We start from the raw sequence: 55138 nt of genomic DNA, 5'->3' as shown, positions 1-55138 counted from the left end.
AGGTGCGGCGCCACGAGCACCGCGCCGCCCACCCACAACAGCCCGAACAGCAGGGCGTCCGACACGCTCGTCGCCAGCTCCCCCGTGCCCTGGCCGCCCGTGTCCCCGAAGCCGCCCGTCAGTTCCGCGGACACCCCGCCGATGCCACTCAGCACCAGGAACAGCGCCAGGAACAGCCCGCCCGCGGTGGCCTGTTCACGCCGGTCCGCCGAACGTCGCGCGGCCCAGATGCCCACGGTCAGCGCACAGACGGCACCGAGGGCCAGCGCACCGGTCACCGCCCAGCCGTTCACTGCCTCGCCCAGTTCGGACAGCCCGACGCTGCCGTGCTCCATGCCCGAGCCGAAGAAGCTCACCTGCCCGCGGATGTCGTACTCGACCGGGGCTCCCCAGCTCAGCCCGAGCACCGCCAGACCGATGTTCGGCAGCAGCGGCAGGGCGATCAGCATGGCCTCGCCGTCCACGTCGTCGGCATTGGCGTACGCGGTGAACCCGACCAGGCTGCAGAGCACCAGCACGGTGCCGAGCGCCTGTACCGCCGTGCCCGTCGCCCGGACCGTGGTGAGCGCCACCGGACGCGCGGCCAGCCACTGTGCCGCGGCGTCGCGCTGGAGTACACCGCCCGTGACGAGCAGCGAGATGACCAGCGCCCCCAGCGTGGCGAGCAGTGGCGCGGACGAGACCGACACATCCGCGACATCGGGCTGGGCGAACAGCCCGAGGACCAGGACCGCGGCGGACGCCACCAGGCTGATCCGTACCGCCGCCTCCAGCCCGCCGCCCTGCGCCCGGACGTTGCGGGCGCCCAGGACCAGCGCGCCCACCCACAGCACGGTGACGGTCAGCGGGACCACGGAGAGCGAGGCGCTGCCCTGCGACATGCCTGCTGCGGAGTCGTACCAGCCGCCCTCGAAGTCACTGCCGTTCCGGCCGCCGCCCAGGCCGGTGGACGCCAGCTCGAAACCGCCTCCGAACGCCTGGAGCAGCGCCGCCAGCGCGATCCGCAGCCGGTCGCCCCAGCCGACGACCACGTCGTCGCCCTGCCCGTACGAGGGAATCGCGAGCGCCACCGCGAGAGCCAGGATCAGTGCGGTGGGCCATGCGGCCGCCTTCACCGAACCCGCCCAGTCGCCGCGGAAGGTCCGGCCGAAGAACGCGCCGAGGGGCGACGGGGCGACCGGACCGGGCAGCGGCGGCACGGTGTGCGGCAGCGGCGGCGGGGCCATGGGCGGAACGGGGGGCGGCGGGGCGAGCCGCGGCGTCCCGGCCTCCGGCGCGGTCTCCACGGTCGGGCGTTCGCGCCCGCACTTCATACAGAAGCGCGCCCCTTCCGGGGCCTGTGTTCCACAGAAGGGGCAGTACAACGGCATACGGACTCCGGCGGCAGCAACGGGGAGGGGGACGACGATGTCGGGGAAGACATGTGCGCTTCAACGGACACATCTTCCCCGCCGCCCGGTTCCCGTCGGCCGAAGTCGCCGAACCGTTGTCTCAGGGACGCACGCCCCGGTGCAGCGCCACCACACCGCCGGTGAGATTGCGCCAGGCGACCTTCGACCAGCCGGCCCGCTGGAGCGCGGCCGCGAGTCCGGGCTGGTCGGGCCAGTCGCGGATGGACTCGGCGAGGTAGACGTACGCGTCGGGGTTGGACGACACCGCGCGCGCGACCGGCGGCAGCGCCCGCATCAGGTACTCGGTGTAGACCGTGCGGAACGGCGCCCACGTCGGCTGCGAGAACTCGCAGATCACCACCCGGCCGCCCGGCCTGGTCACCCGGTACAGCTCGCGCAGCGCCGCGTCCGTGTCCTGGACGTTGCGCAGCCCGAAGGAGATCGTCACCGCGTCGAAGGTCTCGTCGCGGAACGGCAGCCGGGTGGCGTCGCCCGCGGTGAAGGGCAGCCAGGAGTTGCGCTTCTTGCCCTCCTGGAGCATGCCGAGGGAGAAGTCGCACGGCACGACGTACGCGCCGGTCGCGGCGAAGGGCAGCGAGGACGTCGCCGTGCCCGCGGCCAGGTCGAGGATCTTCTCCGCAGGCCGGGCGTGCACCGCCTTCGCGACCTCTTTGCGCCACAGCCGGGCCTGGCCGAGTGACAGCACGTCGTTGGTGAGGTCGTAGTTCGCCGCTACGTCGTCGAACATCGTGGCGACTTCGTGCGGCTGCTTGTCCAGAGAGGCTCGGGTCACCCGTCCATTCAAGCAGCCCGGTCCGCGGCGCCCCGCGCCGGTCGTGCGTCGGCACCGGAACGGTTCGGAACTCGACTTCAACCTTTTGGCCGCGACACGACTCGTACAGGGGTGAGAGACCACCGAGACCCCGGAGAGGGGGACAGATGACCGCGGACGGCAGTCGGGACTCCACCGGATTCGAGGAGTTCGCCCGGGTGAACCAACGGCGTCTGTACCGGACCGCATATCTGCTGTGCGGCGACGCGGAGAGCGCCCGGGATCTGACCCAGACGACGCTGGCCAAGCTCTTCCAGTACTGGCACCGGGCGAGCAGAGCCGACGATCCCGCCGCCTATGCGCGCACCGTCCTCACCCGGACGTATCTCGCCGAGCGCCGACGTCGGCTCCGCGACTTCCTGGCCCACAGCCATGTCGACGCCCCGCCCTCCGTGGTGGGCCCCGAGCTGACGGTGACGCTGCTGACCGCACTCTCCGAACTGCCGCCCCGTGCCCGGGCGATGGTCGTTCTGCGCTACTGGGAGGACCTGGGTGTGCAGACGGTCGCCGAGTTGCTGCGCTGCAGCGAGTCCACCGTCAAGAGCCAGTGCTCACGCTCGCTCGCCGCGCTTCGGGCACGGCTGGGCGACCGGCACCTCTACACCACCCACAGCTGAGGAGAACGTCATGGACATCTTTCCGGAGGGTGCGCCGCAGGAGAGCGGGGCCCGGCTGGTCAGGGAGGCCATGGCGGAGGCGGCCGAGGGGGCGCCTCCGCTGCCGGACCTGGTGCCGGTCGCCCTGGCCGAGGGCCGCAGGCGCCGCACCAGGGCGCGTGCGGCGATCGGCGGCACGGCGGCGGGAGTGGTGGTGCTCGGGGTGCTCGGCGCGACGCTGCCGTCCTGGGGCACGGGCACCGGTACCGGCGGGGGCGCCGCGCAGGTCGGGGCGTCCGCCGTACCGAGCATGGGGCACGGGACCCCGTCCCCCACGCTCACCACGCCCGCGACCGGCTTCCCGCCACCCCCCTCGTTCACCGAGCCGCCCCGTAAGCCCGTCCACGTCGAACCCACTACGGGCGAGTCGTCCATGGCCGACCTGCCCGCGGCCGAGCGCGCGCGGCAGGAGGAGTTCCAGCAGAAGGCGGCGGTCGTGCTGGACGAGTTGCTTCCTGCGGCGTTCGGCACGGTACGCCCGGTCGACCTGGCCGTCAGCCGGTACCAGGGCGGGTCCGGGGGGCGGGTCTTCCCCGTCGTCTTCTCCGTACGGCCCACCGGCGACGAGCCCGGCAGCCCGACACAGGAACCGTGCTGGTACGGCCCGGAGAAGACGTACCGGTGCGAGAAGGCGGCGCTCCCGGGCGGCATCACGGCCCGCACCGTCACCGCGGTCGGAAGTTCGAAGGGCGGGAAGAGCATCGTCGGCGTCAGTGTCCGCTTCACCTTCAAGGACAGCACGGTCGTCCTCTCGGCCGACGGCGACGACTCCGCCGTGGTCTCGGCGCCGGTCACCGTCGACCAGCTGCTCCACGTCGCCCGGGACCAGCGCTTCCTGCGCCTCGTGCGGTACGCGGAAGCGTTCCCGATGGAGCCGGGCCGGGAGTCCGTCCATGGTGGGTGAGGAGCGGGGCCGCCGGGCGCGGGGTCGTGGTCGTGGGGCGGTCCGGCGGGCCCGCCGCCGGAAAACCCGGATACGGGTGATGAGCGCCGTGCTGGTGCCGGGCGCGCTGCTCTGCGGGGCGCTGGCGTGGAGCCCGTGGGGCGGCGGCGAAGGGGCGGCGACAGACAGCTCGTCGGACCGGGTGACGGTGTCGCCGTCCCCGGACTCGACCCCCGGGTCCGACTCCCGCTCCGGGCCCGGCCGTCCGCCCCGCTCCGCCTCCGACGCCGGGAAGGAACGCAAGGCGGGCAAGAGCTCCGAGCCGGGGAAGCGGACGGACACGTCCCGGGCCGCGCGCGGGTCCGTACCCGTACATGGCTCCGGTACGTTCGTCACCGCCGCCCCCGCGCGCACCGGCAGCCAGGGCACCGGCACCGTCCACCGCTATCGCGTCGAGGTGGAGCGGGGCACCAATCTGGCCACGGGCCCCGCCGCGGCCGCGATCTCCGAGGTGTTCGGCGACCGGCGCGGCTGGACCCGCACCGGACACGACGCGTTCCAACAGGTCGACTCGGGCCAGGCGGGCCTGGTGATCCGGATCGCGACACCGGACACCGTCGACCGGCTCTGCGGGGCGTACGGGCTGAACACACACGGCGAGGTCAACTGCCGCGTCGGCACCACGGTCGTGGTGAACCTGAAGCGGTGGATGCGGGGGTCGCCGCAGTTCGACGGCCCCCTGGCCGAGTACCGGGCGCTGATCATCAATCACGAGGTCGGCCACTGGCTGGGGCACGGCCATGAGACCTGCCCGGGACCCGGGCGCCGCGCACCCGCGATGATGCAGCAGATCGACGGGCTGAAGGGGTGCGTCGCCAACGCGTGGCCGTACACGGACGCGGGCGCATACATACGCGGCCCGTCCGTGCCCTGACCCGCACGGGCGCCCGGTTCCGGGACCGTCCGGCTCCGGGACGGCGCCCAGGACCACTCGTGCGGGACGGTTCCTATCGGCGCCGGTACACCAGCCGCCCGCCCAGCACCGTGGCGACGCACGGTTCGGCCCCCGACGCGTTCAGCGCCTCCTCGTCCGGGACGTCGAAGACGGCGAGGTCGGCGCGGGAGCCGACGGTGAGCGGGCCGTGCACGGAACCGGGCAGGTCGTACCCCTCCATGAACGGGTCCAGGCCGGGTTCGCCGAGCAGGATGCCGGGGGCGCCGACGACCGGGACCTCCGTCAGACCCGAGCGGGCCACGGCGGTACGGACGGCCGGGTCGTTGAAGCGGCCCGCGAGGTGCGTCGTGCCGTAGCGCAGCATCTGCTGGAGCCCGCGCCGTACGCTGCCCGCCCACCGTGTCGCGTCCATCTCACCGGACAGCCGCTCGAACGCCTCGCCCCACAGCGGCTGGTCGCCGAGCGCGTCCGCCTCGCGCGGGTCGGGGTGGTAGCAGCGGGTGAGCAGCCACAGTCCGTGCCACTGCCGCAGTCCCGGCGTGATGACGCCCGGCCAGGTGCGGACCCGGGCCGCCGGGTGGGCGGCGACGACCTCGTCGTACGGCCCGAGGGCGACGATCCGGTCGCCCTCCACGGCGACCGCACCCTGCGCGACGGGCGCCGCACCGACCGGGAGAACGAGCGGCGCCGCGTGAACCGTCAGCACGGCTGCCTCAGTTGGCGTCGAGGAGCTTCAGCTCCGGGTGTGCGGTGCCGCCCTCGATCGCGGTGGACGAGATGTGCGAGACCACGCGCTCGTCGACCGGGTCGTTCGCCGGGTCGTCGTGCACGACGAGGTGCTCGTACGTGGTGGCGCGCTGGGCCGGCACCCGGTCCGCCTTGCGGATCAGGTCGATGATCTCCAGGCGGTTGGAGCGGTGCTTGGCACCGGCCGAGGAGACGACGTTCTCCTCCAGCATGATCGAGCCGAGGTCGTCGGCGCCGTAGTGCAGCGACAGCTGCCCGACCTCCTTGCCGGTGGTCAGCCAGGAGCCCTGGATGTGGGCGACGTTGTCGAGGAAGATCCGGGCGATGGCGATCATCCGCAGGTACTCGAAGAGCGTGGCCTGCGTGCGGCCCTTCAGCTTGTTGTTCTCGGGCTGGTACGTGTACGGGATGAAGGCGCGGAAGCCGCCGGTGCGGTCCTGCACGTCGCGGATCATCCGCAGGTGCTCGATGCGCTCGGCGTTGGTCTCGCCGGTGCCCATCAGCATGGTGGAGGTGGACTCGACGCCGAGCCGGTGGGCGATCTCCATGATCTCCAGCCAGCGCTCGCCGGACTCCTTGAGCGGGGCGATCGCGGTGCGCGGCCGGGCCGGCAGCAGCTCGGCGCCGGCTCCCGCGAAGGAGTCGAGACCGGCGGCGTGGATGCGCTGGACGGCCTCCTCGACGGAGACCTTGGAGATCCGGGCCATGTGCTCGACCTCGGAGGCGCCCAGCGAGTGGATGACCAGCTGCGGGAACGCCTTCTTGATCGCGGAGAAGTGCTGCTCGTAGTACTCGACGCCGTAGTCCGGGTGGTGCCCGCCCTGGAACATGATCTGCGTACCGCCGAGTTCGACGGTCTCCGCACAGCGCCGCAGGATGTCGTCGAGGTCGCGGGACCAGCCCTTGGCGGTGTCCTTCGGCGCGGCGTAGAAGGCGCAGAACTTGCAGGCCGTGACACAGACGTTCGTGTAGTTGATGTTGCGCTCGATGATGTACGTCGCGATGTGCTCCGTACCGGCGTAACGGCGGCGGCGTACGGCGTCGGCGGCCGCCCCCAGTGCGTGCAGCGGCGCCGAGCGGTAGAGGTCGAGCGCTTCCTCGGGAGAGATCCGACCGCCTTCGGCGGCTCGGTCGAGGATGGGCTGGAGGTCGGCCTTCTCGGTCACCGGGCTGTCACCTTTCGGCGGTTTTTCAACGGATCTACGGACCGGCTCAGCGTACGCCAGCCCCTTTCGGGGTCAGCCGCCGGACCGGCTCAGCGTGCCGTACGGCAGGCCCGCGCCGCGCTCCTCGGACCGGAAGCTCAGGGTGCCGTCGGCGGCCCGGGTGAAGTGGACGTCGGTGGTGGTGGAGCTGCACAGGGCCGGGGTGCTGGGCCGGTCGGGGTCGACGCGTTCGTGGAGCGTCAGTTCCTCGGCGGTGCCGGAGGTGAGGCTGGCGACGCTGTTGCAGCTGACGGTGACCCCGAGGCCGGTGATCTCGGTGTTCATCCGGACCACGTCCGCGCCCTTCTTGCCCGCGGTGAAGACGGCGGTGAGCGTGCCGTGCGGCTGCCCGGTGGTCTTCTCGGTGACCGGGCCCTTCCAGGTGCCGATGAACTCCTTCGGGAGCTCGGTGATCTGCTCCGGGCTCCCCGCGCCCGGGTCCGTGGGCTGCGACGGCCGGCCGGACACCGTGGCGTCGGGCGGGGTGCTGCCGACGTTGCCGTGTTCGGCGTCGTTCCGGCCTCCGCCGCCCGGCATCAGGTCGAAGAGGAACGCACTGCCCACGGTGACCGCGGCGAGCGCACCCGCCACCGCGAGGGCGACGGTGCAGCTCAGTCTCCGGCCCCGGTTCGCATCCGGCCCGGCCGGGCCGGAGTCCGCGCTGACGGTGACGGAGAAGTGGGGATCGGACGCGCGTTGTCCGGGCAGCCCGGACGCGTCGTTCCGCGACGACGGCCCGGAGGCCCCCTGTCCCCCGGCCGGCCGGCCCGCGCCCGCGGTCGCGGGCCACGAGGGCAGTACGCCCGGATGCGACAGCCGCGTCGGGTCGTGCGTGGGGAAGGGCTCGGCCGGTGTCCCGAACCCGCCGCCCACACCCCCGGTTCCGTCGGCGCCGCCCGCGCCCCACGCCGCACCGCTGAACGGCACCGGCCCCGACTGCACCGGCGCGTCCTGCGGCTCCAGGTCCAGCAGCGCGACCGCCGCCCGGCTGACCTCCCGCACCAGCGGTCCGGGCAGCCAGCCGGCCGCCACCAGCCCGGCGGCCCCGCCCGGCGCCAGCCGCCGGGCCAGTTCCAGGGGCGTGGGCCGGTCCTCGGGCTCCTTCTCCAGACACCCGGCGACGACCTCCAGCAGCTCCCCCTCCAGCTCGCCCAGCTCGGGTTCCTCGTGCACCACCTTGTAGAGGAGTACGGCCGAGGAGTCGCCGAGGAAGGGAGCGGTGCCGGTCGCCGCGTACGCGAGCACCGCGCCGAGCGAGAACACATCGGCCGCGCCCGAGATGTCGGTGCCCCGGATCTGCTCCGGCGCCATGTAGCCGGGCGAGCCGACCGAGACCCCGGTGGAGGTGAGCGAGGCGGTGGCGCCCATGGCGTGCGCGATGCCGAAGTCGATCAGCCGGGGGCCGTCCAGGGCCAGCAGTACGTTGGACGGCTTCACATCGCGGTGGATGACGCCCTGCTCGTGCACCGCCGCCAGCGCCTCGCCGAGGCCGGCGCCCAGCGTGCGTACCGCGTTCTCGGGCAGCGGCCCGTGCTCGTCGACCGCGGCGGAGAGCGGGGGGCCTGCCACATAGCCGGTGGCGACCCACGGAATGGGCGCATCCGGGTCTGCGTCCAGAACGGGGGCGGTCCACTGCGCGCCGATCCGCCGTGCCGCGTCCACTTCGCGCCGGAAGCGCGCACGGAACTGCTCGTCGAGAGCGAAATGCGGATGCACGACCTTGACCGCGACGGTGCGTCCGCCTGCGCTGCGCCCCAGATAGACCCGCCCCATGCCGCCCGCACCGAGCCTGCCGAGCAATCGGTAGGGACCGATGGTCTGCGGTTCGCCGGCTTCCAGCGGCTGCATATGGACTCCCCCTGTGGACCGGCCCGACCTCCGACCGAAGCCTAGGGGGCGAAGGTCATCAGGTCACAGAGGAAACCATCCGCCTATTTCGCCCCTATGGGAACGAACAACAACTTTCGACACAACGAAAGGCGTGAATGCGTCGTTCACCCGAGCGATTCCGGGGACCGGCCGGGGCCCGCCGCGGACACCATCCGGGAATCGGCTATTCGATGCGTAATAACCCGAATCGAGACCGGACCGGCGGAAACCGGGAGAAGGAACGGGAGAAGCCGGGAGAAGTGCGGGGAGGGATATGAGCCCGAAGAAGCCCGACCGGAGAAGCCGGACCGGAGAAGACCGGAGAAGCCGGACCGGAGAAGACCGGAGAAGCCGGACCGGAGAAGTGCAGGAATCACCCATATCCCGTATATCCCGGGACACCCCCGCCCCGCCTCACGGTCAGCCGCCGAGCAGCTCGACCTTCACGTCCGCCGGGAAGCCGGTCGTCGGACCGACCCGGCGCGCGAACTCCTGCACACCCGCCAGCTGGTCCGGCCCGAAGCGGAAGTCCAGGGTCGTGAAGTACCGCTCCAGCACCTCGGAGTCGAAGGCCTCCCAGCGCGCCGCCTGCTCCGCGACCTTGGCGACCTCCTCCAGGGAGAGGTCCCGCGAGGCCAGGAACGCCTCGTGGACCTTCCCCACCTGGTCGGGCATGTGCGCCAGGTAGTCCTTGCGAGCCGCCCAGACCGCGAAGACGAACGGCAGCCCGGTCCACTCCTTCCACATCAGGCCCAGGTCGTGGACCTGGAGGCCGAGGCGCGGCGCGTCGTGCAGGTTGGCGCGCAGCGCGGCGTCGCCGATCAGCACGGCGGCGTCCGCCTCCTGCATCATCAGGCCGAGGTCCGGCGGGCAGGTGTAGTAGTCCGGGCTGACTCCGTACCGCTCGGCGAGCAGCAGCTGGGCCAGGCGTACGGAGGTGCGCGAGGTCGAGCCGAGCGCCACCCGGGCCCGGTCCAGCTGGTCGAGCGGCACCTGCGACACGATCACGCACGACATGACGGGCCCGTCGCAGCCCACCGCGATGTCGGGGAAGGCGACCAGGTCGTCGGCGTTGCGCAGGAACTCCACCAGCGTGACGGGGCCGATGTCCAGATCGCCCCTGATCAGCTGCTCGCTGAGCTTCTCCGGGGTGTCCTTCGAGAGCTCCAGGTCGAGCAGGGTCCCGGTGCGCGCCAGGCCCCAGTACAGGGGAAGGCAGTTCAGGAACTGGATGTGGCCGACGCGCGGCCGGCTGCGACGGTCGTCGCCTGCGACGGTTGAGACGGTTGAATTGTCCACATCGCGAGGCTAGACCCGTGGCGCGATCCGTACGGCACCGGGGCGCGGGGCGCACCCGGCCCCCCCCTCCCGGGAGTCCGGGTCCCACCGTACGGATACGCGGATGCCGCCCCGGCCCGCCCGGAGCCGATTCCGGAGCACCCGAAGGCATCCTCTTGTACGCCTCGAAGTCGCCTCCGCGACACCCTCCGGTACGCCTACTTCGTCAGCTGATGAGCACAGCAATCAAACATCCGAGTGAAGTGATCTTTCCCTCTACCGTTCGATACACGCTGCGTGCTAGGCTCGACGCAAGTTGCAGTTTGGTTTCCCTTGCAGTACAGAGCCTGCGGAGCATGTAACCCGCAGGCTTTTGTAGTTTTCAGACTTCTATGCAGGTTCTGGAGCAGGGCAACCCTTTGGCCCAAGGAGGGCTTATGGCTACCGGAACCGTCAAGTGGTTCAACGCTGAAAAGGGCTTCGGCTTCATCGCCCAGGACGGCGGCGGCCCGGATGTCTTCGTCCACTACTCCGCGATCAACGCGTCCGGGTTCCGCTCTCTCGAGGAGAACCAGGTCGTGAACTTCGACGTCACTCAGGGCCCCAAGGGTCCGCAGGCTGAGAACGTCACCCCGGCCTAGTTGCCCGGGTCGGCCGATCGCGGCCGGCTAGTAGTACCCAAGGAGCCCCGCTCCTCCGCCTCGGCGGGGAACGGGGCTCCTGCCTTTTCCGTTCCCCATTTCCGTCCGGCGCCCCTCTCTCGCGGCGCCGCCCCTTTTTGACGCCCCTCTTCCGACACCCCTCTTCATCTCCGATGCCCGGCCGCAGTGCGGCGGCGCTTGACCTTGACACCGTGTGAAGCGGTGCGCTGGGAGACATCATGTTCACCATCGGAGACTTCGCCAGGTACGGGCGGGTGTCGGCCCGGATGCTGCGCCATTACGACGCCATCGGGCTGCTGCACCCCGACCGCACCGACCCCGCCACCGGCTACCGCTTCTACGGCGCCGCCCAGCTCGCCCGTCTCAACCGCATCATCGCGCTCAAGGATCTCGGCTTCACGCTCCAGCAGGTGCAGGCCATCCTCGACGAGCAGGTGGGGACGGAGGAGCTGCGCGGGATGCTGCGGCTGCGCCGGGCGGAGCTGGAGGAGGCCATGCGGGCGGCGGCCGCACGGCTGGCGCAGGTCGAGGCGAGGCTCCGGTCGATCGAGAGCGAGGGACGCATGTCCACGAACGATGTCGTCGTCAAGAATGTTGCCGCGGTACGGGTCGCCGAGCTGGCCGGCACCGCGGCGGGCTACGAACCGGAGGACATCACTCCGGTGATCGGCCCGCTGTACGACCGGCTGTTCCCGTTGCTGGACGGGGCGGGCGTCGCCCCGAGCGGTCCCGGGATCGCGTACTACGAGGATGCCCCGGGAGGCGGCGGCGCGGTCGTCGTCCACGCGGGGGTCACGGTGTCCGCCCCGGTGGGCCCGCTGGGCGACACCGGGATCACGGTGGTCGAGCTGCCTCCGTTCGAGGCGGCGACCATCGTCCACCGGGGTTCGATGGACGGCGTGCTGCCGACGTCCCAGGCCCTGGCCCGCTGGATCGACGCCAACGGCTACCGGTCCGCGGGATACGCCCGTGAGATCAGCCTGGAGTGCCCCGAGGACCGGGACAAGTGGGTGACGGAGCTCCAGGAGCCGGTCATCAAGGTCTGACCCGCTCCTGACACCCGTGGACGGAAGGAGAACGTGACACCCGACGCCCGGAGTGTCACGTTCTTTCCACCCTCTAACGCCCTCCGCCGGGCCCCGCCCACAGCCCGTCGTCCGTCAGGCCCAGGAGATCGATCGCGTTGCGGCGCACGATCCGGTCCACCACATCGGCGTCGAGATGCCCCATCTGCGCCTCGCCGACCTCGCGCGACTCGGGCCAGGTGGAGTCGGAGTGCGGGTAGTCCGTCTCGTACAGGACGTTCCCGACGCCGATCGAGTCCAGGTTCTTCAGCCCGAAGGCATCGTCGAAGAAGCAGCCGTAGACGTGCTCGGCGAACAGCTCCGACGGCGGGCGGTGGACCTTGTCGGCGACTCCGCCCCAGGCCCGGTTCTCCTCCCAGACCACGTCGGCGCGTTCGAGGATGTACGGGATCCAGCCGATCTGGCCCTCCGCGTACATGATCCGGAGGTTGGGGAACCGTTCGAACTTGCCGCTCATCAGCCAGTCGACCATCGAGAAGCAGCAGTTGGCGAAGGTGATGGTGGATCCGACGGCGGGCGGGGCATCGGCCGAGGTGGACGGCATCTTCGAGGAGGAGCCGATGTGCATCGCGACCACCGTCCCCGTCTCGTCACAGGCCCGCAGGAAGGGATCCCACTCGTCCGTGTGAATCGACGGCAGTCCGAGGTGCGGGGGTATCTCTGAGAACGCCACCGCGCGCACCCCGCGCGCCGCGTTGCGCCGGACCTCCTCGGCTGCCAGCTCCGCGTCCCAGAGCGGGATCAGGGTGAGCGGTATGAGCCGGCCGTGCGCCTCGGGCCCGCACCACTCCTCGACCATCCAGTCGTTGTACGCGCGCACCCCGAGCAGCCCCAGCTCACGGTCCTTCGCTTCGGTGAAGGTCTGGCCGCAGAAGCGCGGAAAGGTGGGGAAGCAGAGGGCGGACTGGACGTGGTTGACGTCCATGTCCGCGAGCCGTTCGGGCACCGAGAACGAACCCGGACGCATCTGCTCGTACGTGATGATCTCCAGCTTGATCTCGTCCCGGTCGTAGCCGACCGCGGTGTCGAGCCGGGTGAGCGGGCGGTGCAGATCCTCGTACACCCACCAGTCGCCGATCGGCCCGTCGTCACCTTTCGCACCCATCACGGGCGCGAACTTCCCGCCCATGAAGGTCATTTCCTTGAGCGGGGCGCGGACGATCCGCGGGCCGCGGTCGAGGTACTTGGACGGGAGCCGGTCCCGCCAGACATGAGCGGGCTCCACCGTGTGGTCGTCCACCGAGATGATCTTCGGGAAGGTCTCCATGTTCTCCACGGTAGCGCCGATCTGACGAACCGTCAGTAATCTGGACCGGGCCCCGTTCCGTAATCGTTGTCGAGGGCTTGTGCAGAGCGTCACCCACTGCTGACGAGCCCGCCCAAGACAAGGCAGACTGTTGAGCGCGATACCAGCGGTACGGAGCAATCCGGATCCACCCGCCCCGGACCGGCGCATGGGCGGGCAAATCCAGACGGGCAGCGACAGCACGATGGGCGACACCGGCGGGGCGAGCAGGGCAGGGGGCGGCAATGGACCGTGACAACGGGCCACACGTGCGTGTTCCGGAGCAGCGCGCTCCGCAACAGCGGTCGGCGAGCGGCGTCGATCTGCGTTTTTCCGTGCTCGGTCCGGTACGGGCATGGCGGGACGGCGAACCGCTGCCGTCCGGTTCACCGCAGCAGCGGGCCCTGCTGGCGGCGCTGCTGCTGCGCGGCGGCCGCACGGCCACCGCCGCCGAACTCATCGACGCCATCTGGGGCGACGAACCGCCCTCGCAGGCACTCGCCACCATACGCACGTACGCCTCCCGGCTCCGCAAGGTCCTCGACCCGCAGACGCTGGTCAGCGACGCCGGCGGATACGCGATCCGGGCCGGCCACGACGCACTCGACGTGACGGTGGCCCAGGAGCTGGCGGCCGACGCGGAGAAGGCCCGCGCGTCCGGCGACCGCGGCCAGGCCCGGACCCTGCTCGGCAAGGCGCTCGGGCTGTGGGACGGCGAGGCCCTGGCCTCCGTGCCCGGACCGTACGCCGAGAACCAGCGCACCCGGCTGGAGGAATGGCGGCTCCAGCTCACCGAGTCCCGCCTGGACCTGGATCTGGAGGTCGGCTGCCACGCGGAGGCGGTCTCCGAGCTGACCGCGCTCACCGCCGCGCACCCCCTGCGGGAACGGCTGCGCGAACTCCTGATGATCGCCCTGTACCGCAGCGGCCGTCAGGCCGAGGCGCTGGCCGTCTACGCCGACACCCGCCGGCTGCTCGCCGACGAGCTGGGCGTCGACCCTCGCCCCGAGCTGGCCCAGCTCCAGCAGCGCATCCTGCGGGCCGACGAGGAACTCGCCCGCCCCGCGGACGAACCGGCCCCGGCCCCCGCGCCGGTGCGCCCCGCCCAGCTCCCGGCCACCGTCCCGGACTTCACCGGCCGCGCGTCCTTCGTACGCGAGCTGAGCGACCGGCTGGTGACAGCCGAGGGTTCGGTGATGGCCGTCTCGGCACTGGCGGGCATCGGCGGCGTCGGCAAGACCACTCTCGCCGTGCACGTCGCCCACCAGGCACGCCAGCACTTCCCGGACGGCCAGCTGTACGTGGACCTCCAGGGCGCGGGAGCACGGACGGCAGAGCCGGAGACGGTCCTCGGCGCGTTCCTGCGCGCCCTGGGCACCGCGGAATCGGCGATCCCCGACTCCCTGGACGAACGCGCCGCCCTGTACCGCTCCACACTCGACGGCCGCCGCATCCTGGTCCTCCTCGACAACGCCCACGACGCGGCGCAGGTCCGCCCCCTGCTCCCCGGCACCGCGGGCTGCGCGGCACTGATCACCAGCCGCGTCCGGATGGTCGACCTGGCCGGTTCCCATCTGGTCGACCTGGACGTGATGTCTCCCGAGGAGGCGCTCCAGCTCTTCACCCGCATCGTGGGCGAGGAACGGATCAGCTCCGAGCGCGAGGCCGCCCTGGACGTGGTCGCCGCCTGCGGCTTCCTCCCCCTGGCCATCCGCATCGCCGCCTCCCGCCTGGCCGCCCGCCGCACCTGGACGGTCTCCGTCCTGGCCGCCAAGCTCGCCGACGAACGCCGCCGCCTGGACGAGCTCCAGGCGGGCGACCTCGCGGTGAAGGCCACCTTCGAACTCGGCTACGGCCAGCTGGAACCGGCCCAGGCCCGCGCCTTCCGTCTCCTCGGCCTGGCCGACGGCCCCGACATCTCCCTCGCCGCGGCAGCGGCCCTGCTCAACCTGGAGGCCCATGCGGCGGAGGACCTCCTGGAAGCCCTGGTGGACACCAGCCTCCTGGAGTCGGCCGCCCCCGGCCGCTACCGCTATCACGACCTCGTACGCCTCTACGCACGTTCGTGCGCGGAGCGCGGCGAAGAGCCGCTGGAGGAGCGGGAGTCGGCGCTGTCGCGGCTGCTGGACTTCTATCTGGCGACGGCGGCGGGGGTGTACGCGCTGGAGCGGCCGGGGGATCGGCTGGTGGACCACCTGGAGCCGACGGAGTGCGCGGGGTTGTCGTTCAAGAACCGGCACGCCGCTCTGGACTGGCTCTATGCAGAGGCGACCAACCTCCTTTCCTGTGTATGCCAGTCATCGCATCCTCGTACTCTGCGCCGCGCGGTCGATCTCTTGTACGCCGCCCTCGATCTGGGCGAGTCGGGAGCGAACTCCAAGCAGTACGAGGCAGCAGCGGTCACGGTTCGAGAAGCCACGAGGGACTGCGGCGACGCCAGGGCAGAGGGCCGGGCCGTCATGTCCCTGGCCAATGTGCACCAACTGGCAGGGCGGTTCGATCACGCCGACCGCGAGGCCCAGGAAGCCATGCGGCTGGCCGACACGGTTCAGGATCTCCTGCCCGCCTGCTGGGCCTCGAACGCCCGAGGCATCATCGCCCTCTACCAGAACCGTCACGCCGACGGCGAGGCGTTCCTGACACAGGCCATCGAAGCGTTCAGAAGTGACGAAAACCGTCCGGGTGAGGCCAGCGCCCTGTGCAACCTGTCCCGTATCCATCTCGCCACAGGCCGAACAGAGAGTGCGATCACTCTGGCTCAGTCGGGCATTGAGATCTATGACTCCCTGAGGCACGCGCTACGCGGCGCGAACGGCCGGTATGCCCTGGGCCTCGCGTTCACTCAGAGCATGAAACTCTCGGACGCCACGAGCCAGTTGAACCACGCCTTGGAGGCCTTCCGCGACAGTCGGCAGCGGCTGTGGGAAGGAATGGCGCTGTTCCGACTGGCTGAGGTGGAGATCGCCTCCGGCCGCCACGCCCAGGCGGCCCAGTACTCCGAGTCAGCACTCACCGTCCTCCGCGGAATCGGAGGCGACTGGCGGCGTGGAAACGTACTGACCGTCCTCGGACGGGCGCTTGACGGCATAGGGCAGACCGGGCGCGCCCAAGTCTGCTGGCGGGAAGCTCTCGGTATCTATGAGGAACTCGGCTCCCCCGAGGCCCAGGACGTCCGCTCGCTGCTGGCTCCGGCTGCAACCTGACGAACGGCACGTTCATCGTTCGTTTATCGCAGTCCGCCATTCTCGTACCAGTCGATCCGTCGCGTCGGGGGGCAGACGGGGGCGACAGGGGGCCTCGCCACTAAGGTGAGCGGCCCGAGAGGCCCGTCCGACAGTCCACGGGGGAACAGCCGGGCGGGCCTCCCCAACCGCTGCACACAGCACCCAGAGATGGAGAGTTGACCACCATGGCCAGCGCGAAGAAGCAGGACCCGATCACCAAGCCGGCTGACCAGCACGCGACCGGTGAGCCGCAGACTCCGGTCACCACGCAGGACCAGCACGCGACGGGCGAAGAGGTAACCACTCTGGACCAGCACGCCACGTCGGAACCGTTCAAGCCGGTTCGATAGACCTAACCCGCACGGGGAGCGGCCGCGGCGGCGCGGAGGGGGAGCCGTCGCGGCCGCTGCATGTCTGCGTGGACACAGTCAACATAATCGCGCCAACGTTCGAATACTTTTCGTCAGAGGGGTACCGCCCTCACTCCACTGTCACTAGCGTCACTTCACGTCCAGATGCTTACTCCCATCACAGGAGTTGGAATGACCCGCACGAAGAAGACGTTCGTCGCCGCCGCATTCGCTGTGGCCCTCGGCCTCGGCGCGGCTACCCCGGCCCTTGCTGAGAACCACGCCGGCGACACCCCGGTTACCACCCAGGACACCCACGCCACCGTGGTAACCCCGCAGGACGAGAACCACGCCGGCTGAGCCGCACCGCATGCGAGAGGGGCACGAGCCATCGGCTCGTGCCCCTCTCCGCGTCCACCCCGCTGGGCGCCTCGGCAGCCTCGGCATTGACGCACGTGATGGCGCGATGTCGCACACCCTCGTACCATGTACGACATGGACAGCGAGGAGCACCACGACACCAGAATCACCGTCCGCGATCTTCAGCGGAACGCCGCTGCCGTCCTCGTGCGGCTGGAGCACGGGGAAACCTTCACCGTGACCCGGCACGGCCGGACCGTCGCCCGGATAGTGCCCCCGGACCCCGTCGAGGAGGCGGTCAATCAGGCTGTGGCCGACGGACTGATCGACCTTCCGGAGCTTGCGCGCGCGCGGACGGCCGCGCAGACGGCACGCATCCGGACGGCGCCCACCGCTCCCGGCGACACCCCCCTCAGCCAGGCTCTGGACAGGCTCCGGGAGGACGAGGAGGAAGGCCGCTGATGCGATTCATCTATCTCGACACCTCTGCGGCGCTCAAGCTCTTCAAGGCGGAGGCCGAAACCGAGGCACTCAAGGCATGGCTGTCCACCCAGGGATCCCCCATCACCCTGACCTGCGACCTCACGCGGACCGAGGTGCGGCGTGCGTTGCACGCTGTCGGCGCGGACCCCGACGTAGCCGCCGAGGCCGAAGGCTGGCTCGACGAGAGCGCCCTCATCCGCATGCCGCCGCTGCTCTTCGACCGCGCCGGCAGCCTGTCCCCCGGCAACCGGCTCCGTTCCCTGGATGCCCTGCACCTGGCCGCAGCACAGGGGCTGGGGCAGGCGCTCACCGCGTTCGTGGCGTACGACAAGCGCCTCGTCGAATCCGCGCAGGGCCTGGGGTTGCCGGTCCGGAGCCCCGGCTCACCGTGAGCCGTCAAGCCCCGCCCGCCCCCGCAGCTCCCCCTTGACCACCTTGCCGCTCGCGTTGCGCGGCAGTTCGGTCACGAACTCCACCGCCCTGGGGACCTTGTAGTTGGCCATCTCGCGGCGGGACCAGGCGATCAGGTCGTCGGCCGTCACCGTCGCGCCCGGCCGGCGCACCGCGTACGCCTTGCCCACCTCGCCGAGGCGGGTGTCGGGGATGCCGATCACCGCGACGTCGGCCACGTCCGGGTGCAGGCCCAGGAGCTGCTCTATCTCGGCGGGGTACGCGTTGAAGCCGCCGACGATGAACATGTCCTTGATCCGGTCGGTGATCCGCAGGTTGCCCGCCTCGTCGAGGACGCCCACGTCGCCGGTGCGGAGCCAGCCTTCGGGATCGATCGCGGCGGCCGTGGTCTCCGGGTCCTCGAAGTAGCCCTGCATCACGTGGAAGCCGCGGACCAGGATCTCGCCGGGCATGCCGGGGTCGGCCAGGACGCGGATCTCGGTGTCCGGGATCGCCCGGCCGGACGTCGAGGCGACCGTCTCGGCGGGGTCGCCGCGGCGGCACATCGTGACGATGCCGCTCGCCTCGGAGAGGCCGTACGCGGTGAGGACGGTGACGATGTGGAGCTCGGTGCGCAGGCGTTCCACCAGTTTCAGCGGGACCACCGCCGCACCCGTCACCACCAGGCGGAGGGCGGACAGGTCGTGGGCGGAGCGCGCCGGGTGGTCCAGGAGGGACTGGTGGAGGGTGGGCGGGCCGGGCAGCACCGAGATGCGTTCGGCCGCGATGTTGGCCAGGACCGTGTCCACGTTGAAGACCGGTTGCGGGACCATCGTCGCGCCCCGCATCAGGCAGGCGATGATGCCCGCCTTGTAGCCGAAGGTGTGGAAGAACGGGTTCACGATCAGATAGCGGTCGCCCTCGCGCAGATCCGCCAGCTCGCTCCAGATCGCGTAGCAGCGCAGGGTCTGGGCGTGGGTGATGACCGCGCCCTTGGGCCGACCCGTGGTGCCCGAGGTGTAGATGATGTCGGAGGGGGCCGAGGGGGCGATCGCGTCGGCCCGGGACCGTACCGCCTCGCCGGGCACCCCCTCCCCCGCCGCCAGGAAGTCCTTCCAGGTGACGTAGTCGTCGGGGGCGGTGTCCGCCAGCACCACCACCTGCTCCAGGCAGGGGAGTTCGGCCTGCGCCCGGCGCAGCGACGCCACGTACGAGGCGCCGAGGAAGGTGCCTGTGACGAAGAGGAGTTTCGCCCGGCTGCGTTGCAGGATGTACGCCGCTTCGGTGCCCTTGAAGCGGGTGTTGAGGGGGACGAGGACCGCGCCGGCCGTGACCGCCCCCAGCGCGGAGACGATCCAGTCCAGGGTGTTCGGGGCCCAGACCGCGACCCGGTCCCCCGGCTCGACGCCCGAGGCCATGCACGCGGCGGCGGCCCGCTCCACACGGTCGCCGAGTTCGGCGTACGAGATCCGGGTGCGGCCCTCGACGACCGCCTCCCGGTCCCCGTACCGCCGCGCCGCCGCCCGGACCAGCTTCGGGATGCTGCCCCACTCCTCGTCGCCGCGCATCGTTCGCCTCCCTGACGCAGTAGCTGACTATCCGTCAGATTAGCTGTAGCCTCAGCCGCTGTCAGCAGTCATGACGGCCTGGGAGGTGGCGGTGACGGCGCTCAAGGACGCGACGGCGATAGCCGGCATAGGGCAGACGGCCTTCGCGAAACAACTGCCGGAGTCCGAGAAGACCTTGGCCTGCCGGGCCATCGTCGCGGCGCTCGACGACGCGGGCATCGCCGCGTCGGAGGTGGACGCGTTCGCCTCGTACACGATGGAGGAGACCGACGAGGTCGAGGTCGCCAAGGCCGTCGGGGCGGGCGATGTCACCTTCTTCAGCAAGGTGGGGTACGGCGGCGGCGGCTCCTGTGCGACGATCGCGCATCTGGCCGCCGCCGTGGCGACCGGGCAGGCGAGCGTCGGGGTCGCCTGGCGGTCGCGGAAGCGGGGGTCGGGGCCCCGGCCCTGGAAGAACACCGCCGTGCAGCTGCCCACCCCCGCCCAGTGGACCCGCCCCTACGGGCTGCTGCGGCCGGCCGACGAGATCGGGATGCTGGCCCGGCGGTACATGCACGAGTACGGCGCGACCCGCGACCACCTCTTCAACGTCGCCCTCGCCTGCCGCAACCGCGCCAACCAGAACCCGGACGCGGTGATGTACGAACGGCCGCTGACCCGCGACATGTATATGACCTCGCGCTGGATCAGCGAGCCGCTCTGCCTCTTCGACAACTGCCTGGAGACGGACGGGGCGCTGGCCTGCGTCGTCGTCTCCGCCGAGCGGGCCCGGGACTGCCGGCAGAAGCCCGTCTACATCCACTCCGTCGCCCAGGGGCTGCCCGCCCAGCACCACGGGATGGTCAACTACTGGAACGACGACCCGCTCAGCGGCCCCGCCTGGACGGCCGCCCGGCAGCTGTGGAAGCAGGCCGACTTCGGCCCGGACGATGTCGATGTGGCCCAGATCTACGACGCGTTCACCCCCCTCATCCCGCTCTCCCTGGAGGGCTACGGCTTCTGCGGGCGCGGCGAGGGCGCCGCGTTCACCGAGGGCGGGGCGCTGGAGAGCGGCGGGCGGCTGCCCATCAACACCGGGGGCGGCGGGCTCAGCGAGGCGTACGTGCACGGCTTCAACCTGATCAACGAGGGCGTCAAGCAGCTGCGCGGTGTCTCCACCGCCCAGGTCCCGGACGCCGGGACGTGCCTGGTCACCGCCGGCGAGGGCGTTCCCACATCCGCCGTACTGCTGAGGGGTTGAGGGAGTTGACCGGGATGGATGCCCTGCTGCTGCCCGTCGTGGACGAGGACGGCGCCCCCTTCTGGCAGTACGCGGCCCGCGGCGAACTCCGCGTCCAGGCGTGCGCCGCCCGGGAGTGCGGGCGGCTCCGCTTCCCGCCCCGGCCGTGCTGCCCGCACTGCCAGTCCTTCGAGAGCGAGTGGCGGCCGATGAGCGGACGCGGCCGCATCTGGTCCTACGTACGGCCGCATCCGCCGCTGCTGCCCGCGTACGCCGCGCAGGCCCCGTACAACGCCGTCGTGGTCGAGCTCGCGGACGCGCCGCAGATCCGGCTGGTGGGGAATGTGGTGAGCGGTCCAAACGCCCCGCTGGACTCGGTCGATCCCGGGCGGCTGCGGATCGGTGCGCCGGTGCGGGCGGTGTTCTGTCCGGCCGGTCCGGGCGTGACCCTGGTGCGCTGGCTGCTGGAGCGGTGAGGGCGATGGCGCTGCGCACGGAGACGGACAAGGAGACCGGGGTCGCGCTCGTCACCCTGGACCGGCCCGGGAAGCTCAACGCGATCGATCTGGCCACGGCCGCGGAACTGGCCGCCGCCTGGCGGGCGTTCCGCTTCGACGACGGGGTGCGGGCCGTGGTCCTCACCGGTGCGGGCGGCCGGGCCTTCTGCACCGGGATCGACCGGGGCGCGGATGTGCCGCAGCCCTCGTCCCCGTACACGATCGACGATCCGCTGCTCGCGATCGGGCCGAAGGCGAACGACCTGTGGAAGCCGGTGATCGCGGCCGTGGAGGGGATGGCCTGCGGCGGGGCGTTCTATCTGCTGGGCGAGGCGGAGTTCGTGATCGCGTCCGAGGAGGCGACGTTCTTCGATCCGCACACGACGTACGGCATGGTCAGCGCGTACGAGGCGATCGCCATGGCGCAGCGGATGCCGTTCGGCGAGGTGGCCCGGATGTCGCTGATGGGGACGGCCGAGCGGGTCTCGGCCCGCCGCGCGTACGAGACCGGGCTGGTCAGCGAGGTGACGGCGCCGGGCGGCGCGGTGGACGCCGCGCTGCGGGCGGCGGGCGTGATCGCCTCGTACCCGACGGAGGCGGTGCAGGGGACGGTGCGGGCGGTGTGGTCCGCGCGGGAGGCGGCCAGGGCGCAGGCCATGGCCCACGCCCCGCACCTGATCGCACTCGGCAATCTGCCGCCGGAGCGGCAGGCCGGGCTGTTCCGGGGGCGGGGCGCGGGCGGGTTCCGGACGCGCTGACGGGCCGGCCGGTGGCTCAGTCGCTCAGCTCGGCGTCCACACGGCAGTTCTTCACCTTGGAGACCTTGCGCGGGTTGTCCATCCGCACGGAGACGGTCTTGGTCTCGCCGCCCTCGGCGTCCACGGTCGCGTCACCGGTGTCGACGGTGTGGCCGAACGCGTCGAGGAAGGCCACGTCGACCTTGTAGGTGTGGGAGCCGGTGGCACCGGGGGCGGCGGTGAGCCTGACGGTGGAGGTGGTGACGGCCTTGCGCTTGCCCTTGCGGGGCTGGACGCAGCGGGAGACATACGCCTCGGGCTCGTCGGACGCGGTGTCGGTCAGGGTCGGGGTCGGCGTGCCGTAGACGGTGCCGTCGGAGGAGCTGCCCGACGAGTCGTAGTCGTAGTCATCGTCGTCGTAGTCGCTGCCGTGGTAACTGCCGTTGCTCTTCTTGGAGTTGGAGCAGCCGCCGCCGCTGCTGCCCGACCCCTTGCTCTTGCCACTGCGGCCGCCGTGGCTGGAGGTGGAGAAGCCGGTGAGGGCGAGTACCACCACGACCAGTACCGCGGAAAGCTTTATGTGCTGCCGCATCATCGATGCAGCCCCCCTTGTGTTGTTGTCCGTTTCTGCAGTTGTCGAACGACCGTGCGTCACGCTAGCGCAAGGTGCGGGCGCCAGGGGCCGGGCGTAGCGTCGAGCCGAGAGCGGTGCAGAGCTGTGACGCCGGTCCGCGCACGCGCAGGAGGCCGATGATGATCCGCAACGTCCTGGGCTCGGTGCTCGCTCTCGCCGGAGCGGCGGCCGCCGTGCTGAGCCCCTTCCGTGACTGGTACGACGGTCGTCTCGGGCGCCACTACCGGATCGAGGAGCTGTTCACCGGCATCACCGTCGGCCGGCCCGGTCTGCTGGATTCGATCCTGCTCGCGTTCCTCTTCGCCGCCCTGCTGACGGTGGTCGGTGTGGTGCTGCGGTCGCGGCTGCTGGTGGCGGCCGCGGGTGTGGTGGTGCTCGGGTTCACCGTGCTGTGGATGGTGCGCCAGGGGCAGGCGACGGGGAGTCTGACGGTCGCGGGCGATGGTTCCGGGCTGCGGTGGGGAGTGGCCGAGGCGGCCGCGGGCGGCGTGCTGCTGCTGATGGGTGCGGCGGTGATGTCCGGGCGGCGGGCCGCTCGCGGGGCGCGCGATCGGCCGTACGCGGCTCCCGGCTCGGAGCACCCGGACACCTGGCCGCCCACGCAGGAGCCGGGGCCGTCCGTGCAGACGAGCACGCTGCCGGAGCCCGAGCCGGAGCTGTACACGGGGCCGGATCCGGCGGCCCGCCCCCCGGACGCGGCGTCGGGGCCGGGGCGGGAGTCGGGGTCAGGGGCCGCACCGCACCCCGCGCCGCACCCCGCGGCGGGCTCGAACCCGGACGACCAGGAGACGGCCCAGCTCCCCGTCGTGCCGGACGAGGGCCCGGACGCGGACGGGCGCCCGCACCGCTGAGGCCCTCCGCGCCGGGGGTTCTGCCCCGGGGCGCGGGACGGGCTCGGCGTCGCCCCGGACGGCCCGACCGGCCTACGCCCTGGCCCGGCCGCCCGTGCCCGTGCCCTTCAGCGCGTCCAGCGCGTACACGCAGCGGTCCTTGCTGCACGCGTACACGACACCGCCCTGCGCCACCGGCGACCCCGTGATCTCGCCGCCCGTCGCCAGCTTCCAGCGGAGCTGGCCGCCCGCCGCGTCCAGGGTGTACAGAACATGGTCGGCGGAGCCGAAGTGGACCCGGCCGTCGGCGACCACCGGTGCGCCCACCACCTCGCCGCCCGCCGCGAACCGCCACTTCGGGGTGCCGGTGACCGCGTCCAGCGTGTACAGCGCGCTGCCGCTGCCGACATGGACGTTCCCGCCCGTCACCAGGACCGGTTCGATCGACTGGCGGGCCTCCGTGGCGATGCGCCAGCGGTCCTTGCCGGTCGAGGCGTCGATCGCGTACACCGTGCCGAGGTAGTCGGCGAGGTACACACCGCCGCCCGTGACGGCGGGGCCGGGCACGAACGCGGGCGGGGAGAGGAAGACGGCGGGCGACTCGAAGTGCCAGCGCACATGGCCGGACACGTTGTCCACCGCCAGGACCCGGGCCCCGGCGCCGACGTAGACGAAGCCGTCCGGGGCCGGGGTCACCCGGACCGGCACACCGCCGCAGGAGGCCGCGTCGCCGATGGGGTACGACCAGCGCTCGATGCCGGTACGGGCGTCGAGGGCGCGCAGCCGGGCGTCCTGCCAGAGGTAGACCGTGCCGTCGTGGATCGCGGGTCCGGCCTCCGCCGTCTCGAAGTCGGTCTGTACGCCGCCGCTCTCCCACAGCTTCTCGCCCGTGGACGCCTCCCAGGCCTGGACGCCGCCGCCCCGGGTGCCGGTGACGACGGTGCCGCGGTCGGTCTTGAGGGAGTAGACCCAGGCGTCCGTCTGGAGCCGCCACCGCTCTGCGCCGGTCGCCGCGTCCAGGGCGTACAGGGACGGCCCGTCGGAGGCGTGGATACGGCCGCCCTCGACGGCCATCACCCAGGCCACGTCCCGGGTCTTGAACTGGCGGCGCCCGTTGCCGACGTCCAGGGCGTGCACCTCGAACGACGTGACGTAGAGGAGGTCCCCGGCGACCACGGGCGTCCCCCAGACGTCGTTGGACATCCGGAACCGCCAGGGCCGCCAGCGGTCCGGGCCGGGCGGCGGGGGCTCCGGCGGATGCGCGGGGGCGGGTACGGGCGCGGGGGCGGCCGTGGCGGAGCCGTTCACCCCGGCGGGCGGGCGCACCCAGCCGGTCGCGGGTCCGGCGTCCGCCATGGCCGTGGCGGTGGCCCGTACGTCCTGGGCGCGCGGGCCGGGGCCGATCGGCACCTTCGCGCCGGGCAGCCGCACCGGACCGCCCGCGTCGGGCGCATGAGCCGAGCCGGACTGCGGGCCGGCGGCCGAGGAGCGCAGATCGCCGCCGCTGCGCCAGGCGGTGTCCCGGTCGGCGCCCGGCGGCTGCGGGGGCGGCGGCGGCACCGGGGCGGGCGCGGAGGTCTTCCGGCCGCCGCGGCGCTGCTCGATCATCGCGGTGGCGGAGGTCGGCAGCCACGCGGAGGCCGTACCGCTGTCGTCGCCGCCGGAGGCGAAGAGGTGCGGGGCGAGCTGGGCCTGGAGGTCGGCGGGGGTGGGCCGCAGACCGGCGTCCATCTGCATGCAGGACTCGATCAGCGGCCGCAGTTCGCCGGGCAGACCCTCCAGGTCGGGGCCCTCGCGCAGCAGCATGAAGACCGTCTCGACAGGGTTGGCGCCGTGGAAGGGCGCATGGCCGGTGGCGGCGAAGACGAGGGTGGAGCCGAGCGAGAAGATGTCGCTGGCACCGGTGACGCTGCGCGAGTCCCTGGCCTGTTCGGGCGACATGTAGGCGGGTGTGCCCACGGCGACGTTCGTCATGGTCAGCCGGGTGTTGGAGACCCCGGACGCGATCCCGAAGTCGATCACCCGGGGGCCGTCCTCGACGACGAGCACGTTCGACGGCTTCATGTCGCGGTGGACGAGCCCCGCTCCGTGGATCGACTGGAGCGCCTCGGCGATACCGGCGGCCAGCCAGCGCACCGCCTGCACCGGCATGGGCCCGCACTCACTCACTATCTCTTCCAGCGAGGGGGCCGGCACATAGGCGGTGGCCAGCCACGGCACGGCGGCGCGCGGGTCGGCGTCCACCACCGCGGCCGTGTAGAAGCCGCTGACGGCGCGGGCGGCCTCCACCTCGCGCGTGAAGCGGACCCGGAACAGCTGGTCCTCGGCGAGCTCCGTACGGACCGTCTTGATCGCCACGCGCCGGCCCGAAGCCGAGCGGGCGAGATAGACCAGCCCCATGCCGCCGGCACCGAGCCGTCCCAGCACCTCGAACGGGCCGATCCGCCTCGGGTCGTGCTGCGTCAGCTGCTCCACCACTTGCCCTGCCACCTCCCCGTACGGGCCTCAGGAACAGAAGCCCGCGAAAACCCGCCCTGTGCGGCGTCTCACCACTGGGCACCACCCGGCGGTGCGCACCCCGATTCTTCCTGGCTGAGGCCCTGGTTGCGAACCCGGGGGCGGATCGGGGTGTCACAGCTCACTCTGCCCCCTTCTCGGACACAGGGGGCTGAAGTACGGCGAAGACGGCGCCCTGATCGTCCTGGAGGACCGCGATCCGCCCGTACGGCATGTCGAAGGGCGGCGCGGAGATCCGGCCGCCGAGGCGTACCGCGTTCCCTGCCGCGCTGTTGCAGTCCTCGACGGCGAAGTAGCTGAGGAAATGGCTGGGCATCTCCGCCGGGAAGGCGTCGGTGATGACGCTGCGGCCGCAGACCGCGGTGTCCGGTCCGGGCTCGGTGCCCGCCGGGGACCACATCCGGTAGGCGGGAGCGGACCCGGCCGCAGCGGAGTCGTCGGCATCGGTGTCCTGTTCGGTGTCCGGGGAGAGATCGGTGGCCTGGAAGCCGAAGACCTGCTCGTAGAAGGCGTCCACCCGGTCCTTCTCGCGGGTGTGGACCTCGGTCCAGCAGAAGGAGCCGGGTTCGTTCTGCTTCTGGAAGCCCTCGCGGTCACCGGCCTGCCAGAGCCCGAAGACCGCTCCTCCGGGGTCGGCCACCTGGGCGAGGGCTCCGGCCCGGCCGGCCCGCACCGGTTCGGTGATCACCTGGCCGCCCGCCTCCCTGATCCGGGCGACGGTCGCGACGATGTCGTCGGTGGCGAAGTAGATCCCCCATGCGGTGGGCATCCGGCCGTCCTGCTTGGCGGCGAGCGCGGCGACGAGCTTCCCGCCGCTGCAGGCGTCCGCGTACGGCCCCTCACCGGCCCGGAAGGTCCAGCCGAACAGCTCACCGTAGAAGCGCTTGCCCGCTTCCAGGTCGGGAAGCTGCGCATCCACCCAGCACGGCGCGGATCGCGCGAATGCGGCCATGGGCCCGGGTCCTTCCGTGATCACGCGTCGCTCGCGATGCGTGGCAGTGACGCTCGTCACAGCAAACGTAACCGCGGGTCGCGTACATTGCGCCCCGACCCCTCCACATCGAACGAATTTTCGACAGACTCCGACGGAAGACTTCCATGCTCACGGCATCACGGAAAGTTATCCACGGAAGTTATCCACAGGCTGTTGATAAGACTTATCGCTCCGTGGTTCGATCCCGGTGTGCATACGGCGAAATCCGGCCACTCCCCCCACCGCGTCTGCGCTGATCCCCATTTGCAGTCGGCCGAATCGCGCTCCGATCACCCCTCGGTAAGCTGACGGCATGACAGGACAAGTGCGCACCGTCGACGGCCGCGTGGCCGGTCGACGCGGACAGGCGACGCGGCAGAAGCTGCTCGACTGCCTCAGCGAGATGCTCAGCTCCTCACCGTACCGGGACGTCAAAGTCATCGACGTCGCCCGGAAGGCGGGGACTTCACCCGCGACCTTCTACCAGTACTTCCCCGACGTCGAGGGCGCCGTCCTCGAAATCGCCGAGGAAATGGCCAAGGAGGGCGCCGGGTTGACCGAACTGGTCGCCGGCCGCTCCTGGGTCGGCAAGGCCGGCTGGCAGACGGCCGAAGAACTCGTCGAGGGATTCCTCGACTTCTGGCGGCACCACGACGCGATCCTGCGCGTGGTCGACCTCGGCGCGGCCGAGGGCGACAAGCGGTTCTACAAGATCCGCATGAAGATCCTGAACTCGGTCACCAACTCCCTCACCGATTCGGTGAAGGAGCTCCAGGCCAAGGGCAAGGTCGACAAGGAGGTGAGCGCCGCGGCCATGGCGGGCTCGCTGGTCGCGATGCTGGCCGCCGTCGCCTCGCACCAGAAGGGCTTTACGACCTGGGGCGTGAAACAGGCCGAACTCAAGCCGAACCTCGCCCTGTTGGTGCATCTGGGCATCACCGGCAGGAAGCCGACGAGATAGCACCGGCGCCGACGGCCCCTCCCCCACGGGTATCGCGTGGCCGTCCCGGGCGCCCCAGGTCCTGTCTCACCGACGGCGGGCCACGCATGTGGTCCGCCGTCGGTGCACCCGGACCGTGTCAGGGCCCGCCACCCACAGGCGCCACCGCGTACAGGAACCGGCAGGCGCAGACGCCGCCGCATACAGGCGCCGCCCGTTCAGGAACCGCCACGCACAGGAATCCCCGCGTTCAGGAGCCACCGCGTCCACGCAGTCTGAAGAGCCGGATCTCCCGGTCGACCCGCTCCTGGTAAGTCGCGTACGGCGGCCAGAACTTCAGCGCCGCCCGCCACACCTCGTCCCGCTCGGCACCCTCCAGCAGCGTGGCGTGCACCGGAATGTCCCGGCCCCGCCAGTTGACGACCGCCTTGTCGGGACCGGCGAGCAGATTCGCGGTCCAGGCCGGGTGCCCCGTACGGCCGAAGTTGCTGCCGACCAGTACCCAGCTCCGCTCCGCCCCCTCCTCCGGCATGCAGGCCAGCGGAGTGGTTCTGAGCTGCCCGCTCCTCGCCCCCGGCACCGTCAGGATCAGCCCCGGCAGCATCCGGGCGCTGAGCAGCACCTTGCCGCGCGTGAGCCGGTGCACCGTACGGTCCATGGCGGGGACCAGATGCGGGGCGATCCTCGCGAACGCGCGGGTGGAGGAGACCTTCTGCATCAGCCGGACACCGGGCGCCATCAGACCGCCACCCGTTCGGCCGATCCCGGCGCGGCCGGCCCCGTCGCCGGCCTGGCGAACAGCCCGGCCCGCTGTGCCGCGTGGTCGCGGAGCCGGTGGACGGGGCCGAAGAGCAGTTCGTCCGCCGCGGCCCGCTTGAAGTACAGATGCGCCTCGTGCTCCCAGGTGAAGCCGAGCCCGCCGTGCAGCTGGACGGCCTCGGCGGTGGTGGTCCGGAGCGCCTCCAGGGCCTGGGCGAGGGCGAGTCCCCCGGCGGTGGCCGGGTCCCAGGCCGCGTAGTACGCCGCGGAGCGGGCCGCCTGCACCTGTACGTACAGATCCGCCAGGCGGTGCTTCACGGCCTGGAAGGAGCCGATCGGCCGGCCGAACTGCTCGCGCGTGCCGACGTATTCGACCGTCCGCTCCAGCACGCTCGCCGCCGCCCCCACCGCCTGGGCAGCGAGCAGCGCGGCAGCCGGGGGCCCGGCTGCCGCGAGTGCGCCGGTGACGTCCGCGGCGTCGTCCGCGCCGAGGAGTTCGGCCTCGGTGTCGCGGAGTTCGATCCGTGCCAGCGGGCGGGTCTCGTCCAGCGAGGTGCGCCGGGCGCGGACGACTCCGGCCGCCGTGTCCGGACGGACCAGGAAGAGGAGCGTACGGCTGCGCGGGAAGCCCCCGGCGTGGGCCGCGACCAGGAGGAGTCCGGCGCTGTGCCCGTCGAGGACCTGCGCGGCCTCCCCGTACAGCCGCCACCCCGCCGCCCCGGTGACCGGCCTGGCCTGCATGCCGCCCGCCCGGCCGCCGCCCGCCCAGGCGCCGTCGGCGGGGTCGGCGGTGAGGCCCAGGGCGGTGGCGAGCGCGCCGCCGGGGACGGCCAGGGTCGCGGTCAGCCCCCCGGCCGCGATGCGCGGCAGCAGGGCGGTGCGCTGGGCGTCGGTGCCGAGCGCGGCGATCAGGGGCGAGGCGAGCGCGGCGGTGGCGATCAGGGGCGAGGGCAGCAGGGCGCGGCCGGTCTCCTCGCAGGCGACGGCGAGCTCGGTGAGGCCGCAGCCGACGCCTCCGTACTCCTGCGGGAGGGCGAGTCCGGGCAGCCCGAGGTCCTGGGCGAGGCGCCGCCACAGCTCAGGGTCGTACCCGCCGGCGGTGCGCACGGCGCTCCGGACGTCGTCGGGTGCGCAGCACGCGGCCAGCAGTTCGCGCAAGGTGCGGCGGATCTCGTCCTGTTCCGCGGTGAAGGCGGCATCCATCGTCGGACTCCTTCCCCTCAGGGGCCGGAAGCCCCTGATCTGACGGTGCGTCATGTTAGGGCCGAATCCCCGGGATGCCCAGAGCCGCGCACGGAAGGGGTCCGGAAGATCCCTGCCTCACCGACGGTCCCCCCGCCCACCTATCTGATGTACCGTCAGATTCATGCCTTCTTCCCACCGCAAGGTCGCTGTCGTCGGCATATCCCTCGCCGACTGCGGACGCGTCGAGACGGCCACGCCGTACGCCCTGCACGCCCAGGCCGCCCGTCGGGCGCTGGCCGACTCGGGGCTGGACCGGTCCGTCGTCGACGGTTTCGCCTCCGCCGGACTCGGCACGCTCGCCCCGGTCGAGGTCGCCGAGTACCTGGGCCTGAAGCCGGCCTGGGTGGACTCCACCGCGGTCGGCGGTTCCACCTGGGAGGTGATGGCGGCCCACGCGGCGGACGCCATCGCGGCGGGGCACGCCAATGCCGTGCTGCTGGTGTACGGGTCGACGGCGCGCGCGGACATCAAGGCGGGCCGCCGGACCTCCAACCTCTCCTTCGGGGCGCGCGGCCCGCTCCAGTTCGAGGTGCCGTACGGGCACTCGCTGATCGCCAAGTACGCGATGGCCGCCCGCCGCCACATGCACGAGTACGGGACGACCCTGGAGCAGCTCGCCGAGGTCGCGGTCCAGGCGCGGGCGAACGCGGCGGCCAACCCGGACGCGATGTTCCGGAACCCGGTCACGGTGGACGAGGTGCTGTCGGGGCCGATGATCGCGGACCCGTTCACCAAACTGCACTGCTGCATCCGCAGCGACGGCGGCTGCGCGGTGCTGCTGGCCGCCGAGGAGTGCGTGGCGGACACGGCGAAGGCACCGGTGTGGATCCTCGGCACGGGCGAGCACGTCTCGCACTCCACCATGTCCGAGTGGGACGACTTCACGGTCTCCCCCGCGGCGGTCTCGGGCCGGCTGGCGTTCGAGCGGGCCGGGGTGCGGCCCGCCGACATCGATCTCGCCGAGCTCTACGACGCGTTCACCTACATGACGCTGGTGACGCTGGAGGACCTGGGATTCTGCGCGAAGGGCGAGGGCGGCGCGTTCGTGGAGAAGGGCCGGACCGGGCTCACCGGGGAGCTGCCGGTGAACACCGACGGCGGCGGTCTGTCCGCCTGCCACCCCGGGATGCGCGGGCTGTTCCTGCTGGTGGAGGCGGTACGCCAACTGCGCGGCGAGGCAGGCGAACGCCAGGTGCGCAAGGCCGGCGGCCGGCTCCCGGAACTGGCGGTGGCATCGGGGACGGGCGGCTGGTTCTGCTCGTCGGGCACAGTGGTGCTGGGGCGGGGGTGAGGGGCGGGCTCCGTGAACCGGCCGGGACGACGGTGAGAGCCCCCGCCAGCCCCTTGAAGCCGGCCGCGTTGCGCGTGGGGCCCTGTGTGTCCCGCTGCGCTGCAGCGATCGCCTCGCCCGCCCCGTGCCGGGCATGCGCTGCAATGGGGGCATGACCGACGCACACCAGAGCTTCCTGGACCTGCTCCACGCCCAGCGTGTCTGGGACGTGGAGCTTCCCGGCTTCGATCCGGCCGCCGCGCCGCCGGCCCCGCTCGCCCTCTTCCACCGCTGGTTCGCCGAGGCGGTGGCCGCCGGGCAGGCGGAACCGCACACCATGTCGCTGGCCACCGCGGACGCCGAGGGGCACCCCGATGTACGGACGCTGATGCTGCACGACGCGGACGAGCGCGGCTGGCACTTCGCCACCCACCGCACCAGCACGAAGGGCCGCCAGCTCGCCGCCCGGCCGTACGCGGCGCTCGGCTTCTACTGGCCTGCGCAGGGCAGGCAGGTGCGGGTGCGGGGTCCGGTGACCGCGTGCGCACCCGAGGAGAGCCTGGCCGATCTGCACGCCCGCTCGACCGGCGCGCTCGCCTCGGCGCTGACCGGCTCGCAGAGCGAGGTGCTGGGCTCCCGGGAGGAACTGGTCCGCACCGCCGACGCCGCCTGGGAACGGGCGCGGAACGAACCGGACGCGGAGGTCGCGAGCTGGACCCGGTACGTGGTCGAGGCGCGGGAGGTCGAGTTCTTCCAGGGCGACGCGGCGCGCAGACACGTACGGCTGCGCTACCGCAGGCAGGACGCGGCCTGGTCGCGGGAACTCCTCTGGCCGTGACTCCTCTGGCCGTGGAGCCGGCCGCAGGCCTCCGGCCCCGACGCAGCCGCCCGGCCCGCGGCCACGCCCGCCCGTGCCCGCACGGCACCCGCCGTACGGGCACGGCCCGGGACGGCCCGTCAGCCGACGGTGATCGCCTGCACCGGGCAGACCCGGACGGCCTCCTTCACCGTGGCGCCGTCGAGCGCCTCCTCGTAGCCGGGCAGCAGTTCGCTGAACCCGTCGTCGTCCTGCATGAACACCTTCGGCGCGGTGAGCGCGCACTGGCCCGCGCCGATGCACCGCTCCTTGTCGATACCGATCCGCATTCCGGCAGAGCCTTCCGGTCGCATTCCGATCACCATGTTCCGATCACCAGGTCACGGGGAGTTCGAGCAGCCCCTGGATGGTGTCACCGGGTTTGAACGGGACTTCTTCGGCGGGTATCGCGAGCCGCAGACCGGGAAAGCGGTCGAAAAGCGCCGGCAGCGCGATCTCCAGTTCGGCCCGGGCCAGGTTCTGGCCCAGGCACTGATGAATTCCGAACCCGAAAGCGACGTGATTGCGCGCATTCCGGCCGAGGTCCAGCTCGTCCGGTGACGGATATACGGTCTCGTCCCGGTTGATCACCGACGTGGTCAGGATGACGCCGTCCCCCGCACGGATGGTCACCCCGCCCACTTCGATGTCCTCGACGGCCACCCGGGAGATTCCGTCGGCGATGGACAGGAAGCGGAGCAGTTCCTCGACCGCCGAGCCCATCAGGCCCTCGGACTCACGCATCCGGGCCAGCTGACCGGGATGCTGGAGCAGTGTGAACGTACCGAGCGAGATCATGTTCGCGGTCGTCTCGTGCCCGGCGACGAGCAGGATCTGGGCCAGCCGCACCAGCTCGTCGTGGTCCACTCCCCCGGTCTCCAGCTGCTTAACGATGAGCTCGTCCAGCAGCCCTTCGCCCGGGGCGGCCCGCTTCTGCTCGATCAGCACGCGGAAGTAGTCGTCCAGCTCGTCCCGCGCCGCCTCGACATCCGCGGCCGCCGGACCGCGGAGCAGCTTGCGCGACTGCGCCTCGAAGAACTCGTGGTCCTCGTAGGGCACCCCGAGCAGGACGCAGATGACCATGGACGGTACGGGCAGGGCGAAGGCGCCGACCAGATCGGCCGGCGGGCCCTGCTCGGCCATCGCGTCGAGCAGCCGGTCCACGGTTTTGTGGATCTGCGGCCGGAGCGCGGTCGTCCGCTTGACCGTGAAGCTGGGGATCAGCATCCGGCGCTGGGCGTTGTGCTCCGGGTCGTCGACACCGAGCAGTTCGACGCGGCGCAGGCTGCTCGCGGCCAGCCGCTCGGCGATGAACGGGAACGCGGGGTTCTCCCGGTCGGACGAGAGCCGCTGGTCCACCAGGAGCGAACGCGCCTCGGCGTGCCCGGTCACCAGCCACACCGTGCGGCCGTCGAAGAGCTCGGCGGGAGACACGGGCCGCTGCCCCCGGTGCTCGCGATATCCCGTCGGGGGGTGGTAGGGACAGGTGCGGTTCTGCGGAAAGGAGACGGTCTCGGCGTCTGCCATGGCGGACCTCGCAAAGAGATGGGGGAGTCCTACCGATCTCCGCCCACTAGATGCCTCGGGCACCTAATGGGTCCAGGTGTTGTTCGGCCAAATCTCCTCGGGAAGATCCATTTTCCGCCCGCCGGGCCGGGCGGGCATTTCGAGCCACCCGGTTGCCTCCGCGTTCCTTGTGAAAGGGGCAAGATGGAAAGCATCAGGGTGACTGGAGGCGAAAATGAGCCGAACCCGTTCCCGCACCCGCGCCGGCGCGCGTTCCCGTTCCCGTTACGCCACGGACAGCGGACTGACCACACGCATGGTCGGCACCATGTTCCTGATCGGCCTGCTCTACGTGGTCCTGGTCGGCGTACTGCTCGCCGTGCTGCGCGGCGCCTGGCCGATCATTCTGATCTTCGTGGGCGGCATGTTCATCGCACAGTTCTGGTTCAGCGACCGCATCGCGGCGTTCAGCATGGGAGCCCGTGAGGTCACTCCGGAGGAGGCACCGGAACTGCACGGCGCCATCGACCGGATCTGCGCTCTTGCCGATATGCCGAAACCGCGCGTGGCCATCGCCCGGAGCGATGTGCCGAACGCCTTCGCGACCGGCCGCAGCGAGAAGACCTCTCTCGTCTGCGCCACCACCGGACTCCTGCGCAGGCTGGAGCCCTCGGAGCTGGAGGGGGTGCTCGCGCACGAGATGTCGCATGTCGCGCACCGCGACGTCGCCGTCATGACGATCGCCTCGTTCCTCGGCGTGCTCGCCGGCATCATCACCCGGGTCGCCCTGTGGGGCGGGCTCTCCCGCAACAGCCGCGCCAACGACCCGGTGGGCATCGCGATCATGCTGATCCCGCTGGTCAGCGCGGTCGTGTACGCGCTGAGCTTCCTGCTGACCCGGCTGCTCTCCCGCTACCGTGAGCTCTCCGCCGACCGCGCCGCCGCCCTGCTCACCGGCCGCCCCTCCGCGCTCGCCTCCGCCCTGACCAAGGTGACCGGCCAGATGGCCCGCATCCCGACCGAGGACCTGCGCAAGGCGGAGCCGTACAACGCCTTCTACTTCGTCCCCGCGTTCTCCTCCAAGGAGAGCCTGAGCCGGCTGCTCTCCTCCCACCCGACCCTCGAAAAGCGCCTGGACCAGCTGGCCCGCATCTCCGCCGAACTCGCCCGTCCGTGAGGAACGCCGCAGGGACGCCCACAGGAACGTCCGCCCGTCCGCAAGGAAAGCCCGAAGGAACGCCCATGGGTCTTCTCGACACCATCCTCGGCCGCAGCAAGCCGGTCCGTCCCGACCTCGACGAGCTCTTCGCCATACCCTCCGCCGCCCTCACCCTCCAGGCGGGCGCGGGCTTCACGCCGACCGGTCTCGGCTCGGTCTGTTTCGCGGGCGTCGAGGGCGGCGCCTTCGCGCGACTCCAGCAGGACGTGCGCGAACTGCTCGACGCCGACACCGGCCGCGGCGGCCTCCCGGTGGAGTTCAGCCAGGACGCGTACGGCTACACCTGGCTGCTCTCCCGCCGCCCGGCCGACGACACCGCCACCCTGGTCAACGACCTGCACGCGGTCAACACCCTGCTCCAGGACGGCGGGTTCGGCCCGCACCTGCTCTGCTCACTGGTCGGCTTCCGGGACGAGCGGAACCGTCCGCTGGCCATCGTCTACCTCTACAAGCGCGGCACGTTCTACCCCTTCGCCCCGCTGTCCGGCGGCGGCGAGAGGCGGGACAACCAACTGGAGCTGCAGATCAGGGCCGTACTCGGGGACGACCTGCGAATGGAGAAGGACCTGGCCCGATGGTTCCCGGTGTGGGGGGCGCCGGGGCTGTGACGGCGGCGGCATCCCTCGTGCGCACCGTCGGGGCTCCACCCCTGGGACCCTGAACTCCCCCGCCCGTATCATCGCTTCCATGACTGCTGAGCCCGCCCGTTCCGCCGCCCGTATGCGCGCTTCGGATGCCGATCGCGAGGCGGTGGTCGAGCAGTTGCGCGAGGCGGCCGCCGAGGGCCGTATCGACATGGACGAGCTGGACACCCGGCTCGGGCAGGCGCTCTCCGCCAAGACCTATGCCGAACTGGCCCCCCTCACCGAGGACCTGGTCCCCATCGAGGTGGCCACCGGTGAGCCGCTGGTCCTCAAGGGCGGCATACACGGCGCGACGCGTTCGGGCGTCTGGAAGGTCCCCCCGGTGATGCGTGCCCAGGGCGGCATCGGCGGCGTCCGGATCGACTTCACCCGCGCCGAGTGCCGGCTGCGCGAGATCGCGCTGGAAGTGCGCGGCGAGATGGGCGGGGTGAAGATCGTGATCCCGGAGGGCTGGACCGCGCACACCGACAGCCTGGACCAGGGACTCGGCGGCCTGAAGGACAAGACCACCGAGGAGCGGACCCCCGGTGCCCCGCTCCTCCGGCTGACCGGCTCCTGCGGCATGGGCGGTGTGGTCGTACGCCACCCGAACTTCCGCGAACGGCGCAAGCTGCGCGCCATCGAGTCCTGAGCCGCACCGATCCGCGACCGGCTCGCCCGGTACGGACCGGCGCTCTGCCCACGACCGGTTCCGGCGCGGCCGGCTGTCGACGGCGAGGTCCGATGCCCGGCTAGGATCGGGTGCCGATATCGGTTTCGTCACTGCCGGAGGTGGGCCAGAGTGCGGGAGTTCCAGCGAGCCGCAGTGCGGCTGCACATCCTGCACCACGCGGCCGAGGAGGAGATCCACGGCGCGTGGATGACCGGGGAACTGGCCCGCCACGGCTACCGGATCAGCCCCGGCACCCTGTACCCGACGCTGCACCGCCTGGAGACGGACGGGCTGCTGGTCTCCGAGCAGCGTGTGGTCGACGGCCGGGTCCGGCGCGTCTACCGGGCGACCGAGGCCGGGAAACAGGCCCTCGCCGAGGACCGCAAGGCGCTGAGGGAGCTGGCCCGCGAAGTCCTCGGCGACGAGGCCCTGTAGCTCGCCGACGGTCCGGTGCCCCGGCAGCAGCCGGGCACCGTCGAGCGTTACGGGGTGCGGGCGGTCACCGCGCGGCGGACCCCGTGGACGGCGGCGCCGAAGGCCAGCACCGCGGCCCCCGAGACGACCGAGGAGAGGGGCAGGGCGAAGGCCAGCACCAGGCAGCCGGCCAGCCCGACGGCGGGGATCAGCCGGTTGGGCCGTCCCTCGTCCTCGGCCAGCGTCCAGGCGGAGGCATTGGCGACGGCGTAGTAGGCGAGCACCCCGAAGGACGAGAAACCGATCGCCCCGCGCACGTCCGCCGTCGCTGCCAGCACCGCCACCGTGGCGCCCACCATCAGCTCGGCCCGGTGCGGCACCTTGAACCTCGGGTGGACGGCGGCCAGGGCGTGCGGCAGGTGGCGGTCCCGCGCCATGGCCAGGGTGGTGCGGGAGACACCGAGGACCAGCGCGAGCAGCGAGCCGAGCGCGGCCACGGCGGCGCCGACGCGCACGACCGGGGTTAGCCGGCCGGCACCCGCCGCCCGGACCGCCTCCGACAGCGGCGCCGCGGCCTCCGCCAGCCCCTTCGGGCCGAGGACGGTCAGGGCGGCAACCGCGACGACGGCGTAGACGACCAGAGTGATACCGAGGGCGAGCGGGATGGCCCGGGGAATGGTGCGGGCCGGATCGCGGACCTCCTCGCCGAGCGTGGCGATACGGGCGTACCCGGCGAACGCGAAGAACAGCAGGCCCGCCGCCTGGAGCACCCCGCCGACGGTGGCGTCCGACCCGATGTCCAGCCGGGCCGCCTCCGAAGCACCGGAGGTGAGGGTGGCGACCACCACGGCGGCGAGCACCGCCAGGACCACGGCCACGATGACGCGGGTGAGCAGCGCGGACTTGTGCACCCCGGCGTAGTTCACCGCGGTCACCGCCACCACCGCGGCCACCGCCACGGCATGGGCCTGATCCGGCCACACGTAGGAGCCGACGGTGAGCGCCATGGCCGCGCAGGAGGCGGTCTTGCCGACCACGAAGGCCCACCCGGCCAGGTAGCCCCAGAAGTCTCCGAGCCGTTCACGGCCGTAGACGTAGGTGCCGCCCGACGCCGGGTAGCAGGCCGCGAGCCGGGCGGAAGAGGTGGCGTTGCAGTACGCGACCGCGGCGGCGATCGCCAGGCCGATCAACAGCCCGGATCCGGCCGACCGCGCGGCGGGAGCGAGGGCGGCGAAGATCCCCGCGCCGATCATCGACCCCAGTCCGATCAGCACGGCGTCGGACACCCCGAGCCGACGGTGCAGTTCGTCCGGCCTCCCGGCGGCGGTCGACGGCTTGCTCATGGCCCACTCCTTCGGCGGCGCAGCCGCAGACGTTACGCACTCCGATATCGGGAGACGATACGTGAACCGGCTCGACCGCCGGCCACGCCCCGGGCCACGGATGCGCCCGATGTTCCCGGAAATGCTTGAACATGCGCCGGCCATCGCCTGCACCGACCATGAAGGGCAGGGGGCGACGCGGTCGACGGTGCGGGCCGACTGCCAGGAGGACACGGGGGCCGTTCGGCCCTCAAAGGTGCACCGGGATCCCCCTGCGCATCGAAGCCACCCCCGACGCATGCTGGAAACGGGGAGGGACATACTCCCGGAAGGTGATCGTCATGATCTGGTATCACGGCGGCTGGGGCTGGGGCGGCTGGTTCTTCATGGCCACGTTCATGGTGCTGTTCTGGGCGCTGGTGATCGCCGGGATCGTCGCGCTCGTCCGCTACCTCACCGGTGCCCGCCAAGACCGCCAGTCCGGACGGCCCCCCTCCTCCGGTGAGCCGGGATGGGGAAGCAAGCGGGCCGAGGACCTGCTCGCCGAGCGGTACGCCCGCGGGGAGATCGACGACGACGAGTACAAACGACGGCTTGCGCTGCTGCGGGAGCACCGGTGAACGCGGACCGCCGGCGCGGCACATGTCCCGGGCCGGACCCCGGCTCGTGTCCGGCGGGACGCGCTCAGCAGTCGCCGGGACGGAAGACCGGAATGGTCTCCTCCCCCTCCTCCCGCCGGAAGGCCACCCGCAGCGCCATGCCGATGGCGAGACGCGACTCCTCGCACCCCACGATCTCCGTCATCATCCGCGGCCCCTCGGCGAGATCGACCACGGCGGCGACGTACGGGACACGGGCACCGAACGGCGGCAGGTCGTTGCGGTGGACGACGGACCAGGTGTAGAGCGTGGCGTCCCCGCTCGCCGGCTCCCAGCCGACGTCCTCGCTCCAGCAGTGCGGGCAGAACTCGCGCGGGTAGTGGTGTGCCCGTGCGCAGGCGCGGCAGCGGCGCAGCAGCAACTGCCCCCGGGCGGCTGCCTCCCAGTACGGGCGACTGAAGGCGTCGGGCTCGGGAAGATCGAAACGTACGGCGGCCGCGGTCACAGGAAGAGTCCGATCGCTTCGTCGAGGGACCAGGTCTGCCAGGCCATCGCGAACAGCGCGACGAGCGAGATGAGCGCCATCATCGCGTTCTGCCCCTGCTCGGCCCAGTCGTGGATCATCAGCACCAGATAGAGAAGGTTGAGGAGGAGCCCCGCGACCAGCGCGACGGGGGTGAGGAAGCCGGTGACCAGGCCGAGCCCCAGGGCGAGTTCGGCGTACACGACCAGGTAGGCCATGACCTTGGGGCGCGGGGCGACGATCCGCCGGAAGCCGGTGCGTACGGCCGCCCAGCGGTGCTTGCCCGCGACGTCCGCGGCCCAGGCGATGCCCGTACCGCGCTCGAACCAGCCCTTCTTGTCCTTGTGCCGCCAGCTCTCCAGCCACCACAGGCCGAGGCCTATCCGGAGAACGGCGAGCCACTCGGCTCCGCCCAGCCAGATCGTCTGCATGGGGCCTCCCATGGCCTTCCGTTCACTGAATCTGACGGTACGTCAGTTCACCCGATGGCGAGCGGCTCGCGCAAGAGGTGTGCAGGGAGCGTCCAGGAACTGCGCAAGAAGTGGGCACGGTTCAACAAAGGGTTTACACGCGTGATCAATTCGCAATCGATTCCGGTCTTGACCGAGACCCATCAACCGGGCGCGCGATTACGCTCCGAACCATGCCCGACAGCGCACGTACCGCCGGTGGCTCCCTATCGGCCCAGCCCGGTCTCACCGAGGACCGGCCCGTATACGTCATCGGTGGCGGTCCGGGCGGTCTCGCCGCCGCGGCGGCCCTGCGCGAACTGGGCGTACGGGCCGTCGTGCTGGAGAAGTCCGGGAACGTGGGCGCCTCCTGGCGCCGCCACTACGACCGGCTGCACCTCCACACGACCCGGCGCCGGTCGGCGCTGCCGGGGCTCGCGATGCCGCGCCGGTTCGGACGCTGGGTGTCCCGGGACGACGTGGTGCGCTACCTGGACAAGTACGCCGAGCACCATGAGCTGGAGGTGGTGACGGGCGTCGAGGTGAACCGGGTCGACCGCGCCCCGGACGGCAGGAGCTGGCAGCTGACCGCGACCGGTGGCCGGGTGCTGACCGGCCGGGCCGTCGTCGTCGCCACCGGCTTCAACCACACCCCGCGCATCCCCGACTGGTCCGGCCTCGACTCCTTCACCGGCGATCTGGTCCACGCCTCCGAGTACCGCAACCCCGCCCCGTACGCGGGCAAGGACGTCCTGGTCGTCGGCATCGGCAACACGGGTGCGGAGATCGCCGTCGACCTGGTCGAGGGCGGGGCGTCCCGGGTACGGATCGCCGTGCGCACCGTGCCGCACATCGTGCGCCGCTCGACCGCGGGCTGGCCCGCCCAGTCGACCGCCGTCCTGGTGCGCAGGCTGCCGGTGAGGCTGGTGGACCGGGCCGCGGCTCTGATGGCCAGGGTCGCCGTGCCCGACCTCGCCGCGCAGGGGTTGCCGCGCCCGGACACGGGCCTGTACTCACGAGTCAAGGACGGCGCCATTCCGGTGCAGGACGTGGGCCTGATCAACGCGGTGAAGTGCGGCCGGGTGGTGCCGGTGGCAGCGGTCGAGTCGTTCGACGGGGACGCGGTGGTGCTGGCCGACGGCGAGCGGATCACCCCGGACGCGGTGATCGCGGCGACCGGCTACCGGCGGGGCCTGGAGGGGCTGGTCGGCCATCTGGACGTGCTGGACGCCCGGGGCCGGCCGGTGGTCCACGGCTCCCGCACCCCCAAGCAGGCGCCCGGCCTGTACTTCACCGGCTTCACCAACCCGATCAGCGGGATGCTGCGCGAACTCGCCCTGGACGCAAGGAAGATCGCGAAGCGGGTGGCGCGCCGGGGCTGAGGCCGGGCGTGGGGCTGAGGCCGGGCGCGGGGCTGAGGCCGGGCGCGGGGCTGAGGCCGGGCGCGGGGCTGAGGCCGGGCGCGGGGCTGAGGTCGGGCCGGGCGGTTCTGCCTGTGGGCGTCAGGCGTAGCGCGGCAGCCCGTCGGTCGAGATCGTCCACTCGCCGATGGTGACGTCCTCGCCGTACACGAAGTCCTTGCGGATCGCGTACCGAGGGCCTTCCGGCGTCGTGTGGATCTCGGAGAGAACGGCACCCGTGCCCGTGCGGGGATCGAAGACCGCGTAGACAGGGACACCGAGCAGTGGGTAGTCCCGCATCTTGCTGACCCAGTCGTTGTCCGGGTTGGACCGGGAGACGACCTCGATGGCGGCGATGAGCGTGCGGGCGTCGAAGGAACAGTCGATCTCCATGTCGGCCTCGGCGATCACCATGATGTCGGGGTGACGCATGATGCCCTGAGCCTCGTTCTCCACGTCGGGAGTCCCGGTGTGGGCCACCAGCTCTTCCGGCATCACCTTCTCCAGGCGCTTCCGCACGCGGAGTGCTGTCAGTTCGTGTAGTCCGGCGGGCGCCGTCATGTCGTGGACGATTCCTTCTTCGGTGATCTCGAACTTTCCGGGAACGTCGTCCTGCATCTGCTGGACGATGTCGCGCATGGCCCGGTAGTGGAGCGAATCCCGCTGTGCGTGGTCCGGGGCGTCGGCCATGGCGTGCGCTCCTCGTCTGCGCCTGGGGGCAAGGGTCGTCACGTTCATGCTAGGCGGCCTCCTTCTGGTCGGTTCGGCACTCACGGCAGTGGCCCGGCTCGGGCGCGCGGAAGGCCCGGTCGCAGCCGTCGCAGTTCTGCAGGGGGTCTCGGCGTGGCGCGGCCTCTTCGGCCGGCGCGGTGGGCAGGCGTGGTGGCAGGAGCGCGGTGAGGCGGTGGGCGAGGAGGCCCGCCGGGCGGGTCAGCGGTTCGGGCAGGTCCGCGACGAGGGTGCGGCGTACGGCGTCGGGGTGGGCGTCGCGTTCGAGCCAGGCGGCGACGGCGGGGGCCAGTCGGCGAATGTCGTCCTCGCCCAGCAGCAGCCGGGGTTCGTGGCGGCGCAGGTCCGCGAGGAGTCCGGTGGCCGCACGGTGGCGGTCGAGGTCGTGGGCCTGCGGGCGGGGAAGCGGAGGGCGCGGCGGTACGGGGGCGGGCTCACCGGTCTCCGGCCGGGACGCGGGGGCCGAAGTGGCAGGCGCGGGGGCGGGGGCGGGGGCGGAAACCGGTGCCGGAGCCGGTGCCGGAGCCGGTGCCGGAGCCGGTGCCGGAGGCTGTGACGGAGCCGGAGGCTCGGGGGTCAGGCGTACCGGCCGGGGGCGCGGCTTCGGCGCTGCGGCGGGGCACGCGTCGCCGACGGGCTGGTTGTAGGAGACCGTACGGGTGACGACCCGCCCGCTGGGCAGGCGTTCCCGAGTGCGCTTCAGGTAGCCGTGGTCCTCCAGCTCGCGCAGCGCGGCGGCGATCCGGGCCTCGCTCTCCGGGAAGCGGTCGGCGAGGAACTTGATGCCGATCCTCGCCCCGACGGGCAGCGACTGGATGTGGGCGGCGAGCCCGATCGCGGTGAGGGACAGCTCGCCGTGCTGGGTGAGGTGATTGCCCACGACCGTGAAGCGACTGGTGTGCCGGGTGTTGCTGTGTACGACACCGGATGACGGGGCGCGCGAGGGCGCGCTAATCTGCGGGGTATCCATCAGGAAGCTCGATTCTTCCTCGTTGGTCAGGCCCTCGTTCAGGATTGCCGTCCTGGCGGGGGCCGTCGCACGTCTGGGGTTGTGTGGCGAGCATATGCCAGCCAACCGGCCTCATCTCCAGTCGAGTTGGGGAAGCTCACCCGTGTGGGTGACGGGGCGGGGTGGGGTCGGGTTGGGAAGGTTTTCTCCCCGGTTCTTGGATCTTTGACGTCGCGCACGACCGCGTCGCGGCCCCCCACGTCGTGGTTCACCGAGTCGCCGTTCACCGGGTCGCGGCTGCCGCGATCCGGTGGAGCCGGTCACCGTACGAGGTCGAGTTCGGCCCAGACCGTCTTGCGCGGGAACGGGCCGGGGACGATGCCCCAACGGTCCGCGAGCGCCCCGACGATGAGCAGACCGCGCCCGTGCTCGGCGTCGTCGGCGGGTGTCGTACTCGTACCTGGGCCGGGCGGAAGAAACTCGCCCCGGGCGTCGCTCACCTCGATCCGCAACAGCGCGTCACCGTGCACCGCGAGGCCCAACCGGAAGTCCCGGCCCGCCACTCGGCCGTGGACCGCGGCATTCGCGGCCAGTTCGGCGACGATGTGCGCGGCCGGCTCACAGGCGATTCCCCAGTCCCCCAGATGCGCCGTGGCCAGCAGTCGGGCGAGCCGGGCACCCCGGCGCGTGGACGAGAGCAGAACGGTGAACGCACGGGTGGGGGCGGCAAGTTGAGGTTGAGTGATTTCTCGATTCACATCACTCAGCGTGGTCGGGTCTGCATACCGTGAACAGCGACAAAGCCCTTACGTACGGTAACTGTCCCGGGCTTGTCCAGTGCTGTCCTGGCTGTCCGGGGTGACGGGCCGGGGACAGAGGGGGTTGGGGAGAAAAGGCACGCACAGCAGAAATGGGGCACGGATGAGCGTGGATGGGGCCGGTACGGAACACACTGACGGCGGAGCGGACGAGTCCGGCTGGGACGTCGACCCCGACGACGAGTCGGGCCTGGCGGTGCTCGCCGCGGTGGGCCGCCAGATCAAGGCATGGCGGGAGTCGGCGGGCATGCGGGCCTGCGAGTTCGGCACGGCGATCGGGTACGGGGAGGACCAGGTCTACAAGGTGGAGGGCGGCCGCCGTATCCCCCGGCCCGAGTACCTGGACAGAGCGGACAAGGTACTGGGCGCGAGCGGAAAGCTCTCCGCGATGAAGGAGGACGTGGCGGAGGTCCGGTACCCGAAGAAGATTCGGGACCTGGCGAGGATGGAGGCGAAGGCTGTTGAGCTGGAGGCCTACCACAACCACAACATCAATGGTCTTCTGCAGACCGAGGAACACATGCGGGCCTTGTTCGCATCATGGCTCCCCGCCTACACACTGGACGAGACGGACCGTGTAGTGGCTGCGCGTCTGAATCGCCAATCCATCTTTGAGCGGGAGCCTCTTCCTTCGATCAGTTTCGTACAGGAGGAGGTGACGCTCCGCCGCCCGGTTGGGGGCACAATGGTCTGGCGCCGACAGCTCGAACATCTCCTGGAAGTGGAGCGGTTGCGAAACGTGGCTATCCAGGTGATGCCGACTCAGTGCGAGGAACACCCCGGGACAGGCGGGCTGATCGAGGTGCTGAAGTTCCCCGATGGCACCGCTGTGGGGCGTTCCGAAGGAGCATTCAGCGGTCGCCCGGTCTCCGACCCCAAGCAGCTCAGGATCCTTGAGTTGCGCTATGGGATGATCCGGGCCCAGGCTCTTACGCCACGGAAGTCGCTGGCCTTCATCGAGCACCTACTGGGAGAGACATGATCCGCAACCCCCCTGTCAGGGACACTCCCGAGCTGAAGTGGTTCAAGAGCAGCTACAGCAGCAGCGGCGACGGAAATGACTGCATCGAGGTCGCGGCCACCCCGGGCACGATCCACGTCCGTGACTCGAAGAACATTTCCGACCCCTGGCTCGCCGTCACGCCCATGGCATGGACGGACTTCGTGAACTACGCGTCCACGAACTGACGGGCGTCGGTGACTGCCCCGCGCGGGGCGCGGCCGGGAGGACCGGTCGCGCCCCGCGCTCGCGTTTCGGGGGCGTCGGTCAGGCCGTGGGCGTGGCGTTCAGCACGAGCTGGGCCGTGTTGTTGGCCGGCTGTGGGTCGAACGGGAAGGTCGCGGGGCTGGAGCCGCCGGTGGTGAGCATGACCCGGCCCGTCGCGTCGGGGACCACCCGGTCGATGCGCAGCTGGAACGGGAGGGAGCGCGTCGTGTCCGGCAGGGCCCAGTACGGCATCTCACAGCTGTACCGCGGGGCGCCCGTCCGCTGCGGGTAGTAGCCGCCGCTCAGGGTGCGCGGCTCGCAGTCGGCGGGGGCGGAGGTGACGGTGGCGCCCTCGGGGACGGTGAGGTCGACGGCCGCGACCGGGTCGCCGGAGCCAAGGTTGCCGATCCAGGCGGGGCCGTTGTTGCGGAAGCCGAGTTCGGCGGTGACGGTCTCCCCGGCACCGCCCGTGACCTGGGCGCCCTGTGCCGCGAAGTCCGCCGTGTTCACCGCGCGGAAGGAGGCAATGGTGTAGTTGTCCTCGTCCCAGAGGTCGGCGGCTCCGTTGCCGGGCTCGACGCTGATGTCGAGCCGCTCGGTGTACGCGTGTGCGGCGAGGGCGACCTGCAGCGGCGTCGGGAGCGCGAAGGAGTCACCGGGCTCGATGACCTGGTCGAAGGAGCAGGTGGCCTGGGACATCGGGGCGTAGTCGCCGCCGGTCGTCCCGTACGTGCACTCGGCGTACTTGGTGAGGAAGTCGAGCCCGTACGAAGCGGTGAAGCTGACGGTGAGACCCTCGGACCGCTCGCCGCCCTTGTTCGTCACGGCGAACGGTACGGTCCGGACGGCGCCCGGCTGGAGGCCCTTCACCGGGGCGATCTCCCCGAGGGAGAGGTCGGGGCCCGAGCCGACGGTGACCGTGGTGTCGAACGAGTCGCGCGGGGCTTCCAGCGTGCCGTCGGGCCCGCCGGTGGCGACGGCGGCGTAGGTGATCCGGCCCTGTGCGCCGACCGCGGCGCCGTCGGCGACGCGGAGCGTGAGGTGGACCTGCGGGCTGTAGGTGTCACCGATGACGGGCACCTCGGGGACGGTGCACAGGGCCGTGGTCCCGGTCGGGGCGCAGTTGTCGGGCCAGGTCACATCGGCCACTCCGGCGACACCGGAGATGTCGACGGAGAGCCGGCCGTCGGTGACGGCGAAGTTGTCGTTGTCGTGGTACAGCCCGATGTCGAGCGGACTGCCCTCCGACGCATCGCCGCCGAGCTGGAGATTCTGCTCGTTGGGCGCCTGTATCCAGAGCTGGTCGGTCTGCTCCTGCGCGAACGCGGGAGCCGCGAGTCCGGCGGTGAGCAGTCCGGCGGCTGCGGCAGCTGCGGCGGCGCGGACGCCGAGGCGCGCGGTGCGCCGGGCGGAGACGGGTTTCATGTTTCCCCCAGTGACGGGCCAAGGATGGCGAACGACGGCCGGTGCGTCCGGCCGGTTCGTTGGACACTCAAGATCACCGGGAGGTTGTACGACGGGGCGTGCGGCCGTCGACCACTGTCAGGGAGGCCCGGCCACTGCCCGGGAGACCTTCGGCGGAACCCTGAAGGCCGTCCCTCGCCCGCACCGCCCCGCCGGGCTCCCGGCTCCGGCTCCCGCCCAGCCTTTGCCTGCACGACCATTCCTGACGAGCCGTCAGTTCAGTAACCTGACAGAGCGTCAGCTTTTTGCTGGCCCGGCACGATCACCCGACGGACCTAGAGCAGGAGTGGGCGGAACGATGCTTGGATCGACTCACGGCACCCTCACCACCGACTTCCGCGCCAGGGTGGTGGCCTGCGGCGAAGAGCCGCACGCCGCCGTCCACAGCATGACGGTCGACGCCGCCGCGGCCTCCGTCCTGGACGTCAGCGGGCGACCACTGCACGCGGCCGTACCGGACCTGGACCGGTTCTTCCGACCCGGGTCCGTGGCCGTCGTCGGCGCTTCCGACACCGAGGGACGGCCCAACACCGGCATCACCCGGCAGCTGATCGACTGGGCCGAGCGGGTCGGGGCGCGGCTGTATCCCGTGCACCCCACCAGGGAGTCCGTGTTCGGGCGTGCCTGTTCTCCTTCCGTCGCAAAGCTGCCGGAGCAGGTGGATCTGGCGGTGCTGCTGGTCGGTGATCCGCTCCCGGTGATCGAGGAACTCGCGCAGGCCAAGGTACGGTTCGCCGTCGCCTTCGCCTCCGGGTTCGCCGAGACCGGGGAGGAGGGCGCCGCCGCCCAGGCGCGCCTGGCCGCGGCGGTGGAACGGTCGGGGCTGCGGCTGCTCGGGCCGAACACCAACCTCAACGCCTTCGAGAAGTTCCGGGACGATCTGGACGGGCCGGCCATCGCGCTGATCACCCAGTCCGGTCATCAGGGCCGCCCCGTCTACACCCTTCAGGAGCTGGGTGTGCGGCTCTCGCACTGGGCTCCCACGGGCAACGAGGCGGATCTGGAGACCGCCGACTTCATCTCGTACTTCTCACAGTGCCCCGAGGTCGGAGCCATCGCCTGTTATGTGGAGGGGCTCAAGGACGGGCGCTCCTTCCTGCTGGCCGCGGACCGGGCCGCGCGGGCCGGCGTTCCGGTCGTGGCGGTCAAGGTGGGACGTACGGAGACGGGGGCCAGGATGGCCGCGTCACACACCGGCAAGCTGACCGGCGCCGACCAGGTGGTGGACGCGGCGATGCGGCAGTTCGGGGTGATCCGGGTGGACGGGCTCGACGAACTCCAGGACACCGCGGCCCTGCTGGCGCGGGCACGGAAGCCGCAGGCCGAGGGCGTCGTCGTGTATTCGATCTCGGGCGGCACGGGCGCGCACTTCTCGGACCTGGCGACCGGGGCCGGGCTGAGCCTGCCCACCCTGTCCGAGGCGAAGCAGCGCGAGCTGCACGAGTGGATTCCCGACTATCTGAACGTGGCGAACCCGGTCGACAACGGCGGCCATCCGGTCGGCGACTGGCGCGGCCGGAAGATCATCGACGCGATACTCGCCGACCCCGGTGTCGGCGTGCTGATCTGTCCGATCACCGGCCCCTTCCCCCCGATGAGCGACAAGCTCGCGCAGGACCTGGTGGACGCGGCGGAGAGCACGGACAAGCTGGTGTGCGTGGTGTGGGGCTCGCCCGTGGGGACGGAGGAGGCGTACCGCACGACGCTGCTCGGCTCGTCCCGCGTCGCCACCTTCCGTACCTTCGGCAACTGCATCACCGCCGTGAAGGCCTACCTGGACCACCACCGGTTCGCCGCTTCCTACCGCTCCCCCTTCGACGAGGCGCCCCGTACGCCCTCGCCCTCGTTCCGCAAGGCGCAGGCGCTGATGCGTCCGGGCCATCAGCTGAGCGAGCACGCGGCGAAGCAGCTGCTGCGGGCGTACGGAATCCGCGTACCGCGCGAGCAGTTGGTGACCAGTGCCGCGGCGTCCGTCCGGGCCGCGGGGCTGGTCGGCTACCCGGTGGTCATGAAGGCGTCGGGCGCCCACCTCGCCCACAAGACCGAACTGGGCCTGGTGAAGGTCGGGCTCACCTCCGCGAGCCAGGTGCGGGACGCCTACCGCGAACTGACCGACATCGCGCGGTACGAGGGCATCGAGCTGGACGGGATCCTGGTCTGCCAGATGGTCGAGCGGGGCGTCGAGATGATGGTCGGCGTCACCCAGGACGCGCTGTTCGGGCCGACGGTGACGGTCGGGCTCGGTGGCGTACTGGTCGAGGTGCTGCACGACGCGGCGGTGCGGGTGCCGCCGTTCGGCGAGGACCAGGCGCGGTCGATGCTGGGCGAACTGCGCGGCCGGGCCCTGCTGGAGGGGGTGCGCGGCGGTCCGCCGGTGGATGTGGACGCGCTCGTCGAGGTCGTGCTGCGGGTGCAGCGGATGGCGCTGGAGCTGGGCGACGACCTCACCGAACTGGACATCAACCCGCTGATGGTGCTGGGCCGGGGGCAGGGTGCGGTGGCGCTGGACGCGCTCGCCGTATGCCGCTGACCGGCCCCACCACCGCCCGACCCACCTGATCAGGAGCTGCCCCATGCCGTCCTCCCCCGAAGACATCACCGAGTCCGCCGAGTCCACCGACCCGCTGCATTCATTGGTACTCCACACCACTGACAACGGCGTCTCCTGGATCACGCTCAACCGTCCCGAGGCGATGAACGCCGTCACCTGGGAGCAGCGGGAACGCGTCATCGGCCTGCTCGCCGGGGCCTCCGCCGACCCGGCGGTCCGGGCCGTCGTCCTCACCGCCACCGGCCGCGGTTTCTGCGCGGGCGCCGACCTGCGCGGTGCCCCGGCGACCGGCGAGCGGGTGCCGGGCGATGTGGCCCGTACGATCCGGATCGGCGCGCAGCGGCTGATCGCCGCGGTCCTGGACTGCGAGAAGCCCGTCGTCGCGGCCGTCAACGGCACGGCGGCCGGCATCGGAGCCCACCTGGCGTTCGCCTGCGATCTGGTGCTGGCCGCCGAATCGGCGAAGTTCATCGAGGTGTTCGTACGCCGGGGTCTTGTGCCCGACGGCGGCGGCGCGTATCTGCTGCCGCGGCTGATCGGCCCGCAGCGCGCCAAGGAGCTGATGTTCTTCGGCGATTCGCTCCCGGCGGCGGAGGCGGAACGCCTGGGGCTGGTCAACCGGGTCGTGCCGGACGTGGAGTTGGCCAAGACGGCGCGGGCGTGGGCGCAGCGGCTGGCCGAGGGTCCGACCCGCGCGATCGCCCTCACCAAGCAGCTCGTCAACGCGTCCATGGACGCCGACCGGTCGACGGCCTTCGCCGCCGAGGCCATGGCCCAGGAGATCAACATGACGACGCAGGACGCCAACGAGGGCGTGGCGAGCTTCGTGGAGCGGCGGGCGCCGAAGTACCGGGGAATCTAGGCGGTGTCGGCCCAGGTCCCGTCCACCCGCCCCTCGATCTGCCTGCGGACGACCCTGGCGGCCCGCTCGTGGTCCCAGGCCGGCCTTACGGGCTCGATGATCCCTTCGATGATCTGGGCACGGCCTCCGCGGATCCGCTGCACCGCGAACTTCAGAGCACGTTCGGAATCGATGCCCTGGCCGTAGTCGGACGCACCGGTCATTCGGGGTCTCCTCCCGCTCAGCCGGTCCGACGACTCAGAGTAGCGGGCCGCGACGGGGTGCGGTCGTCGGGTGCGCTCACCCCGGGGCCATGCGGCTGAGGGATTCCCAGGCGCGGTACTGCTCCTCGCGGGCGCGGTTCATCTCCAGGACCATGTCGAACGACCGGTCGCCGAGGATCAGGCGGCGCGGCGGGTCCGGCAGTGCGGCCAGTTCCAGGAGTGCGGGGGCCGCCTCGCTCGGGTCCGGGCCCGCGTCGTCGCCCCACATCTCCGTCAGGCGGGTGCGCAGCTCGTCGTAGGCGGGGTCGGGTGCGGTCGCCGTGGTGCCGGAGGTGAACAGGCCCGTGGCGTAGCCGCCCATCTGTACGTTGGTGACCTTGATCCCGAACTGCTCGACCTCCATCGCCAGCGCCTCGCTGACCGAGTCGAGCGCCGCCTTCCCGGCGCTGTAGAACCCGACGGAGGCCATGCCGCCGCCGCTGCCCATCGACGTGATCTGGAGGAGGCGCCCGCCCCGGGCGCGCAGGTGGGGGATCACGGCCTGGGCGACCCAGACGGCGCCGAAGAAATTGACGTCGAGGTGGTCGCGGATCTGCTTCTCGGTGGCCTCCTCGACCATGCCGTACAGCAGACCGCCGGCGTTGTTGACCACGACGTCCAGGCCACCGAAGGCCGCCGCCGCCCGGTCCACGGTCTCGAACACGGCCCGGCGGTCGGAGACGTCCAGGGAGAGCCGCAGAAGTGCGTCCGGGTACTTCTCCGCGAGATCGGCGAGCGGCCCGACGTCGCGGGCGGCCGCCACGACCCGGTCACCGGCGGACAGGGCGGCCTCGCTGAAGGCACGCCCCAGACCACGGGAGGCACCGGTGATGAACCACGTCCTGGCATGGGGCACGGAGAACCCACTCCTCTCTCTGACGAGACGGAACGCTCCGTCTCGTCAGAGACCCTAGCCGACCCCGCGTCCCCGGCGCCAGGGAAATGGGCAACGGTGACTTTCGGCAGTGTCGGGCCGCTGCCCGGCTGCGTACGGTCGTCCGGGTGAGCAGGGTGAGCAGGGTGGACAGGGCGATGGCCGGTGGTGCGGTCCGGCGGGCCGTCGTCGTACGCGGGAATCTGCTGGCCGTCGGCGCGGCGGTCTGTGTCGGGCTGAGCGCGGTCAGCCCGTGGTGGGCGCTGCCCGCCGCCGCTGCGGCGTTCTTCACGGGCCGGGAGCCGGGGCGGACCGGGCCCGTGCTCCTCGTGCTCGTCGCGGTGGTGGTGGCCGGCGGGGTGGTGACGGTGGCCCTGGTGCCCTCCTGGCTGCTGATGGCGGGGCGGTTCGTCGCGGTGGTGGCGGTGGCGGCGATGCTGCCGTGGTTCGCGGGGCGCTTCTGGCGCCAGTACCAGGAGCTCGTCCGGGCGGGCTGGGAGCGGGCCGCCCGGCTGGAGCGCGAGCAGCGGCTCGTCGCCGAACAGGCCCGGTCCCGTGAACGGGCCCGGATCGCCCAGGACATGCACGACGTGCTCGGGCACGATCTCAGTCTCATCGCCCTGTCGGCGGGCGCCCTCAAGCTGGCCCCCGGACTGGACGAGGCGCACCGGGCCGCGGCCGGGGAGATCCGGGCCCGCGCGGCCGCGTCCGTGGAGCGGCTCGGCGAGGTGATCGGCCTGCTGCGCGAGGAGGCGGACGACGAGCCGCCGCAGCCGCCCGGCACCGGCATTCCCCGGCTGGTCGAGGAGGCCGCGGCCGCCGGGCTCGCGGTCGGCCTGCGGGTCGAGGGGGACGCCGACGCCCTGCCCCCGCCGGCCGCGCGCGCCGCCCATCGGGTGGTCCAGGAGGCCCTGACCAACGCGGCCAAGCACGCGCCGCAGGCGCGGGTGGACGTGCGGGTGACGCATACGGCCGAGGAGACGACGGTACGGGTGGAGAACGGGCCAGCCCCCGCACCGGCCCGCGCCGAGGACGTACCGAGTACCGGGCGGGGACTGATCGGGCTCGACGAACGGGTGCGGCTGACCGGCGGCACCTTCACCCACGGCCCGTACGAGGGCGGCTTCGCGGTCACCGCACGGATCCCGCACACCCCGCCCGCCGGGCGCCCACCCGCCGCGCTCCGGGCCACGCCCCGGCCCGCTCCCCCGGCCCTGCCCCCGGAGCACCGGCACGCCCGCAGCCGCGCCCGCCGGGCGCTGGCCCTCGCGGTGGTGCTGCCCCTGGTGGCATGGGCGGGGCTGAGTGGCGCCCTGATGGCCTGGGACATCCGCTCGGCCCAGCTCTCCGTGCTGGACCCCGGCGACTACGCCCGGCTGCGGGTGGGCCAGGATCGGGAGGCGGTCGAGCGGCTGCTGCCCGACCGGGAGACCACGCAGCGGCCGGTGGCCGGGGAACCGACGGGAGAGGGCATCACATGCGCGTACTACGCGATGACGGCGGACCGCTTCGACGACCGGTCCGGGGACGCCTACCGGCTCTGTTTCCGGGACGGCCGGCTGATGTCCAAGGAGGCTCTGACCCCATGAGCGCGCCCCATGCAGAAGGGACGGTGAGCGGACGGTGATCCGGGTACTGATCGCCGACGACGAGGCGATGATCCGCGCGGGGGTGCGCTCCGTGCTGTCCACCGATCCGGACATCGAGGTCGTCGCCGAGGCCGCCGACGGGCACGAAGCGGTGGAGCTGGTGCGCCGCCACCGTCCGGCCGTCGCCGTGCTCGACATCCGGATGCCCGGGACGAACGGCATCGAGGCGGCGGCCGAGATCCGGCGCACCGTGCCGGAGACGGGGGTCGTGATGCTCACGACCTTCGGTGAGGACGACTACATCCTCCAGGCGCTCGGAGGCGGCGCCGCCGGTTTCCTGATCAAGTCGGGCGAGCCCGAGGAACTGATCGCGGGGATCCGCGCGGTGGCCGGCGGGGCCGCCTATCTGTCACCGAAGGTCGCGGCGCGGGTCGTCGCCCATCTCTCGGCGACGGACGCGGGCACCCTGGCCGGCCGCCGTGCCGCCGCCCGCGAACGGGTCGGCGCTCTCACCGCCCGGGAACGTGACGTACTGGCCTTCCTCGGCAGCGGGCTGTCCAACGGACAGATCGCCCGGCGGCTCCATCTGGTGGAAGGGACGGTCAAGGCGCATGTGAGCTCCATCCTGGCCCGGCTGGGCGTGGACAACCGGGCCGCGGCGGCCGTCGTCGCCCACGAGGCCGGAATCGTCGCGCCCGCGCAGCCGCCGCTCGATCGCTGACGCCGCACGCCGGCCGAGCGGCAGGAACGCGAGCAGTACGGCCGCCACCACCGAGGCCCCGAGGACCGCGCCGGCCAGCACGTCGTGCGGGTAGTGCGCCCCCACCATGACCCGCAGCACGGCCGCCGCCGCACCCACCGGCAGGGTGAGGGCGGCCAGGCGCGGGCGCAGCACGGCCAGGCCCACCGCGAGGCCGACGGCCAGGGTCGCGTGGTTGCTCGGGAAGGACCAGTCGCCGGGCGGCGGGCACTCGGCGGCCGTCTCCGCGATGCCGCGCAGGGCCCGGCAGGGGCGCTCCTCGTCCACCACCAGCTTCGCCGCCTCGCTGACCGCGTACGCCGCCACGGTGCCGATGCCCGTGAGCACGGTGCCGGCGGACATCCGGGTGTCCCCCCGGCGCACGGCGCTCCACCAGGCCCACACCAGCAGCAGGCCGAGGACCACGAGGGTGCCGTCGGTCGCCGCCTCCAGCAGCGGCCCCGTCCAGGAGGGTGCGTCGGCCACCGCCCGGTTCACCGAGCGGTAGACGGAGGCCGAGGCGCCGCCCGTCACCTTCACGGCACGGTCCGTGCCCAGCCCGCCCGGGGCGAGCGCCAGGACGGCCGCCGCCCCCGCGGCCAGGACGACGCAGGCGAGCAGGGGCCGCCCGGTCCGGTTTCTGCTTCCGGTTTCTCGACTCATGGGCCATGAACCTAGGAGCGTCGGGGGTCGCGGACCCGGGCCGAACGGCAGGGCTCACCCCTGACGATCGTCAGGGGTGAGCCCTGCCCGGGACCACGGCCCGGACCACTCGTCCAGGCCCGCCGCCCCCGAGGCCGGGACGACGCAGGCAAGGAGCGGACTTTTAGAACCTACGCGGATAGGCGGGTTGGGGATCCCTGGTAGCTAGAACCGGGACTGCTCTCGATGATCATGGAGTGGTGACGTTCCGTGATCGCTGAGGGGGGTTTGTGCCTGTTCTGCCTTCGTGGCTGAGTGAGCCGTTGTGGGAGCAGTTCGCTGCGTTGCTGCCGAAGCGGCCGGTCTTCGATCCGGGGCATCCGCTGGGCTGTCACCGGCGCCGTGTCGGTGACCGGGTCGTCTTCGACAAGCTGCTGCAACTCCTGCGGTTCGGCTGCTCCTACCAGGCGATAGCGGATGCGACCTGTTCGGCCACGACGATCCGGGCCCGCCGGGATGAGTGGATCCGGTTGGGTGTGTTCGCCCGGCTGAAACAGCTCGCGCTGGAGGCGTACGACCGGATGGTCGGGCTGGTTCTGGGCGAGATCGCCGTCGACGGATGCATCACCAAGGCGCCCGGGGGTGGTGAGGTCGCGGGGCGCTCGCCGGTCGACCGGGGCAAGCAAGGGCTGAAACGCTCCGGCCTGGTGGACGGATACGGCATCCCTCTCGGTCGCATCCTGGCCGGGGCTAACCACCACGACTCACCCCTGCTCGCCCCGACCTTGGACCTGCTGACCGCCCTCGGACCGCTGCCCGAGGAGATCACCGTGCACCTTGACGCCGGCTACGACAGTGCCGGCACTCGCACCCTGCTCGGCGAACGTCGCCTGCACGGGCAGATCGCCCGCAAAGGTGAGAAGGCGCCGATCCAGGCCGGCGGGCGGTGGCATGTGGAACGCACTCATGCCTGGCAGAACGCATTCCATCGCCTCGCCCGCTGCCACGAGCGTCGTGCAAAGGTCATTGACGCGCTCTTCGACCTTGCCGATGCGATCATCACCGTCCGCAGCCTTATCCGCCGGGTGTGGACCACGCACCGCTGGCACACCCGACCCCACCACCGCCTTTGAACAGCTGATGCCGACACGCCCCCGGGCTTCGGCCTCCGCGTGGCAGGTGCCCAGGGGTATGTCGTGTGTGGGGGCTGGTCAGGAGGGGGCCAGGACTGCCACCTCCCAGCCGAACCCCACCACCAGTCGGCCATCCGAGGTGACGGCCACGGCGTGCACCCCTGCGGGAAACACCAATTCCGGTCCGACCTGCTGGCCAGTAGCAAGGTCCCACACCCGCACCGTCTTGTTGTAGCTACCGGTGACGGCGACCAAGCGGCTCTCCACCACGGTCGTCGCCACGGCCCCAACCCAGTCGGTGTGGCCGGTCAGGGGCTCGCCGACGGGTCGGCCGGTGGCAAGGTCCCACACCCGCACCATCCCATCATCGCTGCTGGTGACAGCAACTGGACGGCCTTCCACCACCCCGGTCGCCACCGCCCGTACCAGGTCGGTGTGGCCGGTGAGGGGCTCGCCGAGGGGCCGGCCGGTGGTCAGGTCCCACACCCGCACCGTCTCATCCCAGCTGCCGGTGACAGCGACCGGGCGGCCTTCCACCACCCCGGTCGCCACCGCCACGACCAGGTCGGTGTGGCCAGTGAGGGGCTCGCCGACGGGCTGGCCGGTGGTCAGGTCCCACACCCTTGCTGTCTTGTCGTCGCTGCCGGTGACGGCGACCGGGCGGCCTTCCACCACGGTCGTCGCCACGGCCCCAACCCAGTCGGTGTGGCCGGTCAGGGGCTCGCCGACGGGTCGGCCGGTGGCAAGGTCCCACACCCGCACCGTCTCATCCCGGCTGGCGGTGACGGCAACCGGGCGGCCTTCCACCACGGTCGTGGCCACCGCCGACACCTCACTGGTGTGGCCGGTGAGGGGCTCGCCGACGGGTCGGCCGGTGGCAAGGTCCCACACCCGCACCGTCTTATCCCAGC

55 protein-coding genes and 1 pseudogene (1 of these 56 cut by a window edge) are annotated in these 55138 nt (G+C 71.7%); 30 read left to right on the top strand and 26 right to left on the bottom strand.

Annotation, left to right across the window (positions count from 1 at the left end; translation table 11 throughout):
• Both IE107_RS26495 and IE107_RS26490 read right to left on the bottom strand, forming a co-directional pair.
• On the bottom strand, positions 1–1370 hold the 5' portion of the coding sequence (locus IE107_RS26495) for a serine/threonine kinase C-terminal domain-containing protein (RefSeq protein WP_268246619.1). The gene continues 1204 nt to the left of window position 1, outside the view; 1370 of the gene's 2574 nt are visible here — the first part of the coding sequence; its start codon is at positions 1368–1370; the stop codon falls past the left edge of the window.
• Positions 1371–1491: 121 nt separating this feature from the next.
• Positions 1492–2184: a demethylmenaquinone methyltransferase gene (locus IE107_RS26490; RefSeq protein WP_189546851.1), complete on the bottom strand. Its 693-nt coding sequence runs from the start codon at positions 2182–2184 to the stop codon at positions 1492–1494.
• Between the two features lie 146 nt (positions 2185–2330).
• Between IE107_RS26490 and IE107_RS26485 the strand changes: the two genes are divergently transcribed.
• The 3 genes from IE107_RS26485 (at position 2331) to IE107_RS26475 (ending at position 4696) form a co-directional block, all read left to right on the top strand.
• Positions 2331–2840 carry a SigE family RNA polymerase sigma factor gene (locus IE107_RS26485; RefSeq protein WP_189546850.1) on the top strand — a complete coding sequence of 170 codons (510 nt, stop codon included), beginning with the start codon at positions 2331–2333 and terminating at the stop codon, positions 2838–2840.
• Positions 2841–2850: 10 nt separating this feature from the next.
• Positions 2851–3783, top strand: a complete 933-nt coding sequence (locus IE107_RS26480; protein WP_189546849.1) for a hypothetical protein — start codon at positions 2851–2853, stop codon at positions 3781–3783.
• 79 nt (positions 3784–3862) lie between these two features.
• Complete coding sequence (locus tag IE107_RS26475; RefSeq protein ID WP_229867259.1) at positions 3863–4696, top strand: DUF3152 domain-containing protein; 834 nt, start codon at positions 3863–3865, stop codon at positions 4694–4696.
• Positions 4697–4769: 73 nt separating this feature from the next.
• Here the strand turns inward: IE107_RS26475 and IE107_RS26470 are convergent, their stop codons facing one another.
• The 4 genes from IE107_RS26470 to IE107_RS26455 form a co-directional block, all read right to left on the bottom strand.
• Positions 4770–5423 carry an imidazolonepropionase-like domain-containing protein gene (locus IE107_RS26470; protein WP_189546847.1) on the bottom strand — a complete coding sequence of 218 codons (654 nt, stop codon included), beginning with the start codon at positions 5421–5423 and terminating at the stop codon, positions 4770–4772.
• A gap of 7 nt (positions 5424–5430) precedes the next feature.
• Positions 5431–6630 (bottom strand): cyclic dehypoxanthinyl futalosine synthase, encoded by a 1200-nt coding sequence (gene mqnC / locus IE107_RS26465; protein WP_189546846.1) that lies wholly within the window; start codon positions 6628–6630, stop codon positions 5431–5433.
• Between the two features lie 72 nt (positions 6631–6702).
• Positions 6703–8517, bottom strand: a complete 1815-nt coding sequence (locus IE107_RS26460; protein WP_189546845.1) for a serine/threonine-protein kinase — start codon at positions 8515–8517, stop codon at positions 6703–6705.
• 441 nt (positions 8518–8958) lie between these two features.
• Positions 8959–9837 (bottom strand): menaquinone biosynthetic enzyme MqnA/MqnD family protein, encoded by an 879-nt coding sequence (locus IE107_RS26455; protein WP_189546844.1) that lies wholly within the window; start codon positions 9835–9837, stop codon positions 8959–8961.
• Between the two features lie 416 nt (positions 9838–10253).
• Between IE107_RS26455 and IE107_RS26450 the strand changes: the two genes are divergently transcribed.
• Together IE107_RS26450 and IE107_RS26445 are read left to right on the top strand one after the other, a co-directional pair.
• A complete protein-coding gene (locus tag IE107_RS26450) occupies positions 10254–10457 on the top strand; it encodes a cold-shock protein (RefSeq protein WP_003967102.1) in 204 nt (67 codons plus the stop codon).
• A 239-nt stretch (positions 10458–10696) separates the two neighbouring features.
• On the top strand, positions 10697–11524 hold the full coding sequence (locus tag IE107_RS26445) for a MerR family transcriptional regulator (RefSeq protein WP_189546843.1): 828 nt from the start codon (positions 10697–10699) through the stop codon (positions 11522–11524).
• 73 nt (positions 11525–11597) lie between these two features.
• On the opposite strand, the gene IE107_RS26440 is transcribed toward IE107_RS26445, so the two are convergent.
• Entirely contained in the window at positions 11598–12830 is a 1233-nt protein-coding gene (locus IE107_RS26440; protein ID WP_189546842.1) for an amidohydrolase family protein, read from the bottom strand.
• Positions 12831–13093: 263 nt separating this feature from the next.
• Here IE107_RS26440 and afsR point away from each other — a divergent pair, with 263 nt between their 5' ends.
• From afsR to IE107_RS26415, 5 genes are all read left to right on the top strand, one after another.
• The gene (gene afsR, locus IE107_RS26435) at positions 13094–16051 is read left to right on the top strand and encodes an SARP-family global regulator AfsR (RefSeq protein ID WP_189546841.1); all 2958 of its coding nucleotides are present in this window, start codon (positions 13094–13096) and stop codon (positions 16049–16051) included.
• A gap of 206 nt (positions 16052–16257) precedes the next feature.
• A complete protein-coding gene (locus tag IE107_RS26430) occupies positions 16258–16422 on the top strand; it encodes a hypothetical protein (RefSeq protein ID WP_189546840.1) in 165 nt (54 codons plus the stop codon).
• A gap of 192 nt (positions 16423–16614) precedes the next feature.
• The gene (locus IE107_RS26425; protein ID WP_189546839.1) at positions 16615–16782 is read left to right on the top strand and encodes a hypothetical protein; all 168 of its coding nucleotides are present in this window, start codon (positions 16615–16617) and stop codon (positions 16780–16782) included.
• A 135-nt stretch (positions 16783–16917) separates the two neighbouring features.
• Positions 16918–17244, top strand: coding sequence for a type II toxin-antitoxin system Phd/YefM family antitoxin (locus tag IE107_RS26420; protein WP_189546838.1), 327 nt, complete (start codon positions 16918–16920; stop codon positions 17242–17244).
• Entirely contained in the window at positions 17244–17657 is a 414-nt protein-coding gene (locus tag IE107_RS26415) for a type II toxin-antitoxin system VapC family toxin (protein ID WP_189546837.1), read from the top strand. The genes IE107_RS26420 and IE107_RS26415 overlap by 1 nt, the downstream gene beginning before the upstream one ends.
• Here the strand turns inward: IE107_RS26415 and IE107_RS26410 are convergent.
• Positions 17649–19223 carry a FadD3 family acyl-CoA ligase gene (locus tag IE107_RS26410; RefSeq protein ID WP_189546836.1) on the bottom strand — a complete coding sequence of 525 codons (1575 nt, stop codon included), beginning with the start codon at positions 19221–19223 and terminating at the stop codon, positions 17649–17651. The two genes, IE107_RS26415 and IE107_RS26410, sit on opposite strands and share 9 nt — an antisense overlap.
• A 91-nt stretch (positions 19224–19314) precedes the next feature.
• Between IE107_RS26410 and IE107_RS26405 the strand changes: the two genes are divergently transcribed.
• The 3 genes from IE107_RS26405 to IE107_RS26395 are packed head-to-tail and all read left to right on the top strand — an operon-like array spanning position 19315 to position 21697.
• A complete protein-coding gene (locus IE107_RS26405; protein WP_189546917.1) occupies positions 19315–20463 on the top strand; it encodes a lipid-transfer protein in 1149 nt (382 codons plus the stop codon).
• 14 nt (positions 20464–20477) lie between these two features.
• The gene (locus IE107_RS26400) at positions 20478–20918 is read left to right on the top strand and encodes a Zn-ribbon domain-containing OB-fold protein (RefSeq protein WP_189546835.1); all 441 of its coding nucleotides are present in this window, start codon (positions 20478–20480) and stop codon (positions 20916–20918) included.
• Positions 20919–20923: 5 nt separating this feature from the next.
• Entirely contained in the window at positions 20924–21697 is a 774-nt protein-coding gene (locus IE107_RS26395; protein ID WP_189546834.1) for an enoyl-CoA hydratase/isomerase family protein, read from the top strand.
• Positions 21698–21713: 16 nt separating this feature from the next.
• Here IE107_RS26395 and IE107_RS26390 read toward each other — a convergent pair whose 3' ends face one another.
• On the bottom strand, positions 21714–22271 hold the full coding sequence (locus IE107_RS26390; protein ID WP_189546833.1) for a hypothetical protein: 558 nt from the start codon (positions 22269–22271) through the stop codon (positions 21714–21716).
• A gap of 158 nt (positions 22272–22429) precedes the next feature.
• Here IE107_RS26390 and IE107_RS26385 point away from each other — a divergent pair, with 158 nt between their 5' ends.
• Positions 22430–23161 (top strand): hypothetical protein, encoded by a 732-nt coding sequence (locus IE107_RS26385; RefSeq protein WP_229867257.1) that lies wholly within the window; start codon positions 22430–22432, stop codon positions 23159–23161.
• Positions 23162–23233: 72 nt separating this feature from the next.
• Here IE107_RS26385 and afsK read toward each other — a convergent pair whose 3' ends face one another.
• The gene (gene afsK / locus IE107_RS26380) at positions 23234–25618 is read right to left on the bottom strand and encodes a protein serine/threonine kinase AfsK (protein WP_189546832.1); all 2385 of its coding nucleotides are present in this window, start codon (positions 25616–25618) and stop codon (positions 23234–23236) included.
• Positions 25619–25778: 160 nt separating this feature from the next.
• Positions 25779–26609 (bottom strand): VOC family protein, encoded by an 831-nt coding sequence (locus IE107_RS26375; RefSeq protein ID WP_189546831.1) that lies wholly within the window; start codon positions 26607–26609, stop codon positions 25779–25781.
• Positions 26610–26943: 334 nt separating this feature from the next.
• On the opposite strand from IE107_RS26375, the gene IE107_RS26370 reads away from it, so the two are divergent.
• Entirely contained in the window at positions 26944–27591 is a 648-nt protein-coding gene (locus IE107_RS26370) for a TetR family transcriptional regulator (protein WP_072485663.1), read from the top strand.
• A gap of 229 nt (positions 27592–27820) precedes the next feature.
• Here IE107_RS26370 and IE107_RS26365 read toward each other — a convergent pair whose 3' ends face one another.
• Together IE107_RS26365 and IE107_RS26360 are read right to left on the bottom strand one after the other, a co-directional pair.
• A complete protein-coding gene (locus IE107_RS26365) occupies positions 27821–28309 on the bottom strand; it encodes a nitroreductase family deazaflavin-dependent oxidoreductase (RefSeq protein ID WP_189546830.1) in 489 nt (162 codons plus the stop codon).
• Positions 28309–29532: an acyl-CoA dehydrogenase family protein gene (locus IE107_RS26360; protein ID WP_189546829.1), complete on the bottom strand. Its 1224-nt coding sequence runs from the start codon at positions 29530–29532 to the stop codon at positions 28309–28311. Before IE107_RS26360 ends, IE107_RS26365 begins: the two co-directional genes overlap by 1 nt.
• Before the next feature lie 163 nt (positions 29533–29695).
• Between IE107_RS26360 and IE107_RS26355 the strand changes: the two genes are divergently transcribed.
• Entirely contained in the window at positions 29696–30865 is a 1170-nt protein-coding gene (locus IE107_RS26355; RefSeq protein WP_189546828.1) for a thiolase C-terminal domain-containing protein, read from the top strand.
• Between the two features lie 151 nt (positions 30866–31016).
• The gene (locus IE107_RS26350; protein WP_189546827.1) at positions 31017–31682 is read left to right on the top strand and encodes a pyridoxine/pyridoxamine 5'-phosphate oxidase; all 666 of its coding nucleotides are present in this window, start codon (positions 31017–31019) and stop codon (positions 31680–31682) included.
• A gap of 119 nt (positions 31683–31801) precedes the next feature.
• On the opposite strand, the gene IE107_RS26345 is transcribed toward IE107_RS26350, so the two are convergent.
• Positions 31802–31990 carry a ferredoxin gene (locus IE107_RS26345; RefSeq protein ID WP_189546826.1) on the bottom strand — a complete coding sequence of 63 codons (189 nt, stop codon included), beginning with the start codon at positions 31988–31990 and terminating at the stop codon, positions 31802–31804.
• A 43-nt stretch (positions 31991–32033) separates the two neighbouring features.
• Positions 32034–33227: a cytochrome P450 gene (locus IE107_RS26340; protein ID WP_189546825.1), complete on the bottom strand. Its 1194-nt coding sequence runs from the start codon at positions 33225–33227 to the stop codon at positions 32034–32036.
• 214 nt (positions 33228–33441) lie between these two features.
• On the opposite strand from IE107_RS26340, the gene htpX reads away from it, so the two are divergent.
• The 4 genes from htpX to IE107_RS26320 all read left to right on the top strand — a co-directional run bounded on the left by htpX (position 33442) and on the right by IE107_RS26320 (position 36156).
• Positions 33442–34383, top strand: coding sequence for a zinc metalloprotease HtpX (gene htpX, locus IE107_RS26335; protein WP_189546824.1), 942 nt, complete (start codon positions 33442–33444; stop codon positions 34381–34383).
• 65 nt (positions 34384–34448) lie between these two features.
• Positions 34449–35033, top strand: a complete 585-nt coding sequence (pspAB, locus tag IE107_RS26330; RefSeq protein WP_189546823.1) for a PspA-associated protein PspAB — start codon at positions 34449–34451, stop codon at positions 35031–35033.
• Positions 35034–35112: 79 nt separating this feature from the next.
• Positions 35113–35700 carry a DUF1707 SHOCT-like domain-containing protein gene (locus tag IE107_RS26325; protein ID WP_189546822.1) on the top strand — a complete coding sequence of 196 codons (588 nt, stop codon included), beginning with the start codon at positions 35113–35115 and terminating at the stop codon, positions 35698–35700.
• 150 nt (positions 35701–35850) lie between these two features.
• Entirely contained in the window at positions 35851–36156 is a 306-nt protein-coding gene (locus IE107_RS26320) for an Rv3488 family transcriptional regulator (RefSeq protein ID WP_189546821.1), read from the top strand.
• 47 nt (positions 36157–36203) lie between these two features.
• Here the strand turns inward: IE107_RS26320 and IE107_RS26315 are convergent, their stop codons facing one another.
• Positions 36204–37478: an APC family permease gene (locus IE107_RS26315; protein WP_189546820.1), complete on the bottom strand. Its 1275-nt coding sequence runs from the start codon at positions 37476–37478 to the stop codon at positions 36204–36206.
• 320 nt (positions 37479–37798) lie between these two features.
• Here IE107_RS26315 and IE107_RS26310 point away from each other — a divergent pair, with 320 nt between their 5' ends.
• Entirely contained in the window at positions 37799–38077 is a 279-nt protein-coding gene (locus IE107_RS26310; protein ID WP_189546819.1) for an SHOCT domain-containing protein, read from the top strand.
• Positions 38078–38141: 64 nt separating this feature from the next.
• Here IE107_RS26310 and IE107_RS26305 read toward each other — a convergent pair whose 3' ends face one another.
• Both IE107_RS26305 and IE107_RS26300 read right to left on the bottom strand, forming a co-directional pair.
• Positions 38142–38561: a Zn-ribbon domain-containing OB-fold protein gene (locus IE107_RS26305; protein ID WP_189546818.1), complete on the bottom strand. Its 420-nt coding sequence runs from the start codon at positions 38559–38561 to the stop codon at positions 38142–38144.
• On the bottom strand, positions 38558–39010 hold the full coding sequence (locus IE107_RS26300; RefSeq protein ID WP_189546817.1) for a DoxX family protein: 453 nt from the start codon (positions 39008–39010) through the stop codon (positions 38558–38560). The genes IE107_RS26305 and IE107_RS26300 overlap by 4 nt, the downstream gene beginning before the upstream one ends.
• Positions 39011–39222: 212 nt before the next feature.
• On the opposite strand from IE107_RS26300, the gene IE107_RS26295 reads away from it, so the two are divergent.
• Positions 39223–40410 carry a flavin-containing monooxygenase gene (locus IE107_RS26295; protein ID WP_189546816.1) on the top strand — a complete coding sequence of 396 codons (1188 nt, stop codon included), beginning with the start codon at positions 39223–39225 and terminating at the stop codon, positions 40408–40410.
• A gap of 120 nt (positions 40411–40530) precedes the next feature.
• Here IE107_RS26295 and IE107_RS26290 read toward each other — a convergent pair whose 3' ends face one another.
• From IE107_RS26290 to IE107_RS26280, 3 genes are all read right to left on the bottom strand, one after another.
• Entirely contained in the window at positions 40531–41118 is a 588-nt protein-coding gene (locus IE107_RS26290) for a Uma2 family endonuclease (protein WP_189546916.1), read from the bottom strand.
• Positions 41119–41167: 49 nt separating this feature from the next.
• Positions 41168–42127, bottom strand: a complete 960-nt coding sequence (locus tag IE107_RS26285) for a helix-turn-helix domain-containing protein (RefSeq protein ID WP_189546815.1) — start codon at positions 42125–42127, stop codon at positions 41168–41170.
• A 299-nt stretch (positions 42128–42426) separates the two neighbouring features.
• Complete coding sequence (locus tag IE107_RS26280; RefSeq protein WP_189546814.1) at positions 42427–42864, bottom strand: ATP-binding protein; 438 nt, start codon at positions 42862–42864, stop codon at positions 42427–42429.
• Between the two features lie 163 nt (positions 42865–43027).
• On the opposite strand from IE107_RS26280, the gene IE107_RS26275 reads away from it, so the two are divergent.
• Positions 43028–43906 (top strand): helix-turn-helix domain-containing protein, encoded by an 879-nt coding sequence (locus IE107_RS26275; RefSeq protein ID WP_189546813.1) that lies wholly within the window; start codon positions 43028–43030, stop codon positions 43904–43906.
• Entirely contained in the window at positions 43903–44112 is a 210-nt protein-coding gene (locus IE107_RS26270) for a DUF397 domain-containing protein (protein ID WP_189546812.1), read from the top strand. Before IE107_RS26275 ends, IE107_RS26270 begins: the two co-directional genes overlap by 4 nt.
• Positions 44113–44191: 79 nt before the next feature.
• Here the strand turns inward: IE107_RS26270 and IE107_RS26265 are convergent, their stop codons facing one another.
• Positions 44192–45556, bottom strand: a complete 1365-nt coding sequence (locus IE107_RS26265) for a COG1361 family protein (RefSeq protein WP_189546811.1) — start codon at positions 45554–45556, stop codon at positions 44192–44194.
• A 337-nt stretch (positions 45557–45893) separates the two neighbouring features.
• Here IE107_RS26265 and IE107_RS26260 point away from each other — a divergent pair, with 337 nt between their 5' ends.
• Positions 45894–48125 carry an acetate--CoA ligase family protein gene (locus IE107_RS26260; protein ID WP_189546810.1) on the top strand — a complete coding sequence of 744 codons (2232 nt, stop codon included), beginning with the start codon at positions 45894–45896 and terminating at the stop codon, positions 48123–48125.
• A gap of 43 nt (positions 48126–48168) precedes the next feature.
• A complete protein-coding gene (locus IE107_RS26255) occupies positions 48169–49008 on the top strand; it encodes an enoyl-CoA hydratase/isomerase family protein (RefSeq protein WP_189546809.1) in 840 nt (279 codons plus the stop codon).
• Here the strand turns inward: IE107_RS26255 and IE107_RS26250 are convergent.
• The gene (locus IE107_RS26250) at positions 49005–49211 is read right to left on the bottom strand and encodes a hypothetical protein (protein ID WP_229867255.1); all 207 of its coding nucleotides are present in this window, start codon (positions 49209–49211) and stop codon (positions 49005–49007) included. The genes IE107_RS26255 and IE107_RS26250 overlap by 4 nt on opposite strands.
• 76 nt (positions 49212–49287) lie before the next feature.
• Positions 49288–50106: an SDR family NAD(P)-dependent oxidoreductase gene (locus tag IE107_RS26245; protein ID WP_189546808.1), complete on the bottom strand. Its 819-nt coding sequence runs from the start codon at positions 50104–50106 to the stop codon at positions 49288–49290.
• A 146-nt stretch (positions 50107–50252) separates the two neighbouring features.
• Between IE107_RS26245 and IE107_RS26240 the strand changes: the two genes are divergently transcribed.
• A complete protein-coding gene (locus tag IE107_RS26240; protein ID WP_373302499.1) occupies positions 50253–51713 on the top strand; it encodes a sensor histidine kinase in 1461 nt (486 codons plus the stop codon).
• A gap of 34 nt (positions 51714–51747) precedes the next feature.
• Entirely contained in the window at positions 51748–52434 is a 687-nt protein-coding gene (locus IE107_RS35300; protein ID WP_229867254.1) for a response regulator, read from the top strand.
• Here the strand turns inward: IE107_RS35300 and IE107_RS35295 are convergent.
• Positions 52405–53115 (bottom strand): annotated as a pseudogene (locus IE107_RS35295) (phosphatase PAP2 family protein); the annotation flags it as partial. The gene IE107_RS35300 and the pseudogene IE107_RS35295 overlap by 30 nt on opposite strands.
• Positions 53116–53384: 269 nt before the next feature.
• Here IE107_RS35295 and IE107_RS26230 point away from each other — a divergent pair.
• On the top strand, positions 53385–54227 hold the full coding sequence (locus IE107_RS26230; protein WP_189546806.1) for an IS5 family transposase: 843 nt from the start codon (positions 53385–53387) through the stop codon (positions 54225–54227).
• Between the two features lie 78 nt (positions 54228–54305).
• On the opposite strand, the gene IE107_RS26225 is transcribed toward IE107_RS26230, so the two are convergent.
• On the bottom strand, positions 54306–55138 hold an 833-nt coding region (locus IE107_RS26225), incomplete at its 5' end, for a WD40 repeat domain-containing protein (RefSeq protein WP_189546805.1).

This window comes from Streptomyces gelaticus (assembly GCF_014649535.1).
Classification (GTDB): Bacteria; Actinomycetota; Actinomycetes; order Streptomycetales; family Streptomycetaceae; genus Streptomyces; species Streptomyces gelaticus.
This window is presented reverse-complemented; position numbering and strand designations above follow the sequence as displayed.

Coding starts and splice junctions, on each gene's coding strand:
- IE107_RS26485 (WP_189546850.1), top strand. CDS start 2,331: ATGACCGCGGACGGCAGTCGGGACTCCACCGGATTCGAGGAGTTCGCC.
- IE107_RS26480 (WP_189546849.1), top strand. CDS start 2,851: ATGGACATCTTTCCGGAGGGTGCGCCGCAGGAGAGCGGGGCCCGGCTG.
- IE107_RS26475 (WP_229867259.1), top strand. CDS start 3,863: ATGAGCGCCGTGCTGGTGCCGGGCGCGCTGCTCTGCGGGGCGCTGGCG.
- IE107_RS26460 (WP_189546845.1), bottom strand. CDS start 8,517: ATGCAGCCGCTGGAAGCCGGCGAACCGCAGACCATCGGTCCCTACCGA.
- IE107_RS26450 (WP_003967102.1), top strand. CDS start 10,254: ATGGCTACCGGAACCGTCAAGTGGTTCAACGCTGAAAAGGGCTTCGGC.
- IE107_RS26445 (WP_189546843.1), top strand. CDS start 10,697: ATGTTCACCATCGGAGACTTCGCCAGGTACGGGCGGGTGTCGGCCCGG.
- IE107_RS26440 (WP_189546842.1), bottom strand. CDS start 12,830: ATGGAGACCTTCCCGAAGATCATCTCGGTGGACGACCACACGGTGGAG.
- afsR (WP_189546841.1), top strand. CDS start 13,094: ATGGACCGTGACAACGGGCCACACGTGCGTGTTCCGGAGCAGCGCGCT.
- IE107_RS26430 (WP_189546840.1), top strand. CDS start 16,258: ATGGCCAGCGCGAAGAAGCAGGACCCGATCACCAAGCCGGCTGACCAG.
- IE107_RS26425 (WP_189546839.1), top strand. CDS start 16,615: ATGACCCGCACGAAGAAGACGTTCGTCGCCGCCGCATTCGCTGTGGCC.
- IE107_RS26420 (WP_189546838.1), top strand. CDS start 16,918: ATGGACAGCGAGGAGCACCACGACACCAGAATCACCGTCCGCGATCTT.
- IE107_RS26415 (WP_189546837.1), top strand. CDS start 17,244: ATGCGATTCATCTATCTCGACACCTCTGCGGCGCTCAAGCTCTTCAAG.
- IE107_RS26410 (WP_189546836.1), bottom strand. CDS start 19,223: ATGCGCGGCGACGAGGAGTGGGGCAGCATCCCGAAGCTGGTCCGGGCG.
- IE107_RS26400 (WP_189546835.1), top strand. CDS start 20,478: ATGGATGCCCTGCTGCTGCCCGTCGTGGACGAGGACGGCGCCCCCTTC.
- IE107_RS26395 (WP_189546834.1), top strand. CDS start 20,924: ATGGCGCTGCGCACGGAGACGGACAAGGAGACCGGGGTCGCGCTCGTC.
- IE107_RS26390 (WP_189546833.1), bottom strand. CDS start 22,271: ATGATGCGGCAGCACATAAAGCTTTCCGCGGTACTGGTCGTGGTGGTA.
- IE107_RS26385 (WP_229867257.1), top strand. CDS start 22,430: ATGATCCGCAACGTCCTGGGCTCGGTGCTCGCTCTCGCCGGAGCGGCG.
- IE107_RS26375 (WP_189546831.1), bottom strand. CDS start 26,609: ATGGCCGCATTCGCGCGATCCGCGCCGTGCTGGGTGGATGCGCAGCTT.
- IE107_RS26370 (WP_072485663.1), top strand. CDS start 26,944: ATGACAGGACAAGTGCGCACCGTCGACGGCCGCGTGGCCGGTCGACGC.
- IE107_RS26365 (WP_189546830.1), bottom strand. CDS start 28,309: ATGGCGCCCGGTGTCCGGCTGATGCAGAAGGTCTCCTCCACCCGCGCG.
- IE107_RS26360 (WP_189546829.1), bottom strand. CDS start 29,532: ATGGATGCCGCCTTCACCGCGGAACAGGACGAGATCCGCCGCACCTTG.
- IE107_RS26355 (WP_189546828.1), top strand. CDS start 29,696: ATGCCTTCTTCCCACCGCAAGGTCGCTGTCGTCGGCATATCCCTCGCC.
- IE107_RS26350 (WP_189546827.1), top strand. CDS start 31,017: ATGACCGACGCACACCAGAGCTTCCTGGACCTGCTCCACGCCCAGCGT.
- IE107_RS26345 (WP_189546826.1), bottom strand. CDS start 31,990: ATGCGGATCGGTATCGACAAGGAGCGGTGCATCGGCGCGGGCCAGTGC.
- IE107_RS26340 (WP_189546825.1), bottom strand. CDS start 33,227: ATGGCAGACGCCGAGACCGTCTCCTTTCCGCAGAACCGCACCTGTCCC.
- htpX (WP_189546824.1), top strand. CDS start 33,442: ATGAGCCGAACCCGTTCCCGCACCCGCGCCGGCGCGCGTTCCCGTTCC.
- pspAB (WP_189546823.1), top strand. CDS start 34,449: ATGGGTCTTCTCGACACCATCCTCGGCCGCAGCAAGCCGGTCCGTCCC.
- IE107_RS26325 (WP_189546822.1), top strand. CDS start 35,113: ATGACTGCTGAGCCCGCCCGTTCCGCCGCCCGTATGCGCGCTTCGGAT.
- IE107_RS26315 (WP_189546820.1), bottom strand. CDS start 37,478: ATGAGCAAGCCGTCGACCGCCGCCGGGAGGCCGGACGAACTGCACCGT.
- IE107_RS26310 (WP_189546819.1), top strand. CDS start 37,799: ATGATCTGGTATCACGGCGGCTGGGGCTGGGGCGGCTGGTTCTTCATG.
- IE107_RS26300 (WP_189546817.1), bottom strand. CDS start 39,010: ATGCAGACGATCTGGCTGGGCGGAGCCGAGTGGCTCGCCGTTCTCCGG.
- IE107_RS26295 (WP_189546816.1), top strand. CDS start 39,223: ATGCCCGACAGCGCACGTACCGCCGGTGGCTCCCTATCGGCCCAGCCC.
- IE107_RS26290 (WP_189546916.1), bottom strand. CDS start 41,118: ATGGCCGACGCCCCGGACCACGCACAGCGGGATTCGCTCCACTACCGG.
- IE107_RS26285 (WP_189546815.1), bottom strand. CDS start 42,127: ATGGATACCCCGCAGATTAGCGCGCCCTCGCGCGCCCCGTCATCCGGT.
- IE107_RS26275 (WP_189546813.1), top strand. CDS start 43,028: ATGAGCGTGGATGGGGCCGGTACGGAACACACTGACGGCGGAGCGGAC.
- IE107_RS26270 (WP_189546812.1), top strand. CDS start 43,903: ATGATCCGCAACCCCCCTGTCAGGGACACTCCCGAGCTGAAGTGGTTC.
- IE107_RS26265 (WP_189546811.1), bottom strand. CDS start 45,556: ATGAAACCCGTCTCCGCCCGGCGCACCGCGCGCCTCGGCGTCCGCGCC.
- IE107_RS26260 (WP_189546810.1), top strand. CDS start 45,894: ATGCTTGGATCGACTCACGGCACCCTCACCACCGACTTCCGCGCCAGG.
- IE107_RS26255 (WP_189546809.1), top strand. CDS start 48,169: ATGCCGTCCTCCCCCGAAGACATCACCGAGTCCGCCGAGTCCACCGAC.
- IE107_RS26250 (WP_229867255.1), bottom strand. CDS start 49,211: ATGACCGGTGCGTCCGACTACGGCCAGGGCATCGATTCCGAACGTGCT.